Origin of the sequence: Allobosea rubneri, assembly GCF_032464875.1 — a bacterium.
GTDB classification, from domain to species: domain Bacteria; phylum Pseudomonadota; class Alphaproteobacteria; order Rhizobiales; family Beijerinckiaceae; genus Allobosea; species Allobosea rubneri.
Genome location: NZ_JAWDID010000004.1, coordinates 109,881 through 165,973, shown reverse-complemented (window position 1 = coordinate 165,973; position 56,093 = coordinate 109,881). Strand labels below are relative to the sequence as shown.

Here is a 56,093-nt window from a genome sequence, read left to right as displayed (position 1 = left end):
ATCGGCAAGGTGGCGAAGCGCTCGCTGCTCGCCGGCGTCGCGCTGCGCGGTAGTGACGTGCAGCGCGAGGAGATCGTCGGTCGCGGCGAGATGGTGACCTTGGTCTACGAGGCGCGCGGCGTGCTGATCAGCCTGCGCGGCCGGGCGAACGAGGCCGGCGCGATGGGCGACGTCATCTCCGTCACAAACCCCAATTCGAAGCGGGTGCTGCAGGGGACCGTGAGCGGTCCCGGCCGCATCAATGTCAGCCCTCCCGGCGGCGGCCATGTCGCCGCGGCGCGCTGAACCCTGAATTTCAAAGTGCGGATCAAGATCATGACCCGGAACAACCCGATCGCCTTCCCCGCCGTCCTCGGCCTCGGCCTGCTGCTCGGCGCCTGCGGCGCCGCCGACCGGCTCGCCAATGTCGGCCAGGCTCCCGCGCTCTCGCCGATCGAGGACCCTACGGCGAGCAAGGGCTACAAGCCGGTGCAGATGCCGATGCCGGCGATGGAGCACGCCTCCTACGCGCCGAACTCGCTGTGGCGGACCGGCTCGCGCGCCTTCTTCAAGGACCAGCGCGCCCGGCAGGTCGGCGACCTCGTCACCGTCAAGGTCAAGGTCACCGACCGGGCCCAGCTCGACAACACCACCAAGCGCAGCCGCAAGAACGGTGAGGATTTCGGCGCCGCCCGGCTCATGGGCTTCGAGAATAAGCTCGACAAGTTCCTGCCGAACGGCTCCAGCGCCGGCGAACTGCTGAGCCTGGACTCGGAAGGGTCGAGCGAGGGCTCGGGCTCGGTGCGCCGCGCCGAGCAGCTCGCCACCAATGTCGCCGCCGTCGTCACCCAGACGCTGCCGAACGGCAATCTCGTGGTCGAGGGCAAGCAGGAGATCCGGGTCAATTTCGAGGTGCGCGAGCTGATCGTCGCCGGCGTGATCCGGCCCGAGGACATCGAATCCGACAACACCATCGAGTCGACCAAGATCGCCCAGGCCCGCATCGCCTACGGCGGCCGCGGCCAGATCACCGATGTGCAGCAGCCGCGCTACGGCCAGCAGGTGATGGACATCCTGCTGCCCTTCTGAGGACCCCGTCACGGACGAGTGGCAACCGGTCTTCCGAGAAGGAGCCTGCGAAAAGCACAACCACCCGAGTTTCCGGCGCGACGGCGACGCTCCCCACGTCCACGCCCCGCGCCGGCCGGCGGTCTCTCCCGAGCCGCCGATCCTCCCGGCCGCCTACCACGCTCCCCAAGCTAAAAGGCTGGCGGCCAGAAGCCCCGCGCCCTCCCGCGCGGGGCTTTTCCTAAATGATGGCGGAATGCCTAGGGCGGGCCGCGAGCTGACACGCTGGTTGTCGAGGCAGCGCGCGTAATCTAAGGCTCGCCGCTGCTCATCATGGCGGCGTCATGAACCAAACTGCTGGACCGAACGGCGTTTCCGTCGGAAATTTTGCCGCTGCATTGTTTCTTGCGGTGATGTGGGGCGTTTCGATCCCCGTCACCAAGCTCGGCTTGCTGACGCTCCCGCCTCTCACCTTGACCGGGCTGCGCTTCCTGATCGCCGTTCCGCTGATGTTTCTGCTTGTCGCGGGCAGGCAAGGCCTTCCGCTCAGGGCTTTCCCGCGAGTCGCCGCGCTTGGCGTCCTCGGTATCGGCATCGGGCAGGTCGCCCAGAGCTTCGGCGTGGCTGGGACCTCCGCCTCGATCGGAACGACGATCTCGGCTGCAATTCCCGCCTTCGTCGTCGTCTTCGCAGCCATACGACTGCGCCAGCCCGTCACGCTGATCCAGGGCATCGGCATCGTTGCCGCGTTTGGAGGCATTGCTCTGGTCGCCGCCGGTCGCGGCGACGGTAGTTCGGCTGCAACCCAAACCAGCCTGGCTGGCGCAGGCCTGGTGCTGCTCTCGACCCTGACGATTGCCTTCTACTATGTCTGGAGCGTCGAGCTTTCCGAACGCTATGGGACCGTGGTCGTCGCGGCATGGAGCACCTTGTTCGGCTTCCTGGCGCTGGTGCCATTCGCCGTTTGGGAGGCGCTGAACACCCCGTTTGCCCTGACGGCGGTCAGCATCGGCTCGGCCCTCTACCTCGGCGTGATGGTGACCGTGGCCGGCCTGTTTCTCTGGCTTTATCTGCTGCGAACGCTTCCCGCCCGAGTGGCTGCGAGCGTCCAGTATCTCCAGCCGATCGTCGGCGTTGCGGTCTCCGCGCTGATGTTCGGTGATCAGCTCGGCCCACTCTTCATCTTCGGCGTCGGTCTCGTGCTGACGGGCCTCACGCTCACAGTCGTCAACAAGCGCACTGCGTGAGCGTGCCTGCAACGGCTCGAAAGCCGACGTTCATCAAACAAGGACAACCTGGCGGGGGCGCACGAATAGCGGTCGTCTGACTTCCGCCCGAAAGCGGACGTACGTGAAAGAGGTCGTCGACCCCATCAGCTGCTCGTACTTGCTTGCCTCGCTGGCACTCTTGAGATCTTGCCTCTGACCGGTTCGATCCGGGCGCAGGGCATAGAGCGAGGCTTTTCCAGCCAGTACGCCGTTTGTACAACCCGACGCGGAGGACTATGCTCATCGGGCTGGATCAAGCACCTCCGAGCCCTGATGTGGGCTGATGCGCGCCCAAGAATAACTACTTTGTTTTCGGCGACTTCAACAGGAGAGTAACAATGATCAAGTTGTTCGCCGTTGCCTTCGCATTCGTCTTGACGTCATCGGCGCAGGCCATGCCGCTGGCCCCACTCCAACAGCCGGACGGGATTGTCATGCAGGTCCGCGAAGCATGCGGGCCGGGTATGCGCCGGACCGCGAATGGTGCTTGCCTCAGAACTCCCGCCCGACGTAGCGCCAGCAGGTGCGCTCGTGGCGTGACCTGCTAGCGTCGCACGGCTGCTGCGGACCAATACGGCGACCGCCTCGCCAATCCGACGGAACCGCCATCCCTCGTTGCGGCGCAGCGGTGTCCCGATTTCGTCACGCCGATCACTGGCATGGTGCGGGCGCTCGGCAGGCTGGCGAGGCTTGGCCGCCCGACGGGCCTCGGGCGGTCGATCTGATCGGCCCTGAGACGACATCACAATCCGCCGCTCGTTCGATCGTTGAAACTCTTGTTCGCAAGGACACGACAAGCCGCCTGATGTGACGAATGTCTCAGTTGGGTCGGTAGCGGAAGCTCGGCGGCACAATCCCGTTCATGCCGTCCCCCGCCGATCGCTGACATCGACGCATTGCCCGACGGCCGACCCGGCGGGCCAGCACGGATGGCCACGCCTTTCGCGGTCAGCTCGCTTTAGCCGGGCTCATCTGTGGAACAGGGGCATCGGAATTGGTTGCGCGCGAGGATCGGGCTCGGGCGCGAAGATCGCGACGGCCTGGGGATGGACCTTGAAATGGGCGGGCGTCGCCGTGACGATCTCGCCATCGGTGTTCACCGGCATCGGCCGCTTGGTCAGGATGTCGAACTCGACGCAGCGCGCGGTGCGCACTTCCTGCCAGGCTCCGTGCGTGCCGGACCTGAACGACCGCAGCATCAGCGCCAGCTTCCAGAGGTTCTTGAGTTCGAGGCTGTAGAGATCGAGATGGCCGTCATCGATCTCGGCGTCGTCCCGAACGATGTTTCCGCCGCCATAATGCCTGCCGTTGCCGATCGCGATCTGGAAGGTGTCGACCTCGGTCGTCCGGCCCTTCTCCGTGATCGTGGCGTGAAAGCGCGAGGCCTTCGTCAGCACCTTCGTGGCAGCAAGCGCATAGCCCAGGCGCCCGAAGCGCTTCTTCAGCGTCGGATCGAGCCCCTGCGCGAGCTCGCTGCTCAGGCCGATGCTGGCGACGTTGAAGAAGGCGTGGCCGTTGACCGTGCCCATGTCGATGCGGCGCGTCTGCCCCGCGGCGATCACCCGGGCCGCGGCGGTCAGATCCATCGGGATCGCGAGGGTCCGCGCGAGGTCGTTCGCCGTCCCCATCGGCATGATGCCGAGCGGCAGGCCGCTTTCCATCACGGCCATCGCGCCGGAGGAGATCGAGCCGTCTCCGCCGCAGATGACGATCAGGTCGGCGATGCTGCGCAGCCGCACGATGTCGCGCGCGATCTCGGGCAGGGCCTCGAAGGTCTCGATCGTGACGTCGATCCCGGCGTGCTCCAGTTGCCGAAAGGGACCGTCGAGCGATTCCTGCCCGCGCCGCGCCTTCGGGTTGCGCAGAACAAGGGCGCGTTTGCGATCAGGCTGCTTCATCGGGACCGTTCTTGTGGCGGGATAGCCGGGCTCACTTGGGAGCGCAGGCGCGCGGATTCAATCGCCACGGGGGCATGTGCGTGCCTGCTTGCGCCGGCGGTCGCAGGTCAAGGGTCCGGCGAGGCGTCGCCTCACGCCTCGATGTCGCTGTTGGAAGCAGAGGTTCCGCGCGCCTGCCGCAGCGGGCCGGCCGACTGGCGGACCATATCCGAGATCTCGATGAGCTGCCGAGCCAGCGGGCTGGTCTTGCGCCAGACCATGCCGATGGTCCGCGACGGTTCCTGCGTCGTGAAATGGGTGACCGAGACCGAGGCCGAGCGCGTCTCGACCGCAACCGCCATTTCCGGAATCAGCGTGATCCCGAGGCCGGCATCGACCATCTGCACCAGCGTCGAGAGGGAGCTGGCATCCAGAAGGTCGCGCGAGGCGACCGCACGCGGCTTCGCATTGCAGAAGGAAAGCGCCTGCTCGCGAAAGCAGTGTCCCTCTTCCAGCAAGAGCAGCCGCATCTCGCTCAGGGCCTCGCGATCCGGGGCGGGTTTGCCTTCGTCCTCGCGCGGCCGCACCAGGACGAAGCGCTCGGTGAACAGCGCGACCTCGGTCAGCGAGGGTTCGGAGACGGGCAGGGCGAGGATCGCCATGTCCAGCCGGCCCTCATTCAGCTCCTGGACCAGTTTCGGCGTCAGCGTCTCGCGCACATTGAGGTCGAGCCCGCCATGCAGCCTGGTGAGGTCGCCGATCAGGCTCGGCAGCAGATAGGGCGCCACCGTCGGGATCACCCCGATGCGCAGGCGCGTGACCTGCCCATCCCGCGAGGCATGCGCATAGCCTTCCAGCTCGTCGAGCGCACGCAGGATATCCCTGGCCCGGGTCGCGATCTCCTCCCCGAAGCTGGTCAGCCGCACCTGGCGCCTGTCCCTCTCGAACAGATCGGCGCCCAGCTCCTGCTCCAGCGCCTTGATCTGCTGCGACAAGGCCGGCTGCGAGATCGCGCAGGCCTCCGCAGCCCGGCCGAAATGGCTGTGACGCGCCAGGGCTTCGAGATAGCGGAGCTGCTTGAAAGTCAGATTTGTCATAATTGCAACTTATCGTCGCAATCAGAAAATCGAAATTAAAATAATGAAATGGCTTTGCTAAGACGCAATCCAGCAGCCAGCCCTGCAAGCTCGGAGAGAGAGATGAACGCGAAGACTGAGGACAGCACGGGCAAGTGCCCCGTCGCCCACGGTGGCGGCGCCCGTCAGAACCGCGACTGGTGGCCGAGCCAGCTGCCTGTCGACCTCCTGAACCAGCATTCGGCCAAGTCCGACCCGCTGGACCAGGCCTTCAATTACCGCGAGGCGTTCAAGAAGCTCGACTATGAGGCGCTGAAGAACGACCTGCGCAAGCTGATGACCGACTCGCAGGACTGGTGGCCCGCGGATTTCGGGCATTACGGCCCGCAATTCGTGCGCATGTCCTGGCACGCGGCCGGCACCTATCGCCTCGCCGACGGCCGTGGCGGCGGCGGCCGGGGCCAGCAGCGCTTCGCCCCGCTCAACAGCTGGCCGGACAATGTCAACATCGACAAGTCGCGCCGCCTGCTCTGGCCGATCAAGCAGAAATACGGCCAGCAGATCTCCTGGGCCGACCTGATGATCCTGACCGGCAATGTCGCGCTGGAGACGATGGGCTTCCGCACCTTCGGCTTCGCCGGCGGCCGCGAGGACACCTGGGAGCCCGATCACGACGTCAACTGGGGCGCCGAAACGGCGTGGCTGACCCATCGTCCGCTCGACAAATTCGACGCGCCGCTGAGCGCGACGGAAATGGGCCTGATCTACGTCAATCCGGAAGGGCCGGGCGCCAATGGCGATCCGATCTCGGCGGCGCATTTCATCCGCGAGACATTCGCCCGCATGGCGATGAACGACGAGGAGACCGTCGCGCTGATCGGCGGCGGCCACACCTTCGGCAAGACCCATGGCGCGGCGCCCGAGTCGCATAAGGGTCCGGATCCGGAAGGCGCCGAGCTGGAGGCCCAGGGCCTCGGCTGGGCCAGCAATTTCGGCACCGGCCACGGCGCCGACGCGGTCGGCAGCGGCATCGAGGTCACCTGGACGCAGACGCCGGCGCAGTGGAGCAACTTCTTCTTCGAGAACCTGTTCAAGTACGAATGGGTGCAGACGCGCAGCCCGGGCGGCGCGATCCAGTGGGAGGCGAAGGACGCCGAGGCCGTCATCCCCGACGCCCACGACCCGTCGAAGAAGCACAAGCCGACCATGCTGACGACCGACCTGTCGCTGCGCCTGGACCCGGCCTATGAGAAGATCTCGCGCCGCTTCCTCGAGAACCCGCAGGCCTTCGCCGAGGCCTTCGCCCGCGCCTGGTTCAAGCTGACCCATCGCGATCTCGGGCCGCGCTCGCGCTATCTCGGCCCGGAAGTCCCGAAGGAAGAGCTGATCTGGCAGGACGTGCTGCCGGCCGCCGACCACCCGCTGGTCAACGCCGCCGACGTCGCCACGCTCAAGGAGAAGATCAAGGCTTCCGGCCTTTCCGTCTCCGAGCTGGTCGGCACCGCCTGGGCCTCGGCCGCGACCTTCCGCAGCGGCGACAAGCGCGGCGGCGCCAATGGCGCCCGTGTCCGCCTCGCGCCCCAGAAGGATTGGGAGGTCAACCAGCCGGCCCAACTCGCCCGGGTGATCGAGGTGCTCGACGGCATCCGCCGCCAGTTCAACAAGGAGGCCGATGGCGACCAGAAGGTCTCGCTGGCCGACCTGATCGTGCTGGCCGGCAATGTCGGCGTCGAGCAGGCAGCGAAGGCCGCCGGCCATGACGTGAGCGTCCCGTTCACCGCGGGCCGCACCGACGCGAAGCAGGAGCAGACCGAGGTCCATTCCTTCGCGGTGATGGAGCCGGTGCTGGACGGCTTCCGCAACTACCAGAAGGCCGGGGCCAAGGTGCCGGCCGAGGTGGCGCTGATCGACCGCGCCCAGTTGCTGACCCTGACCGCTCCGGAGCTGACGGTGCTGATCGGCGGCCTGCGCGTCATCGACATCAATGCCGATGGCTCCAAGCACGGCATCCTGACCAACCGGCCGGGCGCGCTGACGAACGACTTCTTCGTCAACCTGCTCGACATGGGCACGCAGTGGAAGGCGATCTCCGAGGCCAAGGACGTGTTCGAGGGCACCGACCGCAAGACCGGCGCCGCCAAATGGACCGGCACCCGCGTCGACCTCGTCTTCGGCTCGAACTCGATCCTGCGCGCGCTCGCCGAGGTCTATGCCAGCGCCGACGCCAAGGAGAAGTTCGTGAAGGACTTCGTCGCCGCCTGGACCAAGGTGATGAACCTCGACCGCTTCGACGTCGCCTGATCGAGAAGCCAGGCCCGGCCGCCGCGCTCAGCGGTGGCCGCAGGCCGGAAGGCCCTCGTGCCGAATGCAAAAAAAGGCCCCGCAGCGCAACTGCGGGGCCTTCTTATTGGAGAGTGGTGCTGCTGCCGCGTCTCAATCGTCGCGGAAGACGCGTTCGTTGCGCTCGTGGCGTTCCTGGGCTTCGAGCGAAAGCGTCGCGATCGGCCGGGCTTCCAGACGCTTCAACGAGATCGGCTCGCCGGTATCCTCGCAGAAGCCATAGGTGCCATCGTCGATGCGGGCGATGGCGGACTCTATCTTGGAGATCAGCTTGCGCTGGCGGTCGCGGGCCCGGAGCTCGATGGCGCGGTCCGTTTCGGACGAGGCGCGATCGGCGATGTCGGGGTGGTTCTCGCTCTCGCTCTGCAGGGTGACCAGGGTTTCCTTGGCCTCCTTCAGGATCTCCTCTTTCCAGGCCAGCAGCTTGCTGCGGAAATACTCACGCTGCCGTTCGTTCATGAACGGTTCTTTTTCTGACGGCTTGTAGTCGGGATCGAGGGTGGTCTGCTTCGACATGTGCAGGCTTTCTCAATTCACGCTGCTCGATGACCCCCGCCGGCATTGCCGTGGGGGCCGCCGATTTGGCGCCCTTATAGCGATTGGTCCCCGCCGTAACAATCTGCTTTCGCGTAGCCGTGATCTCTCGCCCAAGTAACGGTAATTTCAGCGAAAATAAGCGGATTCGGCCGTGATTTCGGCCCCGGACGGCCGCGCTATCCCCAGTCTGTGGTGGCCGGGGCGGGTTCGTTGCCCGGCTCGCGATTCTCCTTGCGGGCAGCGCGGCAATCGATCGGAGCGGGGAGGCGGTGCCGGTCCGCCTCAGAACTGGAAGTAGATGAACTCGAAATTCGCGTCGTCGCCGATCTTGAACAGAACGAGCACGAACAGGATCGCGGTCACGACTGCGAGCCAGCGGGCCGGCGGCAGCTTCCAGGCCATGGCCCAGGCTGTCGGCCCGATAATCGCGACGGCGGCGGCCGGCAGCAGCGCCCGCCACTTGAAGCCGGCTCCGGCGGGGTTCAGGCCGAGCAGCCCCTTGTAGATGGCGAGCGCGGCATCGAAGGAGGTGGCGCGAAACAGCACCCAGGAGAAGGCGACAAAGAGGAAGGTGAGGGCCCAGCCGAGGAGTTGCGGCATCGGCAGCCCGGCACGGCGCCAGAGGACGCCGATGGCGAGCACCACGCCATGGGCCGCGCCCCAGGCGACGAAGTTGAGGCCGGCGCCATGCCAGAGGCCGCCGAGCGCCATGGTGGCGAACAGCGCCCAGAGCTGCAGGGGCAGGCCATGGCGGGAGCCGCCGAGCGGAATGTAGAGATAGTCGCGCAGGAAACGCGACAGCGTCATGTGCCAACGACGCCAGAAGTCCTGCAGGCTGATGGAGCGGTAAGGCGTGTCGAAGTTCTGCGGCAGCACGATTCCGAAGAGCAGCGCGAGGCCGAGCGCCATGTCGGTGTAGCCGGAGAAATCGAAATAGATTTGGAAGGTGAAGGCGAGCGTCGCCTGCCAGGCCTCGCCGGGGCCGATCGCCTGGCCCTGCGCCGCCGCCGCGAAGACCGGGTTGACGTACTCGGCGAGGGGATCGCCAAGCAGGACCTTCTTGGCGAGGCCGATGGTGAGCAGGATCAGGCCGCGGGCGATGCGCTCGGCGGCGTCGGAGCGCAGATAGGGGCGCTCGTCGAACTGGTGCATGATTTCGCGCCAGCGCACGAGCGGGCCGGCCAGCACCTGCGGGAAGAAGGCGATGTAGAGCGCGTAGCGCACCAGATCATAGCGCGGAGCTTCGCCTCGGCGCAGATCGGTCAGGTACATCACATGATGGAAGGTGAAGAAGGAGATGCCGAGCGGCAATGCGAGATCGAGCTTCGGCGCCGGCAGTCCCGGGATCATGCCGGCGAGATCCGCGAAGAAGTTGAAGTACTTGAACAGCGCCAGGACGGCGAGGTTGAGGACGATCGCGAGCGTGATCAGGCCGCCGACCCTGGTCTTCTGGAAGGCTTCGGCGATCAGCCAGTTGAGCAGGATCGAGAAGCCGAGCAGGGGAACGAAGCGCCAGTCCCAATAGCCGTAGAAGACGAAGGACAACCCGGCCAGGACCGGCAGCCGCCAGGTCGGTGCGAAGCGCTCGACCAGCCCGTGCAGGGCGAGGGCGAGCGGCAGGAAGCCGAGCAGGAAGACGAAGGAGTTGAACAGCATCGGCCGGGGAAGGGGCGGTGGGAGAGGGCCGCCTTAGACGATTATGGCGCCGATGTCATGGCCGGCGCGGCGTCGATGACTTTCCCGTGCGGTTCGGTCGCGGCCTTTCAGGTCGCAGGACCCGTCTCGGGCGAGCGATGGCCGCGGTCCGGATTCACTGGACGCCGGCCAGCAGCAATCCGGCCATCGCGCCGGTGTAGGCAGGCGCGGTCGCCGCTCCCGCTCCATAGGTGACGAAACACCAGGCGACGAAGCCGACCGTGACGACGGCGGCAACCGCCTGGGTCGCAGGGCGGGCGTCGGCGGCGAGGCGCGCCCAGTCGATATTCTGCCGGGTGCTGGCCGGGACGGGGCGTGTTTGGTGGACCCTGACCGGTGAGAGACGTGGCGGCTGAAGCACGGGTTCGATCTCGATCGTGATCTTGACCTCGGTCGTGCAGAACGCGTCGTTTCCGATCTTGCCGCGCAATTCGGGATAGATGATCTCCGCCTTCAGGATGGGCACGGGCCTTGCCGAGCCAACCTCGACGGCGAAGGCTGTCTTCGGCGCGCCGATGCCCTTGGATTCGACGATCATCCGGTTGGAGAAGCTCACCTCTCCGCTCGGCTTATAGTTCACCGAGGACTCCGAGATCAGCTTCGCGTAGACGGCGTTCACCTCCTTCTGGGCGCTGGCTTCGATCGATTTGTCCGTCACATAGGTCAGCGGAACGGGGCGGCCGAGCGTGATGACGACCGAACCGCTCAGCTTGATCGTGGCGATGAAGGTTATAAAGTTGAGGACGATAGGCGGTTGAAGATCCAGCTGATGCTGGACCGAAAACGGAACCTTGGTCGACTTGATTTCGGCCTTGAGTGACGGCGGTCGACTAGTTTCTTTCTTCGTCGGAATCTTCTTCTGACATTCGTTCAGGTTCGGTATCAAGATCGTGTCGCCGGCCTTGATCGTATCCGGGTTCGAAATGCGCTTGGCGCCTGCCTTCAGGGCCTCCCGTGAATTGTTGAAAGCGTAGATCCTCGGCCATTGCGTTCCCGAGCCGAGCTTCTCTTTGGCGATTTCCCAAAGCGTATCGCCGGATCTGATCTTGTAGGGTTCCCACAGTCGCGGCATTTGACGCTCCCGCATTGGAGCGTGATTTGTATTCTTGTGCCGGAGAAAGAGTCAATTTGACCGTTCGGGTGGAGGCGACTGGCTGAAGGTCACTTGAGCGGCCTCTGCGCCTGAGGTGGCAGCGTATTCCAATCAGCCCTCGTCCTGAGGAGTGCGCGGCAGAAGCACGTTTCGAGGGAAGCTCCGGTTGCTTCCAGAGCTTCCTGAAGCGTCCATCGAGACGCCGCTGCGCGGTTCCTCAGGACCAGGACCGAAGAGTCTCCGGAAACAGGTTCAGATGTTGTCCCCCCCGCAGGGCCTCGCAGACGGCCTGTGTCACCTGCGCCGTCGTGGCGCTGCCGCCGAGATCGGGCGTGTGCAGGGCGGGATCGGCGGTGACGCGCTCGACGGCGCGCATCAGCCGGGCGGCGGCGGCCTTCTCGCCGAGATGTTCGAGCATCATCGCCCCTGTCCAGAAGGTCGCGACCGGGTTGGCGATGCCCTTGCCGGTAATGTCGAAGGCCGAGCCGTGGATCGGCTCGAACATGGAGGGCGTCTTGCGCTCGGGGTTCAGATTGGCCGTCGGCGCGATGCCGAGCGAGCCGGCCAGCGCCGCGGCGAGGTCCGACAGTATGTCGGCGTGGAGATTGGTTGCGACGATGGTGTCGAGCGTCTCCGGCTTCAGCGTCATCCGCATGGTCATGGCGTCGACCAGCATCTTGTCCCAGGTCACATCCGGGAAGCCTGCCGCGACCTCGGCGGCGATCTCGTCCCACATCACCATGCCGTGGCGCTGGGCGTTCGACTTGGTGACGACGGTCAGGAGCTTGCGCGGCCGCGAGCGCGCGATCTCGAAGGCGTAGCGGATGATCCGGGTGACGCCGGCACGGGTGAACATCGAGACATCGGTCGCGACCTCCTCGGGCAGGCCCTTATGCACGCGCCCGCCGACGCCGGCATATTCGCCTTCCGAGTTCTCGCGCACGATCACCCAGTCGAGCTCCGGGCCGGAGACATGGCGCAGCGGGCTGACGATGCCGGGCAGGATCCGGGTCGGGCGGACATTGGCGTACTGGTCGAGAGGTTGGCAGATGGCGAGCCTGAGCCCCCAGAGCGTCAGGTGGTCGGGAATGTCGGGGGCGCCGACCGCGCCGAAATAGATCGCATCGAAGGCGCGCAGCTGGTCGGCGCCGCCGGCCGGCATCATCACGCCATGCTTGCGGTAGTAGTCCGAGCCCCAGTCGAAGGATTGGACATCGAGGCTGAAGCCGCCATCGCGCTCGGCGCAGACCTCGAGGGCCTGGAGCCCCGCGGCGATGACCTCGGGGCCGATGCCGTCCCCTCCGATGGCGGCGATCCTGTGCGTGCGCATGCTCTTCGTCCGATGCTCTGGTGCTGCGGTGGTGGTGAGGCGGCGCCGGATGCTGGCGCCGCCCTGGTGATTACTGTGCGGTCACGCCGGCGTTGCGGATGACCGGCACCCATTTCTCGACTTCGCTGCGCACGAGCTCGCCGAGCGCGGCAGGCGTCTGGCCAGCCTCGTCCGGCAGTTCGGCGCCGAGATCGAGGAAGCGCTTGCGCGTCGTCGGGTCGTTGAGGGCGGCGCGAGCGGCGGTGTTGAGCCGGTCGACGATCTCCTTCGGCGTGCCCCTGGGCGCGAACATTGCGTTCCAGCCGGTGGCCTGGAACTGCGGCAGGCCCTGTTCGGCAGCAGTCGGCACGTCGGGGATGACTGCGAGACGATCCTTGACCGCGACGACGAGGCCCTTGCCCTCCTTCGCCTGCACGGTGGGGACGATGGCGACGGTCTGGTCGCAGACATAGTCGACCTGGCCGCCGAGCAGCGCGTTCAGCGCCGGGCCGGAGCCGCGGAAGGGGACGTGCGAGGGCTTGGTGCCGAGCAGCGAGTCGAGGAAGAGGCAGGTCAAATGCGAGGTCGAGCCGACGCCACCCGAACCGTAGTTCATCTTCGCGGCGTTCTCCTTGAGATAGGCGACGAACTCGCGGAAATCCTTGACCGGCAGATCCTTCTTGGCGACCACCAGCATCGGCGTCGAGGCCGAGTTCATGATCGGCTCGAAATCGGTGCGCGGATCATAGGCTAGCTTGGGATAGAGCCCGACGCTGGCAGCCTGGGTACCGAGATTGCCCATCAGCAGCGTGTAGCCGTCGGGTGTTGCCTTGGCGACGCGGGTCGCGCCGGTGGTGCCGCCGGCGCCGGCGACATTCTCGACCACGATCGACTGGCCAAGCGTGCGGCTCATATGGTCCGCCATCATCCGGGCGACGATGTCGGTGGTGCCACCGGCCGCAAAGGGCACGACCATGGTGATCGAGCGGGTCGGATAGCCGGTCTGCGCCGTCGCCGACGTCGTCGCGGCCAGCCCGAGCGCCAGCGCTAACAGCATTCGCTTCATTGCGTCTCTCCCTGTGCCGGCGCCGTTTTGCGGCGCCTCGACTGCTCTCCCATTTGTGTTCCATGGAAGTTTGCATGCTTGCAACGTTTCCGCTCCCGGCTGGGTTGTCAAGCTTCCATTCTTGCTTGCATGGAAGTAGTCCCCCATGCTCAATCGGTGCTGGAGGTGGCGATGGCCGAGCTTGCGCGGGCGGAGATCTCAGGGGACGGGGCCAGGCGCGGTTCGCTGGTCGACGAGGCCTATGCCGCGCTGAAGCAGGCGATTCGCGATACCGTCTTCGCGCCGGGCTATCAGGGCTCGGAGCAGGAGATCGCGGTCCGTCTCGGCATGAGCCGGACCCCGGTACACGAGGCGATCATCCGCCTGCAGGAAGACGGGCTGGTCAGGGTACTGCCGAAGCGCGGCGTCCTGATCTGCCCGCTGGCGCCGCAGGATATCCGGGAGATCTACGAAGTCGTCATCGCGGTCGAATCGATGGCCGCGGAACTGCTGGCCGCGCTTCCGGACAGCGACCGGGCAGCCGTGGCAGACGAGCTCGAGGCCGCGACGGCGGCGATGGAGCGGGCGCTGGCGGCGGACGACCTCGCCGGCTGGGCCGAGGCTGACGAAGCGTTCCATCGCCTGCTGGTCGAGCGCTGCGGCAATGGCCGCCTGCGCCGCATCGCCCAGACCGTGACCGACCAGGCCCATCGCGCCCGCATGCTGACCCTGAAGCTGCGGGCGCGGCCGGCGGGCTCGGCGCAGGCGCACCGCCTGATTGGGGAGGCGGTGAGGGCCGGCGACGCCGAGGCGGCGCACCGGCTCGCCCGCGCCCACCGCGTCGCGGCGCGCGACGAACTCGTCCCCCTGATCGAGCATATCGGCCTACGCCAGCTCTGAGCTGCGCCCAGGCCGGTGCGGCTGCGGGAGCTCATGCGCCTGCGGGTTCTGCTTCAGCAGCTGCAGATCGAGATGGAGAATCTGGACGAGAGGGCACGCCGGCCGAGCAGGGCTGCGCCGCTGGGCAACGGCTCCTCGGGCTTGAGCGCGCGCGGCGCCTTGTCGTCAGCGAAGGACGTTCGGGGGCAGCGCCGGCTCCGCGCCGAGCAGCGTGATCGTCACCCGTTGGTTCGGCGCGATGTAGGGATTGTCGGGGAAGACCGGCTCGGTGTCGGCGCGTCCCGCCACCGACGTGAAGCGGTCGTTGGGGATCCCGGCACCCGACAGGATCTTGCGCACGGCGAGCGCACGCCCGGCGCTGAGGCTCCAGGAATCGACGCCTCGCACCGAGCCCGGGCGCGCGGCGGCCGTGTGGCCCGTGACAGACAGTTGGTTGGGCAGCCGGCGCAGGGTGGGCGCGAGCCCTTCCAGCACGCGACGGGTGCGATCATAGGGGTCGACCGAGCCCTGAGGGAACATGGAGCGGCCTTCCTCGTCCACGAGGGAAACGTTCAAGCCCTCCTTGGTCGGCTCGATCACGATGTTGCGCGACAGCTCGGCCATTTCGGGCATGTTCTGGAACGCCTGCCGGAGGCTGGCCGCTGCGCTGTGCTGGGCCTGCGCGCCGGTGGCCGGGCGGTTGACCTCGCGGTCGCTGGCGCGGCCCGAGCTGGCCCGGCGGGCGCCGTCCTCCTGCCCGGTGATGCCGCTCGCCGTCTCGCGGGGCGCCGACGACTTGTTGCCTGACGTGTCCAGGGCGGTGCCCATCAGGACGCCGCCAGCGCCGCTGGTGCTGGCACTCACGGCCCCCGGCGCGAAGTATTCAGCCAGGCCGACCTTCTGCTCCTGCGTCGTCATGCTGATCAGCCACATCAGCAGAAAAAACGCCATCATGGCGGTCACGAAGTCCGCATAGGCGATCTTCCAGGCCCCGCCATGGTGCGCATGAGCGGCCTTCTTGACCTTCTTGATGATGATCGTCTGGGCGGGCTTGGCCATCGCGTCCCTGCTGGTGATTGGGTCAGATGTTGGCAGGCAGATCGGCGGTTGCCGCTTCCACTTCGCTGAAGGTCGGGCGGACGTCGCTCATCAGAGCCTTGCGGGCAAATTCTACCGCCATCACCGGCGGCTGGCCGCTGATATGGGCGAGAAGGCCCGCCTTGAGCGAAAGGTAGTACTTGGATTCCGCCTCGAAGATGCTCTTGAGCGACTGCGCCATGGGCCCGAAGAAGCCGTAGGCGACGAAGACGCCGAAGAAGGTGCCCACGAGCGCGCCGCCGATCAGATGTCCCAGCACCTCCGGCGGCTCGGTGATCGACCCCATCGTTTTGATCACGCCGAGCACGGCGGCGACGATGCCGAGCGCTGGCGTTCCGTCGGCGATCGACTGCATGGCCGCAACAAGACGCTCCTGCTCCTGGTGGTGCGTCTCCAGTTCCTCATCCATGAGAGCGTCGATCTCGTGGACGTTGTCGGCGCCCATCGTCAACATGCGCATGTAGTCGCAGACGAACTCGACCGCATGATGGTTCTCTGCAAAAGTCGGGAAGGCGTTGAACAGCGCCGACTCGCTCGGATCTTCGATATGCTGTTCGACCGCGAGCATGCCCTTCTGCTTTACAAGCCTGTACAGGGAATACTGCATCGCCAGCAGTTCGACATAGGCCTCCCGATTGTACTTGGGGCCCTTCACGAGCGTACCAAGCATGGTGGGGACGGACTTGAGCACCGGCCCGGTGTTGCCGATGATGAAGGCACCCATCGCTGCACCGAGGATGATAACGAACTCGAACGGCTGCCAAAGGACGAGGAGTTTGCCGCCCATCGCCGCGTAGCCGCCGAAGACGCAAGCAAAGACGATGATTGTGCCGACGATCAGCCGCATGAATCTGCCACCCTGCGCCGCAGCAGGTGCAGCCCGCGCTAGTTCACTACTAGTCCAGCGAAATGAACGATCGAGGTTAAGGGCGAGTTTACAGCCATTGGTCCGCAGCTTTGTAAGCGTCATCCTTCGGCCACTGAGGCTTGGGGCTGCAAGGCAGGTCCAAGGGAGAAAGTCGGGGTGCAATGAGGCTGCGCCGAACCCGGTGATCGGCGCCGACGCTTTTAGGCTCGGTGATCTTGAGAGTGAGCGCCGGATGGTGCTCATCAGCACCTCATTTCAATCAATCGATTGATTGAAATGAGGTGTGGTGATATGCTCCCGCTATGGCACGCTCATCCATCATCAAGGATGCGGAGGGCACGCGGCTGGCGCTGATCCGGGCCGGGCTCGACCTGTTCGGGCGTAACGGCTTCGACGCGACCTCCACACGCGAGATCGCGCAGGCGGCCGGCGTCAACAGTGCCGGCATCGCCTATCATTTCGGCGGCAAGGACGGGCTCAGGAAGGCCTGCGCCGAGGCGATCATCGCCCGCATGCAGGGCGTGCTGGCAGGTGGCGCGCCGGCCGTCTCGATGGCGCTCGATGTCAGCGATCGCGACGCGGCAGCCGAGCAGCTGCTCGCCCTGATCGACCGGGTCGTCGCCTTTCTGACGACGGTGCCGGAGAGCGAGGTCGTCGCCCGCTTCGTCGTGCGCGAGATGCTGACGCCGAGTCAGGCCTTCGAGGCGCTCTATGGCGGGCTGTTCGAGCCCGTGCACCGCCGGGCCTGCCAGGTCTGGGCGGCGGCGACCGGCATGGAGCCGGAGGCGCCGGAGACGAAGCTCGCGGTCTTCGCGGCGATCGGCCAGGTCTTCTATTTCCGCATCGCGCGGCCGGCGGTCACGCGGCGGCTCGGCTGGGACGGAATCGGCCCCGACGAGGCGCGCCTGATCGGCGAAACGATCCGGCGTTCGGTTCGCGCCAGCATCCTCGCATGCAGGGGGGAAGCGTCATGATCCTCGGCTTCATCTGCTCCTTCGCCATCGCCGCCTCGCTCGGCATCTGCGCGCCGCCGACGACGCGCATCGTCGGCTATGTCGAGGGCGAGTATGTCCGGCTCGGGCCGATCGACACGGCCCGGATCGAACGCGTCGCTGTCCGGCGCGGCGAGCGGGTGACGCCGGGCGCGATCGTCGCCGAACTGCAGGCCGACGATGCGCAGAACGCCGTCACCGAGAGCGAAGCGCGCCTGGTGCAGGTCCGCGCCCAGCTCGCCAATCTGCTCAGCGGCAAGCGTCCCGAGGAGATCGCGGTGATCGAGGCGAATGCCGCCTCGGCCGAAGCCCAGCATCGCGAGGCCGACCGGGCCCTGGAGCGCCGCCAGGACTTGTTCCGGCGCGGGGTCTCGACCCAGGCCGATCTCGACCAGGCCCAGACCGCGCGCGATGTCGCGGCGGCGAATGTCCGCCAGAGCGCCGCCAATCTCGCCGTGGCACGGCTGGCGGCGCGGGACGAGGAGATCAAGGCCGCCCAGAATCAGGTGGCGCAGGCGCAGGCCGCGCTCGACCAGGCGAAATGGCGCCTGTCGCAGCGCCGGCTCACCGCGCCGGCCGCCGGCATCGTCACCGATCTCGTGCGCCATCCCGGGGAGCTCGCTGGCCCGGCCGCGCCGGTGCTGACGATGCTGCCCGACGGGGCGGTCAAGCTGATGCTCTATGTGCCGGAGGCGCTGCTTTCGGGCACGATGGTCGGCAACCGGCTCGATGTGCGCTGCAATGGCTGCCCGCCGGGGCTTGCCGCCACGGTCTCCTATGTCTCGCAGGAGCCGGAGTTCACGCCGCCCGTGATCTACTCCGCCGATACCCGGCAGAAGCTGGTCTATCTCGTCGAGGCGCGGCCCGAGGCCGGCCCGGCCGCCCGGCTGCAGCCCGGCCAGATCGTCGACGTGGTGCTGCAGGGCCGGCGATGAGCGCCGAGGACGTCATCGCCGTGCGCGGCCTGACCAAGCGCTTCGGCTCGCGCACGGTGGTCGACAATGTCGACCTGACCGTCCGCCGGGGCGAGATCGTCGGCTTCCTCGGTCCGAACGGCTCGGGCAAGACCACGACGATCCGGCTGATCTGCGGGCTGCTGACGCCCGATGCCGGCGAGGGCACGGTGCTCGGCTTCGACGTCCGCAGCCAGAGTGCGCAGATCAAGCTCAATGTCGGCTACATGACGCAGAAGTTCTCGTTCTACGAGGATCTGACGATCGAGGAGAACCTGACCTTCGTTGCCAGGCTCTACGGGCTGAAGCCCTTCGGAGAGGCCGTCGCGAGGACGCTCGACGGTCTCGGCCTGACCTCGCGCAAGGACCAGCTCGCGGGCACGCTCTCGGGCGGCTGGAAGCAGCGGCTCGCGCTCGCCGCCTGCATCATGCACGAGCCGAAACTGCTGCTGCTCGACGAGCCGACCGCCGGCGTTGATCCCAAGGCGCGGCGCGAGTTCTGGGACGAGATCCACCGGCTTGCCGGGGAGGGGCTGACCGTGCTGGTCTCGACCCATTACATGGACGAGGCCGAGCGCTGCCACCGCATCGGCTACATCGCCTATGGCCGCATGCTGGCGACCGGGACGGTCGACGAGGTGGTGCGCGGCTCCGGCCTCTCGACCTATGTCGTCCACGGTGCGCTGAAGCCGGCCGAGATCGCGGCGCTCGCGCAGGCGGACGGCGTCGAGCAGGTCGCACCTTTCGGGGCGACCTTGCATGTCGTCGGTACCGACAGGGGCAAGCTGGAAGCGGCGCTGGCGCATCTGAAGGAGCGCCCCGGCCTCAGCATCGAGCCGGGTGCGACCAGCCTGGAGGATGTCTTCATCCAGTTCATGGCCCGGGCGCAGGCGGAGGGGAGGGCGGCATGAGCGCGCTCGCACGTTCCGGCGGGCGGCTCGGCGCCATGCTCGCCAAGGAATTCGTGCAGATGCGGCGCGACCGCATCACCTTCGCGATGATGCTGGTGGTGCCGATCATCCAGCTCCTGCTGTTCGGCTATGCGATCAACAACGATCCCAAAGGGCTGCCGGCCGCCGTTCTGGCGCTGGGGCAGGATCGCTACACCCGGTCGGTCGTCGCGGCGCTGGAGGTCTCCGGCTATTACCGTTTCGTCAGGCGGCCGGAGAGCGCGGCCGAGGCCGAGAGCCTGATGGCGCGCGGGGCGATCTCCTTCCTCGTCACCATTCCCAGCGATTTCGGCATGCGGGTTGAGCGTGGCGACGAGCCGCGCATCCTGGTCGAGGCCGATGCGACCGACCCTTCCGCCTCGAGCAATGCTGTCGGCGCCCTGCAGACCATCGCCGCCCGGGCGCTGACCCGGGCGCTAGGCACCGAGGAGATCGCCCTGCAGCAGAGCGAGAGCGCGCTCTCCTTCGTCGTGCACCGGCGCTACAATCCGGAGGGGATCACCCAGTACAACATCGTGCCCGGCCTGCTCGGGGTCATCCTGCAGATGACCATGGTGATGATGACGGCGATGGCGCTGACCCGCGAGATCGAGCGCGGCACCATGGAGAACCTGCTCGCCATGCCGGCGACGCCGGGCGAGATCATGCTCGGCAAGGTGCTGCCCTATCTCGCCGTCGGCAGCGTCCAGGTCGCGGTCGTGCTGTCCGCCGCAAAACTGCTCTTCGGCGTGCCTTTCCTCGGCAGCCTCGCCCTGTTGCTCGCCTGCGTGCTGATCTTCGTGCTGGCGCTGGTGCTGCTCGGCTACACGATCTCGACCATGGCGCGCACGCAGCTCCAGGCGATGCAGCTGACCTTCTTCTTCTTCCTGCCCTCGCTGCTGCTCTCCGGTTTCATGTTCCCCTTCGCCGGCATGCCGCTCTGGGCGCAGTGGCTCGGCGAGATCTTCCCGCTGACCCATTTCCTGCGCGTCATCAGGGCGATCATGCTGAAGGGAGCCAATCTTGGCGACATTGGCGCGGAGGTCTTCTACCTCTCGGTCTTCGTGCCGCTCTATGCCGGAATCGCGCTGCTGCGGTTCAGGAGCACGCTGGACTGAAGCGGGCACAAGCCCTGCGTGAAGTCATAACTTGCAAAAAGATAGTGACTGCGGTAGCGAATCTGGGCCATGCAGCCCAAGCTCGCTCCGCTCACCGAATGCCCCTGCGCCCGCGCGGTCGAAACGGTCGGCGAGTGGTGGAGCATCCTGATCCTGTGCGATGCGCTGCAGGGGCTGACCCGCTTCGATGAGTTCGAGCGCAGCCGCGGTATCGCGCCGAACATGCTGGCGCGCCGGCTGAAGCATCTCGTCGAGAGCGGGTTATTCGAACGGCGGCTCTATAATGCGCGGCCGAAGCGCTACGAATACATCCTGACCGAGAAGGGCCGGGACTTCTTCCCGGTCGTCGCCGCGCTGATCGGCTATGCCAACCGGCATCTCGCGCCCGAGGGCGCCTCGCTGCAGCTGGCCGAGCGTGGAAGCGAAGAGCCGATCGTCCCGATCACCGTCGCTGCTGCGACCTTGCAACCTGTCACTGTCGACAGCGTCACGGTCATCGCCGGTCCGCAGGCCAGCACCGGCATGCGCGAGCGCCTTGCCTTCGTTGCAGCGCGCGAAGCAGCCACCCGAGCCAAACCGAGTTAGGAGCTTTCTATGCGTCGCATCGTCGTCACCGGACTGGGCGTCGTCTCGCCCCTGGGCTGCGGCACCGAACTCGCCTGGCAGCGCCTGCTCGCCGGCCGCTCTGGCCTGCGCCGCCTGCCCGACGCGATCGCCGAGACCTTGCCGGCCAAGGTTGCAGGCGTCGTCCCGAGCAAGGCTGAGGACAACGAGGGCGGCTTCGATCCCGATGTCGCGATCGCGCCGAAGGACCAGCGCAAGATGGACCGTTTCATCCAGTTCGCGCTGGTCGCCGCCAAGGGGGCGCTGGCGCAGGCTGGCTGGCAGCCGCAGAGCGAGACCGAGCGCGAGCGCACCGCGACGGTGATCGCCTCGGGTATCGGCGGCTTCCCGGCCATCGCCGAGGCGGTGCGGACCACCGACCTGCGCGGCGTGCGCCGGCTCTCGCCTTTCACGATCCCGTCCTTCCTGGTCAATCTCGCCGCCGGCCATGTTTCGATCGACCATGGCTTCAAGGGCCCGATCGGCGCGCCGGTCACCGCCTGCGCCGCCGGCGTGCAGGCGATCGGCGATGCGGCGCGGATGATCCGGGCCGGCGAGGCCGATATCGCGCTCTGCGGTGGTAGCGAGGCCTGCGTCGATCTCGTCGCGCTCGGCGGGTTTGCCGCAGCGCGCGCGCTGTCGACCGGTTTCAACGACGAGCCGGCAAAGGCCTCGCGCCCCTTCGATCGCGACCGCGACGGCTTCGTCATGGGCGAAGGCGCCGGGATCCTGGTGATCGAGGCGCTTGAGCACGCGCAGGCGCGCGGCGCGACCATCCTCGCCGAGCTCACCGGCTACGGCACCAGCGCCGACGCCTACCACATCACCTCCGGCCCCGAAGATGGATCGGGAGCGCGCCGGGCGATGGAAACGGCATTGAGGCAGGCAGGCCTGAAGCCCGGCGATGTCGCGCACCTCAACGCCCACTCGACCTCGACGCCGGTCGGCGACCGCGGCGAGCTCGCCGCGATCAAGGCGGCGTTCGGCAGCGAGGGCGGCATCGCGATCAGCGCGACCAAGGCGGCGACCGGTCATCTGCTTGGCGCGGCCGGCGGACTGGAGGCGGTCTTTACCATCCTCGCTTTGCGTGACCAGATCGCTCCGCCGACGCTCAACCTGGACAACCCGGACGAGGAAGCGGCCGGGCTCGATCTGGTGGCGAAGACGGCCCGGCCACTCGCAATGGAGCACGCCATCTCGAACGGTTTTGGCTTCGGCGGCGTCAACGCCAGCGTGGTGTTCAGGCGCTGGAGCTGAAGACTTCTCGGGCGCTCAATTCAACGCGCGCAGCAGCAGCTCGTAATTGCGCAGCCTGAGCGCGGGATCGTCGAGGAAGTCCTGGATCATGAACTCTTCGGCGCCGGTGAGTGCCGCCATGCGACGCAGCCTGCCGGCAACGCGCTCCGGCGTGCCGACGATGAAGGTCGGCCAGTCGGTCTCGTCGGCCGGTACCATGCCGCCCATGATCGCGATCGCCTCGTCGAGCTCGGGCAGGCGCTCGAGCATGATCCGCTCCGGCTTGCGGCGCTGGCGGAAGACGGCGCGGACCGGCATGGCGAGGCGCTCGGCCTCCTCCTGCGTTTCCCCAATGATGGCGCGCACGGCGATGAAGGTCTGCGGCGCGGCGATGCCGGCGGCATGGCGCGAGGGCCGGAAGGCCGACTGATAGGCGGCATAGGAGTGCGGCGCCTGCTCGGGCTGGTGGAAGGCGCTGCAAGCGAGGCCGAGGCCGAGCTCGGCGGCGCGGCGCGCACTGCCTTCGCTGACCGCGAGGATCCAGGGCAGGGGGCCGGCCGGCTCGTCGCGCATGATGCCGATCGCATGGAAGGGCGAGGTTTCCGGCAGGTCGTTGCCGAGCCAGCCGATCAGCTCCTCGACATTCGCCGCATGGTCGTCGGGGATCTCGGCGTCGCGCAGCCGCTTCAGCGCGCGGTCGGCGAGGGGGCCGGCGGTGGCGCGGCCGATGCCGACATCGATGCGCCCAGGAAAGAGCGCGCTGAGCGTCCGCAGCGCCTCGGCGACCTTGTAGGGGCTGTAATGGTTGAGCAGCACGCCGCCGACGCCGATGCGGATCGTTGAGGTCGCGCCGGCGAGCGCGGCGGCGAAGACTTCGGGGGCCGGGTTGGCCTCGAAGGCGACGTCGTGATGCTCGACGATCCAGTAGCGGAGGAAGCCGAGGCGCTCGACCTCCTTCGCCATAGCGATCGCGGTGCGCAGGGCGCCGCCGGAGGTCTGGCCCTTGGGCACGACGAGAGGATCGAGGAGCGAGAGCTTCATGGTTTCGGCCGCCGGCGGGAGGGGCGGGCGTCCGCCGGGTGGCGAACGCCCCGATGTGATCAGCGCAGGGTGAAGGCGGAGGGGGCGATCAGCGTCGCCTTGAGGTCGATCGCCTTGGCCTTCGGCAGCATGCCGGCCTCGATCATGAACGCCTGGTCCTCGGTGAGGTTGGCGACGTCGGCATCGGTCATCGCCGGGGCGAAGTCGTAGAGCGGCAGCTGGGCGCGGGCGTCCTCGATCGTGATCTTCTGCTCCTTGGCGGCGATCGCCAGCGCCTCCTCCGGGTTCTTCGCCATGAAGTCGAGCGCCTTGTGATGGGCGGCGAAATAGGCGGCGACGAGATCGGGGTGCTTCTCGAGAAAGGCGGCGTTGGCGCCGATCACCGTGGTCGGCTTGATCAGGCCCTCGCCGCTGGTCAAGGCGCGGCCGCCGGCCTTCTCGACCTGGGTGACATTGGCGCCGGCGAGCGTCGCGACGTCGACCTGGCCGGCGAGCAGCGCGGCGCGCGCGGCCGGCAGGTCCATGTTGATGTACTCGACATCGCTGAGCTTCAGGTTCTGCGAGGCGAGGGCGGCGACGAGGAGCTGGTTCAGCACCGTGCCCTTGGGGCCGGCGATCTTCTTGCCCTTGAGGTCGGCGAGCTTGGCCGGGCCGTCGGCGCGGGTCATCAGGAAATAGGCTTTCGGCGAGCGGGCATAGGCGGCGACGACCTTGAGCGGCACGCCGTTCGCGGCAGCGAGGATGGCGGAGGTGCCGCCGAGCACGCTGGCGATGTCGATCTCGCCGGCGGCGATGGCCTGGGTCTGCTGCGCGCCGGAGGTGATGACGGGGTTCTCGACCTTGATGCCCTTGGCTGCGAAGGCCTCGTCGAGGAAGCCCTTCTCGCGCATCACGATCGAGGGCACATTGAAGGGCGCGGTGACATAGGTGATGCGCACGGTCTTGGGCTGGTCGGCCTTGGGCTTGTCGGCGGTCTGCGCCTGGAGGTGAGCGGCGGGCAGGAGCAGCGCGAGTGCGAGGCCGAGATAGGCGAGGGGCTTCTTCATGGTGGTCTCCTTGGAAAGCGAGTTCAGGCCGCGGCGGGCGTGGGCGTCTTCATCAGCCGGGAAAGGATCGTCCGGCGGTGGAGGTTGACGTCGGGGTCGGTCGGATCGCGCGGATAGGGCAGGGCGATCTCCTCGCTGCCGACGATGCGGCCGCCCTGCATTTCGAGGGCGCGCTCGCCGAGCAGGACGGCTTCCTCGACGTCATGGGTGACGAAGACGATGGTTGGGCGCCGCCGCTGCCAGATCGCGACGAGCTCGTTCTGCATGGTCCGGCGGGTGAAGGCGTCGAGCGCGGCGAAGGGCTCGTCGAGCAGGAGCAGATCGGGTTCCTGCACGAGGGCGCGGGCGATGGCGACACGCTGCGCCATGCCGCCCGAAAGCTGCGCCGGCATCGCACCGGCGAAGGCCGAGAGGCCGACGAGTTCGATCGCGGCGGCGCAGCGCTCGGCGGCGACGGTGCGCGGGACCCGGCCCCGCAGCCCGAAGCCGACATTCGCGGCAACGTCGAGCCAGGGCATCAGCCTCGCTTCCTGGAAGACGACGGCGGTGCGCAGCCTGCCGTCGTCGCCGCGCCGGATCTCGCCCTCGCTCGGCCGTTCGAGGCCGGCGAGGATGCGCAGCAGCGTGGTCTTGCCGCAGCCGCTGCGGCCGACCAGCGTCGTGAACGAGCCGGCGGGAAAGGAAAGGTCGATATCGGCGAGGGCCGTGACCTCGCCTGAGCCGACGCGGTAGCGCCGGCCGATGCCGGAAAGCTCAAGCACGGGCCATCTCCAGATCGCCGGAGAGCCAGGGCGCGCTGCGGCGTATGGCAAGGCGCAGCAGATGGTCGGCGAGGAGGCCGAGCACGCCGATCACGAGGATGCCGGCGAGCACGATGTCGGTGCGGGCGAGGTTCTCGGCGTCGACGATCATGTAGCCGAGCCCGGCCGAGGAGGCGATCAGCTCGGCGCCCACGAGCGCGCGCCAGCTATAGCCGAGGCCGATCCGAAGGCCGACGACGATCGCCGGCAGGGCCGAGGGCAGCACGATGCGCAGCATGATCTCCGGCCGCGAGAAGCCGCAAACCGTGCCGACATCGATCAGCTTGCGATCGACCGAGTCGAAGCCGCCGCGCACGCCGAGGAAGATCGGGAAGAAGCAGGAGAGGATGATGATCCCGACCTTCTGGGTCTCGCCGATGCCGAGCCAGAGCATCAAGAGCGGCATCAGCGCCAGCGGCGGGATCTGACGCAGGAATTCGAGCAGCGGTTCGAAGAGCGCGCGCAGCCGGCGGCTCAGCACGAAGAGCAAGGCGAGCGGCACGGCGAAGGCGATGGCGAGGAGATAGCCGAGCGCGACGCGCCTCAGGCTGACGAGCGTGTGGCGCACGAGCTCGCCCGAGGCGATCAACTCGCCCAGCGTTTCCGCGACCGTGCCGGGCCCGGGCAGCAGGAAGGCGCTGACCCAGCCGAGACGGCTGGCGAGCCACCACAAAGCGAGCGTGGCGGCAAAGACGGCGATGGTCGTGAAACGGGGCAATGCTTGCTGGCGCCAGACATGGGGGACGCCATGCTCAATAAGCCGATGACCGAAATGCGCAAGCGTGCTGCAATGCCGCAGCAATGACGTGGAATTACTTCAGAATTGTTCTAATTAAATACTTGACGGAGGCGTGTGGGGCCGTGCGCGCCGCGCCACACAGTTCGCCCCGCTCACAGTGGGATATTGTCGTGTTTGCGCCAGGGTCGCTCGAGGCTCTTGGTGCGGAGCATGGCGAGGGCCCTTGCAATGCGGCGGCGGGTCGAGTGCGGCATGATCACCTCGTCGACATAACCGCGCTCGGCCGCGACGAACGGGCTCATGAAGCGGTCCTCGTACTCTTTCGTCTTGGCGGCGATGCCATCCGCGTCCATGCCCCGGAAGATGATCTCGACCGCGCCCTTGGCGCCCATCACCGCGATCTGGGCGCTCGGCCAGGCATAGTTGACGTCGGCGCCGATATGCTTCGACGCCATCACGTCATAGGCGCCGCCGAAGGCCTTTCGCGTGATCACCGTGACCAGCGGCACCGTGCATTCTGAATAGGCGAAGAGCAGCTTGGCGCCGTGCTTGATCAGCCCGCCATACTCCTGCGCCGTGCCCGGCAGGAAGCCGGGAACGTCGACGAAGGTGACGATCGGGATCTCGAAAGCGTCGCAATAGCGCACGAAGCGTGCCGCCTTGCGCGAGGCGTCGGCATCGAGCACCCCGGCCAGCACCATCGGCTGGTTGGCGACGACCCCGACCGTGCGGCCCTCGATCCGCCCGAAGCCGGTGACGATGTTCTTGGCGTAGGCCTCCTGGATCTCGAAGAAATCGCCCTCGTCGAGCGTCTTCAGGATCAGCTCCTTGATGTCGTAGGGCTTGTTCGGATTGTCCGGCACCAGCGTGTCGAGGCTGGTGTCGACCCGGTCCGGCACGTCGAAGGACGGCCATTCCGGCACGCCCGCCGTGTTGTTGGCCGGCAGGAAGTCGATCAGCCGGCGCACCTGCAGGAGCGCCTCGACATCGTTCTCGAAGGAGCCGTCGGCGACCGAGGATTTGGAGGTATGGACCCTGGCGCCGCCGAGCTCCTCGGCGGTCACCGTCTCGTTGGTGACGGTCTTCACCACCTCCGGGCCGGTGACGAACATGTAGGAGGTGTCGCGGACCATGAAGATGAAGTCGGTCATCGCCGGCGAATAGACGTCGCCGCCGGCGCAGGGGCCCATGATCACCGAGATCTGCGGGATCACGCCCGACGCCTGGACATTGCGCTTGAAGACCTCGCCATAGCCGCCGAGCGCCGCGACGCCCTCCTGGATGCGGGCGCCGCCGGCATCGAACAGGCCGACGATCGGGGCGCGCATCTTCAGCGCCATGTCCTGGATCTTGATGATCTTCTGGGCGTGGGTCTCGGAGAGCGAGCCGCCGAAGACGGTGAAATCCTTGGAGAAGACGAAGACGGTGCGGCCATTGACCGTGCCCCAGCCGGTGACGACGCCGTCGCCGGGGATCTTCTCGGCCTTTTCCATGCCGAAATCGACGCAGCGATGCTGCACGAACATGTCGAACTCCTCGAAGGAGTCCTTGTCGAGCAGAAGCTCGATCCGCTCGCGCGCCGTCAGCTTGCCGCGGCCGTGCTGCGCCGAAATCCGACGCTCGCCGCCACCAAGACGGGCTCCCGCGCGGCGGGTTTCGAGCTGTTCGAGCACATCCTTCATGGAGAAACCTCCCGGCGCGATCTCTAAGGGTCCTTCTTCCGGCTTAAGCGGCGATGCAGGCGAAGTCCATCGCGGCGCAAACGGCTTGCGCGCGGCGCCCGCTGCGCGGCCCGGCCGATCACGGGATGACGCGGGTCGCAGCACCGCCGCCGTCGAGGAGCAGGGCGCGCAGGTCGGCGAGCGCGCCGGCGAGCGCGTCGATCCCGGGCCCGCCGAGGCTGAGCCTGACGCCGCTGGCCGGCGCCTGCGCATCGGCCAGGAAGGCCTCCGGGGCGGGCAGGAGAATGCCCGAGGCGGCGGCGCGCGCCGGCAGCGCCCGGGCGCGGTCCGGCGCCATCGGCAGCCAGAGATGGAAGCCGTTGCCCGACCTGATGGCGACCTCGGGCGGAAGGGCGGCGCGCGCCAGCGCGACCCGACGGCCGGCCTCGTCGCGGATCGAGCGCGAGACCGAGGCGGCAGTGCCGTCGGCCAGCCAGCGTTCCATGATCAGGCAGGAGAGCAGGGGCGCGGTGGTGCAGGTCGCCGCGAGTTCGGCGAGGGCCGGTTCGAGCCATGCCTCGGGGACGAGCAGGGAGCCGATGCGCAGTCCCGGGCTCAGGACCTTCGACAGGCCGAAGACATGCAGGGTCCGCTCCGGCGCGAGGCTGGCGATCGGGATCGTGCCGGGCTCGGCCAGGGCGGCATGGATGTCGTCCTCGACGATCATCGCGTCATGGGCGCGGCAGAGACGCGCGATCTCGCGGCGCCGCGCCTCGCCCATCGTCGCCGTGGTCGGGTTGTGCAGGGTCGGCGTGACATAGAGCACGGCGCGCCGTCCTGCCGCTTGCGCCCGATGCAAGGCGCGTTCGAGCGCCTGCGGCACGAGGCCTTGCTCGTCGATTGCGAGCCCGGTCAGCCGCAATCCGCGCCGGCGGGCGAGGGCGATGGCGCCGGGATAGCTCAGCGCCTCGGTCAACAATTCGGTGTCCGGCCCGCAGGTGATCGCCAGCGCGATGGCGAGCGCATGCTGGGCGCCATTGCAGATCAGCAGGCGCTCCGGCGCGGCAGGCACGCCGGTCTGCGCCAGCCAGCGGGCCAGCAGGGCGCGGTGCTCGAGACGGCCGGCGGGCGCGGCATAGGCACCAAAACTGTCGGCGTCGAGCCGCCTTGCGAGGTCGGCAAGGCAGGCGGCGAGCAGCCGGTCGCTGAGCGCTTGCGGCGGCACGTTGATGCTGAGGTCGACCATGCGGCTCGCTGCCTGCGTGATGCCGGCGACGAACATGCCGCGGCCGCGGACGCTGCGGACGAGGCCACGGCGTTCGAGCTGGGCATAGGCCTTGGTCACGGTGCCGAGGCCGATGCCGAGTTGCCAGGCGAGGGGCCGGTGAGCTGGCAGGCGGGAGCCCGGCGGCAGCGAGCCGTCGGCGATGTCACGGGCAAGAGCCTCGACCAGCCGCTCGCCGGGCGAGCCAGCGCCATCCGTCAGCCGGGGCGTCCAGGGTGATGCCAGCAGCATGTCGCCTCGAAATTGTGTCACGATACACTTTTTAGTCTAGGCAAAAAGTGTCACCTGAGCAATCTCCGGTTCCGACGTTGCCAAGCACCGGACCGGACATGACCCTGCAACTCCTGCTCGCCTTCATCGGCTATGCCTTCGTGACCTCGATCACGCCCGGGCCGAACAACACGCTGCTGCTGGCCTCCGGCGCCAATCACGGCTTTCGCGCCAGCCTGCCGTTGCTGTTCGGGATCAATCTCGGCTTCTGCGGGCTCGTCCTGGCGGTCGGGCTCGGGCTGGGCGGCCTCTTTACCGCCATGCCAGCCCTGCACGATGTCCTGCGCTATGGCGGCAGTGCCTATCTGCTCTATCTCGCCTGGAAGATCGCGCGCTCGGCGCCGCTGGAGCCGGGGGCCGAGGCGGCGCCACCGCTCAGCTTCCCGGCCGCTGCGGCCTTCCAATGGGTCAATCCCAAGGCCTGGATCATGGCAGTCGGGGCGGTCGCGGCCTACACGCCGACCGAGGGCTATTTCCTCAACCTCACGCTCGTGGTGATCGTCTACGCCCTGGTCAACGGGCCCTGCATCGCCGTCTGGGCGATCGGCGGCACGCTGCTGCGCGGCCTTCTCGCCGATCCGACGCGCCAACGCGTCTTCAACATCGTGATGGCGCTGCTGCTCGCCGCTTCGCTCTATCCGATCCTGGCAGGTTGATGGGCGTCATGGCATAAGGCTCGGCTCAGGCGCCACCCGATCACGCGCTCGGCTTGCTGGGATCGCCGAGCTCGCGATTGAGCGCGACCGCGGCCTGGACGAGCCTCGTTGCGATGGCCGCATCGACGCTATCGCCTTCGCGCAGGACCATGGTTGCGAGCTCGAACTTGCCGCCTGGCTTCAGGCGCGGCTCGATATGGCGCAACCGCTTGCCGCGCCAGAAGCCGAAGAGCACGCGCGCGGCTTCGGCGCGGATCAGAAGCACGGGGCCGTTCGCGAAATAGACCAGATGCGTCCATTTGATCCGCTCTTCGAGCGGAGCGGCGGCCATCGCCGCCTTGCGCAGGGCCTCGACCGTCGCGAGGCGCCAGCCATCGAGCTGGGCGAGGTACTCGGCCGGGCTATCGGCTTTTGGCGCGCCCGGCTGCATCGGCTCTAGCCCTGCATCAGCAGCAGCACGGCTGCGTCGTATTCCTTGCGTCTGAGCACCCGGCGCTCGGCCGCTTCCTCGTCCTGGCCCCAGATCCCGATCTGGTAGTCCTCGTCGAGATGGGCGGCGGCCCAGGCGGCTTCGGCGTCGATAAGGCCTTCGGCGAGAGCGAGCGTCAGGATGGTCGAGCCGGTCAGGGTCATGACGTTGTGGGCGCCGGCGAGGGCGACGGGAGCGGGGATCGCCGCGACGCGCTTGGCCACGGCGTCGAGCACGGCCTGCGGCTGCTCGGCGAAGACAACGCCCTGGGCCATGACGAAGCGGCCGCCGATGCGGGATTCCAGCGCGGTGATCAGCGGGTTCCAGATCTGGTCCTGGCGCTCCACCAGTTCGCGCGGCTCGCCGGCGCGGTAGCAGAGCGCATCGCTCCCGGCATAGCGGACGATCTCGGCGCGAACCGCCTCATGCTGGTCGGCGACGCCGTCGAGCGCCGAATTGACCAGCCGGGTCATCGGCATGCGGGCCGGGTCGATCTCGCCCTTCTGCGCCTGCCATTCGGCGGCGAGCGCCTGCGCGACGGCGTGCGAGGCGACCGCCAGCGGCTTGCGGGCCGGGGTGCGGGCGGTGCGGCCGTCGAGGGCGACATGGAAGAGGCCGTCGCGCTCCAGCGACTCGGCCTTCTCGTAGAAGCGCTTCGGCAAGGGGTTGCGCATCGCCTGCTGCGCGGCGGCGACGGGGTCGGGCTGGCGCTGGCCGGGGGAGCCGAAGCGCGCGAGGAAATCATCGGTCGACATGGCAGCTCCATAGCGCATCCGCGACCCCGCGCGAAACGGCTTCGTGCCCGTGCGCCCGTACTGCCGGCGTTGACCCTTGTGGAGCAGGGGGCTAAACGCCTTCTCCCCGGACGCGAGCTGCGTCCGCGAAACATGCGAGAGGGCATCGTGTTGGAGAGTGCGGGAACCCGGTGAGGTTTCGCTGAGGCGAAACCTGATCCAGCGCCGGGTGAGAGATCCAGACCACAGGGTCGGCTTTCGCCGCGGCGCTTGTCATGGTTCCATGCACAGGCTCTATCATCATGAACGTTTCGCGGGGCGAGCAGCGCGTGCTGCACGTGCTGGCCCGTGGCGGACAGATCCGCCATCTTCGCGGCGACAATGGCCGCATCCACCACATCGACTGCTTCACCCATGAAGGCTACGTCCTGAGCGATTGCACGCTCGCCGTCTTCGCTGCGCTCAAGCGAAAGCGGCTGATCGAATCGCGTGAGGGCGGGCCCTACCGGATCTCGCGGCAAGGACGGCTCGCCGTCCGCGCGCAGACCGACAACCGCTGAAGACGGCGGGAGGGCGCGAGCCCTCCCGCCGTTCTGCCCTTGCCCCGGCCGGTGTTGACGGCGTTTCAGGCCGCCTGGCGGATCCGTTGCAGGAAGGTGCGGACCTGGCTGTCGAGCTGCGCCGCCTGCGCAGCGAGCTTCTCCGCAGCCTCGGAAACACTACCGGCGGCGGAACCCGTCTCGTTGGCAATGCCCATGACGCGGCGGATCGTGTCCGAGGCGATCTCGGCATCCCGGGCCGTGCTGCCGATGTTCTCGGCGATGCCGGCCGTGGCCTGGTCCTGCTGGACGATAGCGGCGGCGACCGAAGCCGAGACGTCGTTCAGCGAATTGATCGAGCCGCCCATCACCTCGATCGCGCGCACGGCTTCGGAGCCGGACAAGTGGATGGCGGCGATCCTTTTCTGGATGTCGGCCGTCGCCTGCGAGGTCTGGCTGGCGAGCGCCTTGACCTCCTGCGCCACCACCGCGAAGCCCTGGCCCTGCACGCCGAAGCGCGCCGCCTCGATCGAGGCGTTGAGGGCGAGAAGATTGGTGCGCTCGGCAATGGTCGAGATCAGCTGGACGATCTGCCCGATATCCTCCGCCTTCAGCGAGAGATGGTGGACGGTGCTCAGCACGTTGTGGGCGCTGCTTGTGGTGAACTCGACGACCCGGCTCGTGGCGCCGACCTGCTCGCGGATCTCGCCGATCGCGCTGGCGAGCCCGCTGGTGGCGATGGTCGCCGCAGCGACGGCCGAGGAGGCGTGGTCGGAGGAGGCCGCCGCGGCATGCGCGCCTTCCTGCACCCGGCGCGCGCCTTCGGACATCTGGGAAGCGGCCATGCGCAGCGGCTCGACGGAGGCAAAGACCTCGCCGGCGATGCCGGCAACCTCCACTTCTAGGTCATCGGCGATTTCCAGCACCAGCGCCTGCCGTTCGAGCGCCGCCTGCAGCGTCGTCCGGGCAAGATCGCGCTCGGCCTGCTCGGCGACGCGGCGCGCCGCATTCGCACGCTCGCTTTCCGCTTCCGCGTTGATGAAGGCGGCCCGCAGCGTGATCACGATCCAGATCAGGGCGCCGTTCTGCGCAACCACGATCACGGCATGGAGCATGACGCGGCGGCCGTCACTGCCGCCGGGAAAGACGCCTTCGGGATAGATCAGGTTCAGGCCGGCGTGATGCACCGCGATCGCGACCGCGGTGGTGATGAAGATGCGCCAGTCGAGCCAGCCGGCGGCGATCGCGAGCGCGGCGAAGAACGCCATATGGATGTCGGGCTGATAGGGATGGCCCGCGGTGACGTAGACCAGCAGCATGACCTGACCGACGAGCGCGAGCGAGCTGACCTGGCGCGTCAGCCAGTCCGGTCCGCGCATCCGCCAGAGAATGGTCGGGATCGCTGCGAGGGTGAGCGAGCCGAGCGCAAGATTCGAGCCCGGCAGGCCGAAAGCCTGGACGCAGGCCGCGATCAGCAAGAATTGGAGCCAGAGGAGGGTGGTGAGCAGATAGCCGAAGCGCCGGCGGAACTGTTCGACCAGATTCATCGGCTGCTCCCTGAAACCGTGCGGACATCCACGCAGAGCTTGGCCAGGCTGGCGTCGAGCACGAGCCAGGCGCCAGCGGCGTAGAGCCTGCCGGCATAGTCCGTCGTCTCGGCCGTGCTGATCGAGACAGGACGGCTGGAACTCAGCGCCAGGACGGCGCCGCCGGCAGCGGCGATGGCGGCGATCATCCGGCTTTCGCCGGAACCGGGCGGGAACAGGGCGACCACCGGTCGACCTTCGACCGGCTGGCCGACCAGGAGCAGGAGCGCCAGCGCCATCAGCGGACCGACGATGAGACCGAAGAGCAGTTCGCGCATCGTGCCTCCAAGCCGGAGAGCCGGCGCCGGCAGACGCCGCGGGCCGGGGGCGCGTTCGTCGCCTCAGGGCCATGGCGAACCCTAGGATCGAATGGTTGCGCAATCCTTGAGGGGGCGGGACTGCGAGGCCTGTACGGGCCGCGACGGCGCCATTGACACGAGGATGTGACCGGCGGCGGCCTTTCTCGCTCTCCGGTCCGGCGCGCTGGAACTTCGCGCTCGCCCGGGCGTCCTTCCGACATTACGATCTTGTCATCATCGCGCCATCGCGCCGTGAGGAGGTCTCGCTCAGGCTGCACTCATCGTCTGCCGGCTTCGAGACCCGAGACAGCGAACCGTATGTGAATGAAAACGGAGAGCTTTTCATGAAACGCATCGCCCTCATCGCCGCTTCAGGTGCTGCCGCCCTGGCTGCCACGCTGGCGGTGGCGCAGCCGCAGCCGATCCCGCCCGCTCCGGGCAGCCAGCAGTCGCAGCAGCGCGTCGGCGCCGAAGGCGAGCGTGCCGAACGTGGCGAGCGCGGCGACCGGCGCGAGGAATGGCGTCAGCGCCAGGCCGAGCGCGCCGCGGCGCGTCTCAATGAGCGCCTCGCCAAGTTGCGTACCGATCTGAAGCTGAAGCCCGAGCAGGTTGCGGCCTTCGAGAAGGTCGAGGCGCTGCTCAAGCGCAATGCCGAGCAGCGCCGCGAGCGCATGGGGCAGATGCGCGAGCAGCGCGAGCTCTATCGCGACGCCGACATCATGGAGCGGCTCGACATGATGGCGACCCGCCAGGGCGAGCGTGCCGCGCGCTCCAAGGAAATGGCCGACGCGGTCCGCCCGCTCTGGACGACGCTCACCGACGAGCAGAAGACGGTGGCGCGGCGAGCCGTGCGCGAGGTGATGGCTGATACCCGCGGACGGATGATGGAGATGCACCGGCGCATGCGCGACCGTGACGACGACCGGCGCGATGACGATCGCGGCTCGCGCCGTTGGCGCGATCGCGACCATGATCATGACCGGGACCGCGGCTACGACAGCGACCGCTTCTGAGGTCAGTACGCGGCATAGCCGACTGCACTGAGAGTTCGACGGCCGGGCGCGAGCCCGGCCGTTTTCATTGTTCCGTCATCCTGCACCAGCTATAGCCGGCGCGCTTGGCGGGAGCAGACGGTTGCGCTTCGTTCAGACCTTCGAACTCTATCCCTTTCTCGATTCGGTGGTCAGCCTCGCGGCGGCCTTCATCCTCGGCTCACTAATCGGCGCCGAGCGCCAGTATCGGCAGCGCACCGCCGGGCTGCGCACGACCGTGCTGGTCGCGGTCGGTGCCGCCGCCTTCGTCGACCTTGCCATGCGGATGTCGGGCGCCCACGAGGCGGTGCGCGTCGTCTCCTATGTGGTCTCCGGCATCGGCTTCCTCGGTGCCGGCGTGATCATGAAGGAGGGCATGAACGTCCGCGGCCTCAACACCGCAGCGACCTTGTGGTGCGCGGCGGCGGTGGGCGCCTGCACCGGTGCCGACATGCTGGCGGAAGGCGTGCTCGTCACCTTCTTCGTCCTCGCCGGCAACACCCTGCTGCGGCCGCTGGTCAACGCGATCAATCGCATCCCGATCAACGAGCGGGCGTCGGAAGCGACCTATGAGGTCGTGCTGACGACCAACGAAGCCTCGCTGCCGGCGGTGCGCGAGGCGCTGGTCGAGCATCTCGAAGCGGCGAAGTATCCGACCCGCGACGTCAGGACGGTGGAGCGCGGCGAGGACGCCGTCGAGGTCGTCGCCGTCCTGATCAGCACCGCCGTCGAGCGCAAGGAGCTTGACCAGGTCGTCGAGCGGCTGGAGCGGGTGCCCGGCGTCAAGCACGCCACCTGGGAAAGCAGCACGGCGGACTGAGCGACGGCCCCGCGGCCTGACCTGACGTCGTCGACCGGCCGGTGATGGGTGGCGCGGCGGCCGAGATCGGCTAGAGATTGGGGTGCATGTCGGTTCCGCTGCGGAACCGGCCTTCGTTTGCCGGGCCTGCGCGGTTGGTCCAAGGAGGAGGAGACGGCCTTGTATCGTTATCTCAAACTCAAATCCCTGGTGCTGCTGGCGGCCCTGTTCGGTGGCTTCGTCGGGCCGATGGCGCCAGTCATGATCACGCCGGCCGAGGCGCAGTCCCGGGGCGGCCAGAACGTCAACCGCGGGCAGGTGAATCGTGCGCATAACCGGCCCCATACGCGCCCGCATCATCGCCCGAACACCCGCCCGCAACACCGGCACGTGACGCGCCCGCCGCATCATCGGCCGCGCCAGAATGTCCGGCATCATTCGCGCAACAACATCGTCGTGGTGCATCCGCGCCGGCACTGGAACCGCGGCGGCGCGGTCGCGGCTGGAGCGGCGATCGGCTTCATCGCGGGGGCCGCTGCCGCCTCCTGGGCCGGGCCGCCGCCGCGTTCGGGCTATTGCTGGTACTATACCAACCGGGCCCGCACCCATGGCTTCTGGGACTGGTGCCCGCGCTGAGCGAAGGCTCTATCCGACTTGCCGAAACGATGGACGCCCGGCCGAGAGGCCGGGCGTCTTGCTTGGGCGGGCTGCGGGCTTGCGCCGCCGGTGATTGACTTGCCCCGGGCCGCCCCTACCGTGATTTGAGAGAGATGCGGTCGGGGGAATGATGCGTTTGCGTGCGGTTGCGTTGGTGCTCGTCGGGGCGCTTTCTCCCGGGCTGGCCCAGGCGCAGCAGGATTCGTATTTCCGCGCCGCGCAGGAAGCCTTCCTTGGCCTGAAGCCGGATACCCGCCTGTGGTTCCAGCTGGTGCTGACCAGCGCCGGGCATTGGCCGGCCGTGCCCAATATCGGCTATTCGCGCCGGCTCTTCGAGGCGACCAGGCAGTTCCAGCGTTCGCGCGGCGAAGCGCCGACCGGAATCCTGACGAAGCCCCAGGTCGAGCGCATCCTGGCGGCTGGCACCGAGGTCATGAATGGCTGGCGGCTGCGCTGGGTGCCGCATCCGACGCGCGGCCGGCAGCTCTGGGTGCCGATGGGGCTCAATCTGGAGGCGAAGAAGACCGATGCCGGCGTCGAGATGCGCGAGCCCGGCAACCGTTTCCGCCTCAAGTTCAACTACTACGCCGCGATCGATGTCGGCAGCGCCTATGCGGTGACGCTGCAGGAAATGGCGGGCAGCGGCGACAGGATCAACTTCAAGACCCTGAAGCCCGATTTCTTCGTCATCACCGGCAATCAGGGGCGCTACAGCCGCTATGTCCGCTACCACGCCGATGGCAGTGGCATCCTCGGCTTCGACATGTCGTGGTCGGATGACGACGCGCCGGTCTATGGCAACCGGCTGGTGACGGTGATCTCCGGCTCGCTCTGGGCGACCATGACGGGCGCGCCGTTTCCGGAGGCCAAGCGCGTGCGTTTCCCCTGGGAGGGCGGCGATGCCGAGGTCGCCAATGCGCCGCGGACGCCGCCGCCCGCTCCCCCGACGACGACGCCGGCGGCTGCGCCGAAAGAAGCGCCGAAGCCGAAATCATCCTCGGGTTCCGGATTCTTCGTCTCGAAGGCCGGGCATCTGCTGACCAACGCCCATGTCGTCCAGGATTGCGCGACAATCACGGTGCGACCGGACGGGGCGGTCGGCGTGCCGGCGCAGGTGCTCGCCCGGGACGCGATCAACGATCTTGCGGTGCTGAAGATCGCCGGCCCGGCCGAGCGAACGCTGCCGATCCGCCCGAGCGTGCGGCTGGGCGAGGGCATCGCGGCCTTCGGCTTCCCGCACAGCGATCTCCTGGCGACGGCTGGCAATTTCACCCTCGGCAACGTCACCGCTCTGGCCGGACTGAAGGACGACAGCCGTTACCTGCAGGTTTCGGCCCCGGTCCAGCCCGGCAATTCCGGCGGGCCGCTGCTCGACGGCGCCGGCAATGTCGTCGGTGTGGTCTCGGCCAAGCTCGACGCGATCAAGATGGCGTCCGAACGTGGCGACCTGCCGCAGAACATCAACTTCGCGGTCAAGGCCTCGCTCGCCGGCAGCTTCCTCGACGCAAATCAGATCGCCTACGAAACCGGCGCGCCCGGCGAAAAGCTCGATCCGGCCGACCTCGCCGAACGAGCCAAGAAGGCAAGCGCGTTCATCACCTGCCGTTGAGGCGCGGGGCGCGCGCCGGGTGGAACGCGCTTCGGTGACTTTGCCTGTGCTGCTGGGGCGCGCCGCTATTGGCAATGGGTGCGATGATGTACGCACGCTTTTCGACGCCGGCGCGGTTTGGTCGGCACTCGATCTCGTCGAATTCTTGCGCGAGCCCGCGTAGACTTCGATCGTTTCACTCTGGGGAGGGCAAAGCACTGGCCGAGGAGCTCTGCCCGTTAGGCGCAGCGGCAGCCTGATCTGATCGATGATCGAAATCGTTAATCATAGTTTTCCGACGGGTCAGATCCGATGACCGTTCCGGAATGGACAACCACAACGACTCAATATCTAGTCAGGTCTCTTCATCGACTTATGTTTGTTTGCCGGAGATCCTCATGGCACGCGACGTTCGCCGAGCTGTCAAGAATGCCGTTCGGCTCTCGAGTTCCCGCATGGCAGTGCTTGCCATGACGGCGGACACCGCGGGCCGGTGCGAAGACAGTAAGCTTGGACGTCGGCCTGAGCCTCGTTTCGCCGGAGCGGCCGCCTCCGCGGCTTTGACTGTATCGACGATCGTCCTGGCCGGGTTCCTTGCCCGGAGCCCCGCTTTCGCCCAGCAAGTGCTCGCCAACGGGGTGACCGTGACGGCCAGCGGAACGGTCGATACCGGCACGACCGGCGGGGACCCGGGGATCGGGCTGCGCGCCATCAATGGCGGCGTCATCCAGAGCTTCAGCCCGCTCACCGTGATTACCGGCGGCGCAAATGCGATTGGGGCGCAGGCCCTGAGCGGATCGCGGATCGACATCTTCGGCGGCTCGTCAATTCGGACCTCCGGCGTCAACGCGGATGGTCTCGTCGCCTCAGGTATCGGGTCGACCGTCACCGCGACTGACACGACGGTCACCCTGTTGACCAGCGGCTACGCGGCGATCGCGGGCAGCGGCGGCTTCATCTCGACATCCGGCGTGTCGTTCGTTTCGCCGAGCTCGGGCGTTACCGCGCTTGGGAATGGCACCGTGACGATGATCAACGGCAGCGTCACCAATTCGGGCGTCAACAGCGGTGCGGTCGTCGCCAGCGGGGCGGCCGCGACGATCACCGCCACCGGCACCGCCATCTCTGGCACGGCCGCCGGCACGCGCGGTGTCTTGGCTGTCAATGGCGGCCGGGTCACGCTGTCGAGCGCCTCGGTCACCAGCACAGGCGGCGGAACCGCGGTGCAGGCGTTCAGCGTCGGCCAGGTCACGTTGAACAACAGCACCGTCACGGCCGATAACGGCAACGCGCTGCATGCGACGGCGGGGCCGAACGTCCTGATCGCCGCCAACGGCACCAGCATCACGACGACCGGCGCAGGGGCGCATGGCGCCCTGGTGCAGTCGGGCGCCGCGGTGGACATTGCCGCCGGCTCGACCATCACGACCAATGGCGCGGGCTCTCACGCGGTTCTGATCAGCAATGCCAGCCTGACCATCAGCGACAGCACTCTGGCCGCGCTCGGAGCCGGCTCGGACGCTCTGCGCTCCAGCGCCGGGACGATCAATGTTCCCATCGCGCGCAGCACTTTGAGAGCAGCGCAGGGCGCGGCCATCGCGGCGCTCGGCGGAACCTTGAACGCGACCCTGACCGGATCTTCGGTGGTGGGCGGCCCCCTGGCCTTGCAGGCGCTCAACAATTCCACTCTCAACCTCTCGGCCGACGCCTCCACGCTCACCGGTACGGCAGCGACGGCTGCCGGCAGCACCTCCAATGTGACGCTGCAGAACGGCTCGACCTGGAATGTGACGGGGAACTCCACGCTCACCAATCTGACGAATGGATCGGGAAGCCTGATCCAGTTCGGCGCGCCGGATGGCGGGGTCTTCAAGACGGTGACGACCGTGAACTACGTCGGTGGGGGTGGTTCCGTGGGGCTCAATACGTTCCTCGGCGCTGACGGCTCCCCTTCCGACCTGCTGGTGGTCAATGGTGGGACGGCGAGCGGCGCCTCGTCCCTGCGCGTCGCCAATACGACGGGTCCCGGCGAGCTGACCGTCGCCAACGGCATTCTCGTGGTCCAGGCTCTGAACAACGGCACCACCAGTTCGGGGGCCTTCTCGCTTGCCGGGCCGGTCGTCGCCGGCCCCTACGAGTATTCGCTCTACCGCGGCAGCGTCGACGGTACGGGACCCGACAACTGGTATCTGCGCTCCAGCGTGCCGACGCCGCCGCCGGATCCGCCCATACCACCTACGCCACCCACACCGACACCGCCTGAGCCGACCCCGCCGACACCGACGCCGCCCGAGCCGCAGCCGCCTTCTCCGGAGCCGACGCCGCAGCCGCCTCGGGTTCAGGTTCCCGACTATCGCCGCGAGGTTTCGCTCTATTCCGCGCTTCCGGCGATGGGGCTGATCTACGGGCGCACGATCATCGACAGCCTGCATGAGCGCGTCGGCGAGCTTCAGCCGCTCGAGGCCGTGCCGGTCACGGAAGAGCGGACGATCTGGTGCAACAGCCCGGAGAACAACTTCCGCTGCACCACCGTCCTGCGCCTGCCGGCCAGTGCTGTGGATGTCAGCCGCTCCTATGCCTCGGCAGGCTGGGGGCGGATCATCGGGCGGCATGGCAATCAGGATGGTGGACCGGGCGGCATTTTCCGCAACGGCCCGAACTTCGACTACGACATCGGCGCGCTGCAGGCCGGCCTCGATCTCTACCGAGGCGTCAATGCCGACGGCAGCCGCGACCATGCCGGCATCTATGGGGTGATCGGCCGCATCCAGGGCGATGTCCGGCATTTCAATGGTATCAAGGCCGGGACGAATACGATCGACGGCTACTCGCTCGGTGCCTACTGGACGCATTTCGGAGCCGCGGGTTGGTATCTCGACGGCGTCGTCCAGGGCACCTGGTTCGATGCGCAGGCGGATTCCAAGCGCCTGATCAAGCTCGACCGCGACGGCTTCGGCTTCGCGGCCTCGCTGGAGGCAGGCTATCCGATCGTGCTCGGCAATGGCTGGACCGTCGAGCCGCAGGCGCAGTTGATCTACCAGACGCTGGTCAACGGCTCGGGCCATGACGGGGCGGCGCTGGTGCGCTTCTCGGATGTCGACTCGCTCGCCGGGCGGGTCGGTGCGCGCGTAGCGAAGAGCTGGGCGCTGGACGACGGCGCAAAGCCTCGCCTGCTGACGACATGGGTGAAGGCCAGCCTTTGGAACGAGTTTCTGGGCAATCCGAAGACCTCGTTCTCGTCGGCCACGGGGCCGATCGGGTTCCGCTCGGATCTCGGCGGCACTTGGGCCGAGGTGAAGGCGGGTGTCGACGCGCAGCTCACGCGCAACACCGCGATCTACGCGTCGGCGGGCTACTCCGTCGGGACCGATGGTCGCTCGCACGCCTATGACGGTCGCCTCGGCGTCAAGGTCTCATGGTAGGCGGGGCGGAGCCAGCGTGCGGGAGGCGCGATGAAGTCGGCCTTCCACCTCCGGCGCTGGCCGCTCTCAATGCCGCGCTGCTTCCGCCCCCTGCATCTCCACCTCGAACGCCACCAGCTGCCGGAACAGCGGCATCGCCCTGAAGTCCTCGTCGAAGCCCCGGCCGGCCTGCGCCTCCCGCTTCCGGCTTTCCAAGAGCCCCAGCCATGTCAGGGGGCGCAGGACCCGCGACACCATGGCGAACTCCGGCAGGTCATCGGCGGGAACCTCGAGCAAGGTCTCCATGACCGTGCAGGCTTGCATCAATGTCCCGGCGCTCGACCAGTCATGCGCGGTCACCGAGAGGCTCCAGAGGATCACGCCCATATGGTGCTGCGGCCAGAACTCGATCGGGTTCCGGTCGAAGTCCTGCAGGTTCATCTTCCAGAACACCGCCTCGAACAGCGCAGCCAACAGGGTAGGGGCCGCTTCAGGAGCAAGCATGGCCTTGGCCGCCTTGCTCGCCTTCAGTACGCCTGAGCGCTTCCGCAGCAGCCCCGCGGCCTGCAAGGCGATCCTCGTGAAGAGAACGCCATAGGCATCGTGCTCGTTGATGACCTTGTTCATCGCGAGCGTGGTGGCCTTGTCGTATCCCGGCCATTCCGTCTGGTCGAAGACATGCCTGACATCGACGCGCTTCAGGGCTCCGGCAGGCGTCAGGACGAGCCCGCCCTTCTCCGCGGCAAGCGCCAGCAGGAGGCGGGCGGCCCGGACCATGGGGGCCTGAAGGGCAGTTTCTGCTGGGACGTCGCAGGGCGTGAGGCGAAGCGCCTGCGGTACCTTGCCGGGCGGCTCCAGGAGCGCCTTGAGGGAGGCTGGCTCAAGATGAGCCCAGGCGGGAGGAATAGCGGTCACGCCGGAAGCCTAGGCGGGCGAGAGCAAAGGCTCAACAGCCGGGCCGCGGAAGTTTGAAAAAGCGTGTGCGAGAGAAACGCAAGGCGACCGCGCCCGGACAGGCCGGCTACAGCATGCCCGCAAACGAAAAGGGCGGCTCCGAAGAGCCGCCCTTCCCCGATTTTGGTTTTTCGATTCCTGCCAGAGGCTTGCGGCTCCTGGCTGAGAAATCGGATCAGCGCGAGTAGAACTCGATGACCAGGTTCGGTTCCATCTGCACCGCATAGGGCACGTCCGACAGGGTCGGGGTGCGGGTGAAGGTGGCGGTCGACTTGTTGTGGTCGGCGTCGATGTAGTCAGGCACGTCGCGCTCGGCGAGGGCGGCCGACTCGATGACGATGGCGAGCTGGCGCGAGCTCTCCTTGATCGCGATCACGTCGCCCGGCTTGACCTGGTAGGACGCGATGTTGACGCGCTTGCCGTTCACGGTGATGTGGCCGTGGTTGACGAACTGGCGGGCGGCGAAGACGGTCGGCACGAACTTGGCGCGGTAGATCACCGCGTCGAGACGGCGCTCGAGCAGGCCGACCAGGTTCTCGCCCGAATCGCCCTTCAAGCGGATCGCCTCGGCGTAGTAGCGGCGGAACTGCTTCTCGGAGATCGAGCCGTAATAGCCCTTGAGCTTCTGCTTGGCGCGCAGCTGCGTGCCGAAGTCGGAAGGCTTGCCCTTGCGGCGCTGGCCGTGCTGGCCGGGGCCGTACTCACGGCGGTTGACCGGGGACTTCGGACGGCCCCAGATGTTCTGACCGAGGCGGCGGTCAATCTTGTACTTCGCCTCATGGCGCTTCGACATATCGCGTGTCCTCTTGGTTCGCGAGTTGAGGACCGCGCCCTCCTTCTCCCCGTTGCCGGGGCGACAGATCCGGCTCGAGAAGACGAGCGGATCACGGGTGCGGAAAAAGCCACGCGGCCCCGTGAGGAGCCGCGCGACGCCGGTGCCTATGCGGGAATTGGCGCGAGGAGTCAATGCGCCGGCGCGATATCGGGCGTGGCAGCAGCCAACGGTGCGCCTCTTGCCGCCCGTATCAGGCCGGCATCGCCTCGATTTCAACCTGGGCGAGACCGAAGCCGGCGAGCGCGATCCTGGCCGGGCCGCTCAGCCGTGTGCCTGCGGTGAAGACGGCGCGCGCCTCGCCGGCATCGGGCCGCTCGCGGGCCGGGCCGAGCAGCGCCGCGACGCGCCGTGCGATCGCTGGAGCGGGGTCGATCCAGTCGACCGACCAGGGCGCGAGCCGCCGCAGCCGCGCCAGCAGCAGGGGATAATGGGTGCAGGCGAGCGTCACCACATCGGTGCGCCGCCCCTCACGCTCGACGAAACAGGGCGCGATCTCGGCGAGGACCGCGCCATCGTCGATCGCCTCGCCCTTCAGTGCCGCTTCGGCGAGCCCGGCGAGCCCGGTGGCGCCGACCAGCGTCACCTCGCAGCCGCCGGCATAGCTCTCGATCAGGCCGCGGGTGTAGTCGCGCGCCACGGTGCCCGGCGTCGCCAGCACCGAGACGAGGCCGCTTCTGGTCCGCTCGGCCGCAGGCTTCACCGCCGGGACCGTGCCGACGAAGGGAATCGGGAAGCGGGCGCGCAGCGCCGGCAGCACCAGCGTCGAGGCGGTGTTGCAGGCGATCACGACGAGATCGGGATGGAAGCGCGCGACCAGCCGCTCCATTACCGCGAGCACGCGCTCGACCAGGGCGGCCTCGCTCAGCCGGCCATAGGGAAAGGCGGCGTCGTCGGCGACGTAGACGATGTCGGCATCGGGCCGGCAGCGGACGACCTCGCTCAACACGGTGAGGCCGCCGAGGCCGGAATCGAAGAGAAGCAGGGTCGGCCGGCGCTCCGGCATCACCGCGGTGCGATGGCTGGTTCCGGCGAGAAGGTCGACTTGCATAGGGAGTGTACCAGGAGGGGCCGGCAAACCTCGATTGGGCGCCGCGGCTCTTAAGAGAGGGTGAACGAGGCGCGAGGAGGGCGGGGATAATTTAGTTGACTCTGTCCATTAATTGGCTTCTCTCGCAACAGGGAGAAGCGCCATGCCAGCCATCGATCCTCCGGCCGTCGCCGCCATTCGCCGCTTCAACCGCTTCCACACCCGCTGGGTCGGGGCGCTGGGCGGGGATCTGCACGGTTCGGGCTTTGGCCTGACCGAGGCGCGGGTGCTTTATGAACTGGCGCAGCGCGACGGCTGGCGCGCCGGCGAGCTGGCGCGCGAGCTCGGTCTCGACCCGGCCTATCTCTCGCGGCTGCTCAAGCGCTTCGCCGGATTCGGCTGGCTGGAGCGGGGCAGGGCGCAGGGCGACGGCCGCGCCTTCGAGCTGAAGCTGACCGCGGCCGGCCATGCCGCCTTCGCGCCGCTGAACGAGGCCTCGCGCAAGCAGGTCGCCGCGATCCTGACCCGGCTCGGCGAGAGCGAACGCTCCGCGCTGGTCACGGCGCTCGATCGGGCGCAGGGCTTGCTCTCGGGCGTTCCGACGGTGCGGCCCGTACCGCTGATCCGCGCGCATCGGCCGGGCGATATCGGCTGGGTGATCTCCGCCCATGGCAGGCTCTATGCGGAAGAATATGGCTGGGACATCAGCTTCGAGGCGCTGGTCGCCGAGATCGCCGCGAAATTCCTGCACGAGTTCAAGCCGGGCAAGGAACGCTGCTTCATCGCCGAGCTGGAGGGGGAGCCGGCCGGCTCGGCCTTCGTCGTGCAGGAGAGCGAGGAGGTCGCCAAGCTCAGGCTGGTGCTGGTCGAGAAGCGGGCCCAGGGTTTTGGCCTCGGCAAGAAGCTGGTGCGGGAGGCGGTCGGCTTCGCGCGCGCTGCCGGTTACCGCCGGATGGTGCTCTGGACCAACGACATCCTGCGTGCGGCACGGGCGATCTATGTCGCCGAGGGCTTTCGGTTGGTGGCCGAGGAGAAGCACCGCTCCTTCGGGCAGGATCTGGTCGGACAGAACTGGGAGCTCGACCTCTAGCTCTTTGTCTTATCGCATTTTCTTCACGCGAACCGGTGCCCGCTTCGCTTGAAGATGCTCAAGCTGCCGCCAGCCGCGCTCAGGCCTTGAGGCGCGCGACGGCCGCCGCCGCCATGCGGCCGGCCAGGGTCGCGCCGCCGGCCGTCATCGCGCCGCCGCCGGCGGTCGCTTCGCCGGCGAGCCAGAGGCGTCCGCCGATCGGCTCGGCCAGCACGTCGCGGGCGCCGGCATGGCCGGGCAGGCAGACCGAATAGGAGCCGCGCGCGAACGGGTCGGTCCACCAGGCCGGGAAGGAGACCGGGCCGGCGGCCTTGCGGAATTCGCCCCCGATCATGGTCGCGAGCAGGTCGACTATATGGGCGCGGGCTGCCTCGGGGCCGGATTGCGAGAGCTCGCGGGCATAGTCGCCGCCGCAGAAGCCGACGACGAGGTCCTGATCGCCGGGGAAGAGGTCGAAATTCATCAGCCGGCCATTGGCGCCGGCCTCGAAATAGCTGGTGCCGGGCGCGATGCCGAAGCGGTTGCCTTCGACCTTGAGCGCGATCTTGGTCAGCGCGCCCATGCCGATGCCGGCGAGCGCGCCCTGCGTGCGGGCGGGCAACGCCGGGGTGAAGCGGATCGCGCCGGCCTTGAGCACGCCGACCGGCACGGTGACGATGCAGGCGCGGGCGTTGAGCGTGCCGGAAGCCGTGGTGATCGCGACGCCGGGGCCGTCCCAGCGGATCGCGGTGACCGTCTGGTTCAGCCGGATGTCGAGACCGGCGCCGTAGCGCGCCACCAGATTGCCGTAGCCGCTGGGCACGACATAGTCCTCGCCGGCCCAGAGCCGCTGATAGTCGCGCGCCGAGATCCGCGCGGCCTCCTCGCCGATCGAGAGCAGCAGGCCGGAGGAGGCGATCGGGGCAAGGTCGGGCCCGAGATCGCCGAGCAGCTCGGCGATCGACATGTCGCGGGCCTTGAGGTCGGCGGTTTCGAGCCGCCGGTCGATCTGGCCGAAGGCGCCGCGCCGGCGCTGGCGGTCGCCCTGCGACATCGGCTGGCCGTTCTGGAAGAGCTGGAAGCCGCCGCCCCAGCTTTCGTTCGGCGTGGGAATGCCGAGTTCCTGGGCGATGGTGGTCCAGGGGTTGCGTTCGGCCCAATGGATGAACATTGCGCCGGCATCGTAGGACGGCCCGAGCGAGGAATCGGTGAAGGTGCGCCCGCCCAGGCGATCACGACCCTCGAGCACGATCACCGCGCGGCCCGCCGCCTGCAACTGCCGCGCAGCAGCGATGCCGGCAGCGCCGGCGCCGATCACCACGACGTCGTGGTCGCTGGCCTGCGCCCGGCCGGAACTCGCTGAAGCCGCGGCCAGGGCCGCCGAACCCATCAGCAATTTCCGGCGGTCGATCATGGCCTGAGCGTCCCTCCGCATCTTGCACTGCATCATGCCAGCCGGCCTTCCCACCACAAAGCCATAAACCGGCGCGCGGCGCGGCGAGGCGATCACGAGATGGGGAGGCAGGAGAGGCTGGTCAATCGGGCCTCGTAAGGCCGGGAGCTTTGGTGACGGACCCAGGCGCCCCGCGAGCGCCTGCGCACGAGGCCGCAGCGTGCGGGCGCATGAAGCGGATTGGCTAGATTAGAATTAGAGTAAATATCTAAGTCGTTCCAGTATTGGGAATCGTTTGACAGTCAAAGATCATTTTAATAATCGCTGATGCCGAAATTAAGGCGATGTCCTTAGTTTAAAACGATTACAAAATGCCGAATGACTTCGTTGTGAAGCTTGCCGGCAAGTACGGGATCAGGGCGATGGGCGATTATTCCGGCAGGCTGCGATATGGCGTTGCGCTTGGGACTTTGATGCTGGCGATGGCGGCTCCGGCCGTCGCGCAGCAGCGGCCGGCGCAGGGCACGAGCGGCGATCAGCCGGTGACGCTTGATGCGATCGTCGTGCAGGGCGACGCCGCGGTCGCCGCGCCGCTGCTCCAGGGGCCGACGACGACGACCACCACCCGCGCCGAGCTCGACCGGCAGCAGATCCAGAGCATCACCGATCTGTCGAACCGCGTCGAAGCCGGCATCAGCTTCAACCGGGCCAATGGCAGCGTGAACATTCGCGGCCTCGACGGGGCGCGCGTGCTGACGACGGTGGACGGCATCCGCCAGACCTTCGTGACCGACAATCGCCTGAGCCTGGGCACCACGACCGCGTTCGACTTCGACGCGCTTTCGACGCTCGACCTGCTGCGCGGCAATAGCGGTGGCGCGACGCTCGGCGGCGGCGTGCTGGGCGGTGCGCTGGCGGTGCGCACGCTCGATCCGAAGGATCTGATCAAGCCCGGCCAGAATTTCGGTGTCCTCGCCAAGACCGGCTATGACAGCACGGACCGGGCCTGGTTCGGCAGCAGCGCGGTCGCCGGCCGCTACCAGAACACCTACGTCCTGTTGCAGGGCAGCTTCCGCGACGGCCACGAGACCAACAACAACGGTGACATCAAGACGATCGGCGTGACGCGGACCGCGCCGAATCCGACCGATTTCACGCAGGTCGGCTTCCTCGGCAAGATCCACCACTATGTCGACGACGTGCACCGCTTCGGCATCACGGGCGAGTACTTCCGCCGCGAGGACCGGGTCAACCAGCTGACCGGCACCGGCGTTTCGCTGACCGGCAACATCCGCCCCTGGAACAACACGACGGGCGACGACGTCGAGCGCAAGCGCATCTCGCTGACCTATGACTACAAGCAGCCTGGCGGCTTCTTCGACGAGGCCTCGGCGAATCTCTACTGGCAGAACACGACGCGCAACGGCCTGACGCGGACCTATCGCTACACCAGCGTCGTCGGTCCCTTCGCCCGCGACAACGAGATCGACGAGGAGGCGTTCGGCTTCAACGGCTACGTCATAAAGCGCTTCCAGACCGGCGCGCTGACCCATGGGGTCACGCTCGGAACCGAGCTGCGCATGACGACCATGGATCAGTACTCCAAGGGGCTGGACAGTTGCCGGCTGCCCTATACCGGGCTCTACGCCGCCTGCGGCAACCTGCATACCAACCAGGCCGACACGCCCAAGGTCGACGGGCGCATGGCCGGCTTCTACCTGCATGACGAGATCGGCATGCTCGACAACCGCTTGCGGGTGACGCCGGGCGTGCGCTTCGACTGGTATGAGGAGAAGCCGCAGTACACCGCCTCGTACTTCAGCGGCGGTTCGCGGCCGACGACACTGCCGAACGACTCGACCGATTCCGCCTGGTCGCCGCGCGTCCGTGTCGAGTACGACATTCTGAAGAATACGCCCTGGTTCAAGGACGTGACCGTCTTCGCGCAGTGGTCGAAGGGCTTCCGCGCTCCGACCGTCGGCGAGCTCTATGCCCGCTTCGGTGCGGTCGGAACCTATCTGCGGACCGGCAACCCGGATCTGCGGCCCGAGACCAGCAACGGCATCGATGTCGGCCTCAAGTTCGGCGACAAGGCCTTCGGCGGCTCGCTGACCTATTTCCACACCAACTATCGCAACTTCATCGACGTCGTGCAGACCGTTCCGGCCGGTGCCAGCGCGCTCTATCCGTTCGGCGTCACTTCCTACCGGAACATCGCTCGCGCCGAGATCCAGGGCTTCGAGGCGAACGGGCAGTACGCCTTCGCACCGAACTGGCTGGTGCGCGGCTCGTTCTCCTATATCCGCGGGGTCAACAAGGACGCCGACACCTTCCTGAATTCGATCCCGCCGGTGCAGGGCATCGTTGCCGTCGCCTACGGCACCGACGTCTGGGGTGCCGAGGTCTCGACCAAGCTCGCCGGCCCGCGCGACGACGTCGAGCGCGGCGCCAACGCCGGCTTCAAGGCTCCGGGCTATGCGGTGTTCAACGCCAGCGCCTGGTGGCGCCCGACCACGCTCTACGACATCGAGCTGCAGGTCGGCGTCTACAACATCTTCGACCGCCGGTATTTCGACGCGGTTTCGATCCCGACGGGTGCGCTGGTGCAGGCGCGCGACTACTACGCCGAGCCGGGCCGAACCGTGAAGGCGACGCTGAAGTACCAGTTTTGAGCGAAGGCGCTTCTTGAACAGAAGGAGGCCGGCGTCCTGGACGCCGGCCTCTTTGCGTTTGCGGACCTGTCCTAGCCGCGCAGCGGCTTCAGCGCTCCGGCCCATTTCGCGAGCTCGCCGAGCAGGGCGTCGGCACTCTTGCGGTGCAGGTCGTTGGCGGCGAAGACCCCGTCCTTGATCGACTGGCCGACCATCGGAACGGTGACGGCTTCCATGATCGGCATCATCTTCAGGGTGGTGACGATCTGCTTGGTCAGCTGGACGGCGCGCAGTCCGCCGGAAACGCCGCCATAGCTGACGAAGGCGCAGGGCTTGTAGGTCCACTCGCCATAGACATAGTTCAGCGCATTAACGAGGGCTGGCGTCGGGCCGAAATTGTATTCCGGCGTGACGAAGACATAGGCGTCCGCAGCCTCGACGCTGGTGCTCCAGCGCCTGGTGTGCTCGTGGATGTAGTCGCGCATGACAGGGTGCTTCGGCTCGTCATAGACGGGCAGCGCGAAGTCTGCGAGGTCGACGAGATGGGCATCGAAGCCGGGATCAGCCTGCGCGACCCCGTGAAACCAGTTCGCGACCGCCGGGCCGACGCGGCCGGGGCGGGTGCTGGCGATGATGGTGTGAAGCCGAAGCGTCATGCGGTTCTCCTGGGGGATGGTTTGCGTGAAAGGGCCGGGCCGGCAGCCCGCCGCAGCGGATGGTGGCCGGCCGCCTGCGACAGGGACGGTGCGGGCGAACTCCGGGAGCGATTTTGATTGCGCTTTCACGCATCGCGCAAGCCCGGCGTCCAGCCTCGCCGAAATGAGGCGGCTAGCGGGCCAGCGAGCTGTCCCAGACGTGAAGCAGCAGGGTCTTGAGCTGCCCGAAACGATCGGAGCCGAGTTCGGCGCTCCATTCGCGCTCGATGTCGCGTAGGACTTCGATCATTTTCGAGAACGCGGCCTGTCCGCGTTCGGTCAAGCGGATCACGCGAGCACCGCTCTCGCCGGGCATATCGGACCGGGCGATGTAGCCGAAGGCCTCAAGGCTCCGGAGCAACTGGTTCATCGCTTGCTTGCTCATGCCTGCGCGCTCGGCGAGCGTGCCTGGGCGAACTCCGTCGGGGCCGGGAAACTGCAGCACTGCCATATGCGGCAGTCGCAGTTCATGAAAGCCGCCGGCATTGAGTTCCTTGATCAGCCGGCGCTGGATCGCCTGGGCCGGAACGCGCAGCAGGGCGCCGATCAACATGTCCTCGGTCTTCATAGGCAGGCCTTCGGCGACAGGATGTTGACTTTTGGTAAATGAAGTTTACCAATCCAGGGGTAAATCTAGTTTACGGATGGAGCTTGCACAATGCCACAGCGTGCCATCGACACTCGCGTCAATCCTTCCGACGAAATCATCGCCACCAAGGGGCTCACCGTTCGCTTCCTGCTAACCGGGGACGACTCGAAAGGCAGCATCGCGGCCTTCGAGCTCATGGTCCCGGCTGCGCAGCGACTGCCAGCGCCGGCGCACAGCCACGACCATTATGAGGAGACCATCTACGGCATCGACGGGGTGTTGACCTGGATGGTCGACGGAAAGCAGATCGATGTCGGGCCGGGGCAGGCGCTGTGCATTCCGCGAGGCGCCGTTCATCGCTTCGACAACTATGGTGGCGAGGACGCGAAAATGCTCTGCGTCATCACGCCGGCCGCCATCGGCCCTGCGTATTTCCGCGAAGTTTTCGGGGTGGTCGACGCCGCGGCGGGTGGCCCACCGGACCGAGCTAGGCTGGCGGAGATCATGCGCCGCCATGGTCTGACGCCCGCAGTACCTCCGACATAGTCTGCCGCACTGGCGAGAAGGGCTCGGCTTCAGCTCTCCAGCCCGGCTGGGCCTCCATGGCAATGGCCAGCCGCAGCCTTATGCCTTGTCCGGACGGGCCGCCATTGCCCGGAGCCTTTACGCCGCCGGCTCTTCCGGCCGTCGCCGGCGCGGGCCCTCGGTGAGAGACTTGAAGACGCCGCGCAGCGTGCGGGCCTCCTGCTCGGTCATTGCCAGGCGGTGCAGGATGTCGCGCAGATTGGCGCTCATGATCGCCTTCTTGCCCGGCGGGAAGAAGCCGCATTGGTCGAGCTCGGCTTCGACATAGTCGAACATCGAGAGCACGGTCGCGCGCGTCGCCGGCGGGGAGGGGTTGTTCTCGCGGAAGACCGGCTCGCCGCCCGATGTCTTGAGCCACTCATAGCCGCAAAGCAGCACCGCCTGGGCGAGGTTGAGCGAGGCGAAGGCCGGGTTGACCGGGAAGGTCAGGATCGCGTCGGCGAAGCTGATCTCCTCATTGGTCAGGCCGATGCGCTCGCGCCCGAACAGGATGCCGACGCGCTCGCCGCCGCCGATCCGCTCGCCAAGGCCGGGCATCGCCTCGGCCGGGGTGAAGACCCGCTTCATCTGGCCGCGCTCGCGCGCCGTCGTCGCCAGCACATGGTTGAGATCGGCGATGGCCGAGGCGGTGTCCGGATAGAGCCTGGCATTGTCGAGGATATGGGTCGCGCCCGAGGCGGCCGAGGTCGCGCCCTTCTTCAGCCCGCCGCCGGTCGGCCAGCCGTCGCGCGGCGCGACAAGGCGCATCTCGGAGAGGCCGAAATTCGCCATGGCGCGGGCGCACATGCCGATGTTCTCGGCGAGCTGGGGCTCAACCAGGATGACGATGGGAGCCTGCCCCGTGACGGGGGGGCGGGTGCGGTCGGTACCGGAGCCGGTCATGCGCGGAGTTTCCTGAAGCGGGCGCAGCTTTGCGCCTGCCGCCTGCGCGGCGTCAACCGGCCAGGGGGCATCGGGGCGCCGGAAAATGCCGGCGTTTCCCCTGTTTTCTGCGCGCGGTCGATACCAGGCGACTCAGCCGGCGGCCTGCTCCACCGCCCGCATCACCCGCAGCATGTTGCCGGAGGCGAGCTTGGCGAGGTTCGCTTCCGACCAGCCGCGGCGCAGCAGTTCGGCGATCACGTTCGGGAAGGTCGAGACGTCCTCGAGCCCTTCGGGCACGGCGCCGCCGAAGAAGTCCGAGCCGATGCCGACATGGTCATGGCCGATGCGCTGCGCGAGATAGTCGAGATGGTCGCAATACTCGGCGAGCGTCGCCTTGGGCCGCGGACCGGACTTCCTGACGATCTCGGCCTCGGCCGCCTTGTAGTCGAGCCCGTCCGGCGTCTTGCCGTACTGGTCCTTGGCCGGCCGGTGCCAGTCGCGCGAGGCCTGGCTGATGAAGTCGGGCACGAAGGTTGCCATCACCACGCCGCCATTGCCGGCGACGCGATCGAGCACGTCGTCGGGCACGTTGCGCGGGTGGTCGCAGAGCGAGAAGGCGTTGGAGTGCGACCAGACCACCGGCGCGGTGGTGACGTCGAGCACGTCATGCATCGCCTTGGGCGCGACATGGGCGAGGTCGACGACCATGCCGAGCCGGTTCATCCGGCCGATCACCGCCTTGCCGAAGCTGGAGAGGCCGTTGTGGCGCGGCGCGTCGGTCGCCGAATCGCACCAGTCATGGGTGCCGTTGTGGCAGAGCGTCATCAGGCGCACGCCGAGGCCGTAATAGGCGTCGAGCGCGTCGAGCTCGCCGTCGACGGCCGAGCCGTTCTCGATCGTCATGAACAGGGCGATCTTGCCCTCGGCCTTCGCGGCGGCGACGTCGTCGGCTGCGAGGCCCGGACGGAAGACGTCGGCATGGCGGGCGGTGACCTCGCGCATCAGCGCGATCTGCGCCAGCGCGAAGCCGGCCGGGTTCTTCTGGTTCGGCGGGACATAGGCCGCGAAGAACTGGCCGGCGAGTCGACCGGCGCGCATCCGGGGAATGTCGGTGTCGGTTTCGGCATGGACCCGCCCGAGATCGTAGGCGGCGACGTCGCCCTTGGCCGCGGCGTCAAGCCGCAGGACGTAGGGCATGTCGTTATGCCCGTCGATCAGGGCGACATGCTCCAGGAGCGTGAGCGCCTGCGCCTGCGCGGCGTCGGCGATGGGGGGCGAGGCGAGGGCCATGGCTTACCTTCGAAGGCAGGAATCGCGATGGCCGATGGTGGCAGGAGCTGACCCGGGGCGCGAGTGCGAAAACCGTCTGGCAGCCATCGATTTCGGGGGCTTTTCGCGCGCTATGCGTTTCCCTGCGTTTCGTATGCCCCAACCATGGTCGTATTTTGCCTCTCACGGCGCGCAATTATCTTGCGAGAGAGGCTGGAGGGGCCGCAAATTCGTCCGGTAATTGCATATGCAAAGGGGCGCAGATTGCTTTTGACAGAAATGTGGCCCGGGTGGATTGTCGGCGGCGCAGACGGTTGGTAGCTCTGCGTCGTGATCGTATCCCGCATGCGTCGACGTCATGTCGACTCCTAAGAACGGGCTGATTCGAGGGGACAGGCGTCGTCAATGGAAGTCTTCGTCCAGCAGCTCATCAATGGGCTGACCCTGGGGTCGATCTACGGCCTCATCGCCATCGGCTACACGATGGTCTTCGGCATCATCGGCATGGTGAACTTCGCCCATGGCGACGTCTTCATGCTCTCGGCCTTCATCGCGCTGATCTTCTTCATGCTGATCTCGGCCTGGCTCGGGGCCGGCCTGATCATCCTGTCGCTGTTCTTCGTGCTGATCCTCGCGATGTTCTTCACCTCGCTGTGGAACTGGACGATCGAGCGGGTGGCCTACCGGCCTCTGCGCGGCTCCTTCCGCCTCGCGCCGCTGATCTCGGCGATCGGCATGTCGATCTTCCTGATGAACTTCGTCCAGGTCGTGCAGGGGCCGCGCAACAAGCCGACGCCGCCCATGCTGAACAAGTCGATCCTGCTGATCGATAGCGCGACCTATCCGGTCTCGATCTCCTACAAGCAGATCATCATCATCGTCTCGACGATCGTGCTGCTCGCCGCCTTCTGGTTCATCGTGCAGAAGACCTCGCTCGGCCGGGCCCAGCGGGCCTGCGAGCAGGACCGCAAGATGGCGTCCTTGCTCGGTATCGACGTCGACCGCACGATCTCGATCACCTTCGTGATGGGCGCCGCGCTCGCCGCCGTCGCCGGCGTGATGTACCTCGTGCTCTACGGCGTGGTCTCCTTCCATGACGGCTTCGTGCCGGGCGTGAAGGCCTTCACAGCGGCGGTGCTCGGCGGCATCGGCTCGCTGCCCGGCGCAGTGCTCGGCGGGCTGTTGATCGGCCTGATCGAAGTGATGTGGTCGGCCTATTTCACCATCGACTACAAAGACGTCGCGGCCTTCTGCATCCTGGCGGTCGTCCTGGTGTTCATGCCTTCCGGCATCCTCGGCCGGCCCGAAGTCGAGAAGGTCTGACGCCATGGCCATGGACGCAACGACGCCGGCCAAGCGCCAGGCCGACATGATGGCGGCCCTGAAGGAGGCAGCCTTCGCCGGCCTGATCACGCTGGGCCTCTGCATCCCGATAATCTCCTGGGGCACGCGCCAGAACATCGAGAACCAGCTCGTCCTCGATCCGCGCTGGGACACGGTCGCCTGGGCGGTGGCGATCGTCTTCGTCGGGCGCTTCCTGATGGCGCTGCGCCAGCAGACGCGCGATCCGAACAAGCCGGCAGTCCGCCTCCTGCCGCATGGCACGATCGGCTTCTTCCAGCGTCATTCCGGGCTGTTCTCGCTGTTCGGTCTCGGCTTCCTGCTGGTCTTCCCGATCATCGCGATCACGCTCGCCGGCTGGGGCGGGGCGCTGAAATGGATCGACAATTTCGGCGTCCAGATCCTGATCTACGTGATGCTCGGCTGGGGGCTGAACATCGTCGTCGGCCTCGCCGGCCTGCTCGATCTCGGCTATGTCGCCTTCTACGCGGTCGGTGCCTATTCCTACGCGCTGCTGGCCAAGAATTTCGGCCTGTCCTTCTGGATCCTGCTGCCGCTCTCGGGGATCCTCGCCGCCTTCTGGGGGATGCTGCTCGGCTTCCCGGTCCTGCGGCTGCGCGGCGACTATCTCGCCATCGTGACGCTGGCCTTCGGCGAGATCATCCGCCTCGTCCTGGTCAACTGGACGGATTTCTCGAACGGCTATGCCGGTATCTCCGGCATTCCACGGCCGACCTTCTTCGGCATCCCGTTCACCGCTGCCGATAACGGCTTTGCCGCGGTATTCGGGCTGGAATTCACGCCGCTCTACCGGACGATCTTCCTCTATTACGTCATCCTCTGTCTGGCACTGCTCACCGCCTTCGTGAGCCTGAGGCTCCGGCGCCTGCCGGTCGGGCGGGCCTGGGAGGCGCTGCGCGAGGACGAGATCGCCTGCCGCTCGCTCGGCATCAACACCACCAACACCAAGCTGACGGCGTTCTCGCTCGGCGCGATGTTCGGGGGCTTCGCCGGCTCCTTCTTCGCGGCGCGGCAGGGCTTCATCAGCCCCGAATCCTTCGTGTTCATGGAATCGGCGATCATCCTCGCCATCGTCGTGCTCGGCGGCATGGGCTCGCTCTGGGGCTGCGCCATCGCGGCGACCGCGATGATCGGCGGTACCGAGCTTCTGCGCGAGCTCGACTTCCTGAAGCAGATCTTCGGCAATGATTTCGACCCGACCAAGTACCGCATGCTGATCTTCGGTCTCGCCATGGTGGTGATCATGATCTGGAAGCCGCGCGGGCTGATCTCGACGCGCGAACCGACCGCCTTCCTCAAGGAGAAGAAGGCGATCTCGGCCGACATGGTCCAGGAAGGGCACGGCTGATGAGCGAGGCGATCACCCTGCTCAAGGTCGAGCACCTGACGATGCGCTTCGGCGGCCTGACCGCCGTCAACGACCTCTCCTTCGAGGCGCGCACCGGCGAGATCACCGCGCTGATCGGCCCCAACGGGGCCGGCAAGACCACGGTGTTCAACTGCATCACCGGCTTCTACAAGCCGACCGAGGGGCGGATGGCGCTGATCCATCCGCTGCCCGACACCGACCAGCTGATCGCCGACACGACCCAGCGCGGCGTCTCCTCGATCAACCGGGCCTCCGTCCACCTGCTCGAGCGGATGCCGGATTTCCGCATCGCCTGGGAAGCGAAGATCGCCCGCACCTTCCAGAACATCCGCCTGTTCAGCGGCATGACGGTGCTGGAGAACCTTTTGGTCGCGCAGCACAACCCGCTGATGATCGCCTCGGGCTTCACCTTCCTCGGGGTGCTCGGCATCGGCGGCTACAAGGCGCGCGAGAAGCAGGCGGTCGAGAAGGCCAAGTTCTGGCTCGAGAAGATCAACCTGATCCACCGCGCCGACGATCCCGCTGGCGATCTGCCCTATGGCGACCAGCGCCGGCTGGAGATCGCCCGCGCCATGTGCACCGACCCGGTGCTGCTCTGCCTCGACGAGCCGGCCGCCGGCCTCAACCCGCGCGAGAGCCTCGAGCTCAACAACCTCCTGCTGTCGATCCGCGCGGATCTCGGCACGGCGCTGCTCCTGATCGAACACGACATGTCGGTGGTGATGGAAATCTCGGACCATGTCGTGGTGCTCGACTACGGCACCAAGATCGCCGACGGCACGCCGCAGGAAATCCAGGCGGACCCGAAGGTGATCGCCGCCTATCTCGGGGTCGACGACGAAGAGGTCGCGGCCGTGGAAGCGGAGG

At 67.4% G+C, this 56,093-nt stretch carries 52 protein-coding genes (2 of these 52 cut by a window edge); 24 read left to right on the top strand and 28 right to left on the bottom strand.

Annotation, left to right across the window (positions count from 1 at the left end; all coding sequences use genetic code 11):
- From flgA to RKE40_RS04845, 3 genes are all read left to right on the top strand, one after another.
- A protein-coding gene (flgA, locus tag RKE40_RS04855) for a flagellar basal body P-ring formation chaperone FlgA (protein ID WP_316017105.1) crosses the window boundary here: on the top strand, positions 1–285 show its final stretch. Its footprint begins 759 nt before the window's first position; the window shows 285 of its 1,044 coding nt (coding positions 760–1,044); the start codon falls outside the window, past its left edge; the stop codon is at positions 283–285.
- 30 nt (positions 286–315) lie between these two features.
- Positions 316–1,068, top strand: coding sequence for a flagellar basal body L-ring protein FlgH (gene flgH, locus RKE40_RS04850; RefSeq protein WP_316017104.1), 753 nt, complete (start codon positions 316–318; stop codon positions 1,066–1,068).
- Between the two features lie 323 nt (positions 1,069–1,391).
- On the top strand, positions 1,392–2,294 hold the full coding sequence (locus tag RKE40_RS04845) for a DMT family transporter (protein WP_316017103.1): 903 nt from the start codon (positions 1,392–1,394) through the stop codon (positions 2,292–2,294).
- 989 nt (positions 2,295–3,283) lie between these two features.
- Here the strand turns inward: RKE40_RS04845 and RKE40_RS04840 are convergent.
- Both RKE40_RS04840 and RKE40_RS04835 read right to left on the bottom strand, forming a co-directional pair.
- Positions 3,284–4,213: a lipid kinase gene (locus RKE40_RS04840; RefSeq protein WP_316017102.1), complete on the bottom strand. Its 930-nt coding sequence runs from the start codon at positions 4,211–4,213 to the stop codon at positions 3,284–3,286.
- Positions 4,214–4,344: 131 nt separating this feature from the next.
- Complete coding sequence (locus RKE40_RS04835) at positions 4,345–5,289, bottom strand: hydrogen peroxide-inducible genes activator (protein ID WP_316017101.1); 945 nt, start codon at positions 5,287–5,289, stop codon at positions 4,345–4,347.
- A 102-nt stretch (positions 5,290–5,391) separates the two neighbouring features.
- On the opposite strand from RKE40_RS04835, the gene katG reads away from it, so the two are divergent.
- On the top strand, positions 5,392–7,569 hold the full coding sequence (gene katG / locus RKE40_RS04830) for a catalase/peroxidase HPI (RefSeq protein ID WP_316017100.1): 2,178 nt from the start codon (positions 5,392–5,394) through the stop codon (positions 7,567–7,569).
- 132 nt (positions 7,570–7,701) lie between these two features.
- On the opposite strand, the gene dksA is transcribed toward katG, so the two are convergent.
- The 5 genes from dksA to RKE40_RS04805 all read right to left on the bottom strand — a co-directional run bounded on the left by dksA (position 7,702) and on the right by RKE40_RS04805 (position 13,308).
- Positions 7,702–8,124 (bottom strand): RNA polymerase-binding protein DksA, encoded by a 423-nt coding sequence (gene dksA / locus RKE40_RS04825; protein ID WP_316017099.1) that lies wholly within the window; start codon positions 8,122–8,124, stop codon positions 7,702–7,704.
- Positions 8,125–8,427: 303 nt separating this feature from the next.
- Complete coding sequence (locus tag RKE40_RS04820) at positions 8,428–9,801, bottom strand: MBOAT family O-acyltransferase (RefSeq protein ID WP_316017098.1); 1,374 nt, start codon at positions 9,799–9,801, stop codon at positions 8,428–8,430.
- 154 nt (positions 9,802–9,955) lie between these two features.
- Positions 9,956–10,912 (bottom strand): LysM peptidoglycan-binding domain-containing protein, encoded by a 957-nt coding sequence (locus tag RKE40_RS04815; protein WP_316017097.1) that lies wholly within the window; start codon positions 10,910–10,912, stop codon positions 9,956–9,958.
- 238 nt (positions 10,913–11,150) lie between these two features.
- On the bottom strand, positions 11,151–12,263 hold the full coding sequence (locus RKE40_RS04810) for a tartrate dehydrogenase (protein ID WP_316017096.1): 1,113 nt from the start codon (positions 12,261–12,263) through the stop codon (positions 11,151–11,153).
- Between the two features lie 70 nt (positions 12,264–12,333).
- Positions 12,334–13,308: a tripartite tricarboxylate transporter substrate-binding protein gene (locus RKE40_RS04805; protein ID WP_316017095.1), complete on the bottom strand. Its 975-nt coding sequence runs from the start codon at positions 13,306–13,308 to the stop codon at positions 12,334–12,336.
- Between the two features lie 171 nt (positions 13,309–13,479).
- Between RKE40_RS04805 and RKE40_RS04800 the strand changes: the two genes are divergently transcribed.
- Entirely contained in the window at positions 13,480–14,187 is a 708-nt protein-coding gene (locus tag RKE40_RS04800; RefSeq protein ID WP_316017094.1) for a GntR family transcriptional regulator, read from the top strand.
- 165 nt (positions 14,188–14,352) lie between these two features.
- On the opposite strand, the gene RKE40_RS04795 is transcribed toward RKE40_RS04800, so the two are convergent.
- A complete protein-coding gene (locus tag RKE40_RS04795; RefSeq protein ID WP_316017093.1) occupies positions 14,353–15,225 on the bottom strand; it encodes a flagellar motor protein MotB in 873 nt (290 codons plus the stop codon).
- Between the two features lie 22 nt (positions 15,226–15,247).
- Positions 15,248–16,111, bottom strand: coding sequence for a flagellar motor stator protein MotA (motA, locus tag RKE40_RS04790; RefSeq protein ID WP_066479978.1), 864 nt, complete (start codon positions 16,109–16,111; stop codon positions 15,248–15,250).
- A gap of 323 nt (positions 16,112–16,434) precedes the next feature.
- Here motA and RKE40_RS04785 point away from each other — a divergent pair, with 323 nt between their 5' ends.
- From RKE40_RS04785 to fabF, 6 genes are all read left to right on the top strand, one after another.
- Positions 16,435–17,106, top strand: coding sequence for a CerR family C-terminal domain-containing protein (locus RKE40_RS04785; protein ID WP_316017092.1), 672 nt, complete (start codon positions 16,435–16,437; stop codon positions 17,104–17,106).
- Entirely contained in the window at positions 17,103–18,059 is a 957-nt protein-coding gene (locus tag RKE40_RS04780) for an HlyD family secretion protein (RefSeq protein WP_316017091.1), read from the top strand. Before RKE40_RS04785 ends, RKE40_RS04780 begins: the two co-directional genes overlap by 4 nt.
- A complete protein-coding gene (locus RKE40_RS04775; protein WP_316017090.1) occupies positions 18,056–18,988 on the top strand; it encodes an ABC transporter ATP-binding protein in 933 nt (310 codons plus the stop codon). Before RKE40_RS04780 ends, RKE40_RS04775 begins: the two co-directional genes overlap by 4 nt.
- A complete protein-coding gene (locus RKE40_RS04770; RefSeq protein WP_316017089.1) occupies positions 18,985–20,124 on the top strand; it encodes an ABC transporter permease in 1,140 nt (379 codons plus the stop codon). Before RKE40_RS04775 ends, RKE40_RS04770 begins: the two co-directional genes overlap by 4 nt.
- Positions 20,125–20,193: 69 nt before the next feature.
- Positions 20,194–20,709: a winged helix-turn-helix transcriptional regulator gene (locus RKE40_RS04765; protein WP_316017088.1), complete on the top strand. Its 516-nt coding sequence runs from the start codon at positions 20,194–20,196 to the stop codon at positions 20,707–20,709.
- 9 nt (positions 20,710–20,718) lie between these two features.
- Positions 20,719–21,984 (top strand): beta-ketoacyl-ACP synthase II, encoded by a 1,266-nt coding sequence (gene fabF, locus RKE40_RS04760; RefSeq protein ID WP_316017087.1) that lies wholly within the window; start codon positions 20,719–20,721, stop codon positions 21,982–21,984.
- Between the two features lie 15 nt (positions 21,985–21,999).
- Here fabF and RKE40_RS04755 read toward each other — a convergent pair whose 3' ends face one another.
- From RKE40_RS04755 to RKE40_RS04730, 6 genes are all read right to left on the bottom strand, one after another.
- Positions 22,000–23,004, bottom strand: a complete 1,005-nt coding sequence (locus RKE40_RS04755) for an MsnO8 family LLM class oxidoreductase (RefSeq protein ID WP_316017086.1) — start codon at positions 23,002–23,004, stop codon at positions 22,000–22,002.
- A 59-nt stretch (positions 23,005–23,063) separates the two neighbouring features.
- Positions 23,064–24,050: an ABC transporter substrate-binding protein gene (locus RKE40_RS04750; protein ID WP_316017085.1), complete on the bottom strand. Its 987-nt coding sequence runs from the start codon at positions 24,048–24,050 to the stop codon at positions 23,064–23,066.
- Between the two features lie 23 nt (positions 24,051–24,073).
- Positions 24,074–24,811, bottom strand: a complete 738-nt coding sequence (locus RKE40_RS04745; protein ID WP_316017084.1) for an ABC transporter ATP-binding protein — start codon at positions 24,809–24,811, stop codon at positions 24,074–24,076.
- On the bottom strand, positions 24,804–25,568 hold the full coding sequence (locus RKE40_RS04740) for an ABC transporter permease (protein WP_316017083.1): 765 nt from the start codon (positions 25,566–25,568) through the stop codon (positions 24,804–24,806). The genes RKE40_RS04745 and RKE40_RS04740 overlap by 8 nt, the downstream gene beginning before the upstream one ends.
- A 173-nt stretch (positions 25,569–25,741) precedes the next feature.
- Complete coding sequence (locus tag RKE40_RS04735) at positions 25,742–27,271, bottom strand: acyl-CoA carboxylase subunit beta (protein WP_316017082.1); 1,530 nt, start codon at positions 27,269–27,271, stop codon at positions 25,742–25,744.
- Positions 27,272–27,389: 118 nt separating this feature from the next.
- Complete coding sequence (locus tag RKE40_RS04730) at positions 27,390–28,766, bottom strand: aminotransferase-like domain-containing protein (protein ID WP_316017081.1); 1,377 nt, start codon at positions 28,764–28,766, stop codon at positions 27,390–27,392.
- Between the two features lie 98 nt (positions 28,767–28,864).
- On the opposite strand from RKE40_RS04730, the gene RKE40_RS04725 reads away from it, so the two are divergent.
- Complete coding sequence (locus tag RKE40_RS04725; protein WP_316017080.1) at positions 28,865–29,461, top strand: LysE family translocator; 597 nt, start codon at positions 28,865–28,867, stop codon at positions 29,459–29,461.
- Positions 29,462–29,501: 40 nt separating this feature from the next.
- On the opposite strand, the gene RKE40_RS04720 is transcribed toward RKE40_RS04725, so the two are convergent.
- Entirely contained in the window at positions 29,502–29,891 is a 390-nt protein-coding gene (locus RKE40_RS04720; RefSeq protein WP_316017079.1) for a DUF1801 domain-containing protein, read from the bottom strand.
- 5 nt (positions 29,892–29,896) lie between these two features.
- Positions 29,897–30,685 (bottom strand): ATP12 family chaperone protein, encoded by a 789-nt coding sequence (locus tag RKE40_RS04715; RefSeq protein ID WP_316017078.1) that lies wholly within the window; start codon positions 30,683–30,685, stop codon positions 29,897–29,899.
- Positions 30,686–30,966: 281 nt separating this feature from the next.
- On the opposite strand from RKE40_RS04715, the gene RKE40_RS04710 reads away from it, so the two are divergent.
- Positions 30,967–31,224 (top strand): YjhX family toxin, encoded by a 258-nt coding sequence (locus RKE40_RS04710; RefSeq protein WP_316017077.1) that lies wholly within the window; start codon positions 30,967–30,969, stop codon positions 31,222–31,224.
- 65 nt (positions 31,225–31,289) lie between these two features.
- On the opposite strand, the gene RKE40_RS04705 is transcribed toward RKE40_RS04710, so the two are convergent.
- The 3 genes from RKE40_RS04705 to RKE40_RS29750 form a co-directional block, all read right to left on the bottom strand.
- The gene (locus RKE40_RS04705) at positions 31,290–32,750 is read right to left on the bottom strand and encodes a methyl-accepting chemotaxis protein (protein WP_316017076.1); all 1,461 of its coding nucleotides are present in this window, start codon (positions 32,748–32,750) and stop codon (positions 31,290–31,292) included.
- Entirely contained in the window at positions 32,747–33,067 is a 321-nt protein-coding gene (locus RKE40_RS04700) for a hypothetical protein (RefSeq protein WP_316017075.1), read from the bottom strand. The genes RKE40_RS04705 and RKE40_RS04700 overlap by 4 nt, the downstream gene beginning before the upstream one ends.
- A gap of 81 nt (positions 33,068–33,148) precedes the next feature.
- Entirely contained in the window at positions 33,149–33,220 is a 72-nt protein-coding gene (locus tag RKE40_RS29750; RefSeq protein WP_390893231.1) for an EspF repeat-containing protein, read from the bottom strand.
- Positions 33,221–33,432: 212 nt separating this feature from the next.
- Here RKE40_RS29750 and RKE40_RS04695 point away from each other — a divergent pair, with 212 nt between their 5' ends.
- The 5 genes from RKE40_RS04695 to RKE40_RS04675 all read left to right on the top strand — a co-directional run bounded on the left by RKE40_RS04695 (position 33,433) and on the right by RKE40_RS04675 (position 40,585).
- Positions 33,433–34,101 (top strand): Spy/CpxP family protein refolding chaperone, encoded by a 669-nt coding sequence (locus RKE40_RS04695; RefSeq protein ID WP_316017074.1) that lies wholly within the window; start codon positions 33,433–33,435, stop codon positions 34,099–34,101.
- A gap of 121 nt (positions 34,102–34,222) precedes the next feature.
- A complete protein-coding gene (locus tag RKE40_RS04690) occupies positions 34,223–34,939 on the top strand; it encodes an MgtC/SapB family protein (protein ID WP_316017073.1) in 717 nt (238 codons plus the stop codon).
- 159 nt (positions 34,940–35,098) lie between these two features.
- Positions 35,099–35,554 (top strand): hypothetical protein, encoded by a 456-nt coding sequence (locus RKE40_RS04685; protein WP_316017072.1) that lies wholly within the window; start codon positions 35,099–35,101, stop codon positions 35,552–35,554.
- Positions 35,555–35,702: 148 nt separating this feature from the next.
- Positions 35,703–37,184: a S1C family serine protease gene (locus RKE40_RS04680; RefSeq protein ID WP_316017071.1), complete on the top strand. Its 1,482-nt coding sequence runs from the start codon at positions 35,703–35,705 to the stop codon at positions 37,182–37,184.
- Positions 37,185–37,807: 623 nt separating this feature from the next.
- On the top strand, positions 37,808–40,585 hold the full coding sequence (locus RKE40_RS04675; RefSeq protein WP_316017070.1) for an autotransporter family protein: 2,778 nt from the start codon (positions 37,808–37,810) through the stop codon (positions 40,583–40,585).
- Between the two features lie 66 nt (positions 40,586–40,651).
- Here RKE40_RS04675 and RKE40_RS04670 read toward each other — a convergent pair whose 3' ends face one another.
- The 3 genes from RKE40_RS04670 to murI all read right to left on the bottom strand — a co-directional run bounded on the left by RKE40_RS04670 (position 40,652) and on the right by murI (position 43,401).
- Entirely contained in the window at positions 40,652–41,341 is a 690-nt protein-coding gene (locus RKE40_RS04670) for a hypothetical protein (protein ID WP_316017069.1), read from the bottom strand.
- Between the two features lie 352 nt (positions 41,342–41,693).
- Positions 41,694–42,311 (bottom strand): 30S ribosomal protein S4, encoded by a 618-nt coding sequence (gene rpsD / locus RKE40_RS04665; RefSeq protein WP_066467114.1) that lies wholly within the window; start codon positions 42,309–42,311, stop codon positions 41,694–41,696.
- Between the two features lie 232 nt (positions 42,312–42,543).
- A complete protein-coding gene (gene murI / locus RKE40_RS04660) occupies positions 42,544–43,401 on the bottom strand; it encodes a glutamate racemase (RefSeq protein WP_316017068.1) in 858 nt (285 codons plus the stop codon).
- A 142-nt stretch (positions 43,402–43,543) separates the two neighbouring features.
- Between murI and RKE40_RS04655 the strand changes: the two genes are divergently transcribed.
- Complete coding sequence (locus RKE40_RS04655) at positions 43,544–44,470, top strand: bifunctional helix-turn-helix transcriptional regulator/GNAT family N-acetyltransferase (RefSeq protein ID WP_316017067.1); 927 nt, start codon at positions 43,544–43,546, stop codon at positions 44,468–44,470.
- A 79-nt stretch (positions 44,471–44,549) separates the two neighbouring features.
- Here the strand turns inward: RKE40_RS04655 and RKE40_RS04650 are convergent, their stop codons facing one another.
- The gene (locus RKE40_RS04650; protein WP_316017066.1) at positions 44,550–45,863 is read right to left on the bottom strand and encodes a flavin monoamine oxidase family protein; all 1,314 of its coding nucleotides are present in this window, start codon (positions 45,861–45,863) and stop codon (positions 44,550–44,552) included.
- 350 nt (positions 45,864–46,213) lie between these two features.
- On the opposite strand from RKE40_RS04650, the gene RKE40_RS04645 reads away from it, so the two are divergent.
- Positions 46,214–48,514 carry a TonB-dependent hemoglobin/transferrin/lactoferrin family receptor gene (locus RKE40_RS04645; RefSeq protein ID WP_316017065.1) on the top strand — a complete coding sequence of 767 codons (2,301 nt, stop codon included), beginning with the start codon at positions 46,214–46,216 and terminating at the stop codon, positions 48,512–48,514.
- Positions 48,515–48,585: 71 nt separating this feature from the next.
- Here RKE40_RS04645 and RKE40_RS04640 read toward each other — a convergent pair whose 3' ends face one another.
- Positions 48,586–49,149 (bottom strand): NADPH-dependent FMN reductase, encoded by a 564-nt coding sequence (locus RKE40_RS04640; RefSeq protein WP_316017064.1) that lies wholly within the window; start codon positions 49,147–49,149, stop codon positions 48,586–48,588.
- A 172-nt stretch (positions 49,150–49,321) separates the two neighbouring features.
- Positions 49,322–49,756 carry a MarR family winged helix-turn-helix transcriptional regulator gene (locus RKE40_RS04635; protein ID WP_316017063.1) on the bottom strand — a complete coding sequence of 145 codons (435 nt, stop codon included), beginning with the start codon at positions 49,754–49,756 and terminating at the stop codon, positions 49,322–49,324.
- Positions 49,757–49,846: 90 nt separating this feature from the next.
- Between RKE40_RS04635 and RKE40_RS04630 the strand changes: the two genes are divergently transcribed.
- Positions 49,847–50,323: a cupin domain-containing protein gene (locus tag RKE40_RS04630; protein ID WP_316017062.1), complete on the top strand. Its 477-nt coding sequence runs from the start codon at positions 49,847–49,849 to the stop codon at positions 50,321–50,323.
- A 117-nt stretch (positions 50,324–50,440) separates the two neighbouring features.
- Here the strand turns inward: RKE40_RS04630 and RKE40_RS04625 are convergent, their stop codons facing one another.
- Both RKE40_RS04625 and RKE40_RS04620 read right to left on the bottom strand, forming a co-directional pair.
- Complete coding sequence (locus RKE40_RS04625; RefSeq protein ID WP_316017061.1) at positions 50,441–51,244, bottom strand: RNA methyltransferase; 804 nt, start codon at positions 51,242–51,244, stop codon at positions 50,441–50,443.
- 132 nt (positions 51,245–51,376) lie between these two features.
- Complete coding sequence (locus tag RKE40_RS04620; protein WP_316017060.1) at positions 51,377–52,516, bottom strand: dipeptidase; 1,140 nt, start codon at positions 52,514–52,516, stop codon at positions 51,377–51,379.
- A 384-nt stretch (positions 52,517–52,900) separates the two neighbouring features.
- Here RKE40_RS04620 and RKE40_RS04615 point away from each other — a divergent pair, with 384 nt between their 5' ends.
- The 3 genes in view from RKE40_RS04615 to RKE40_RS04605 are tightly spaced (at most 4 nt apart) and all read left to right on the top strand, a layout consistent with a single transcriptional unit that may run on beyond the window.
- Positions 52,901–53,818, top strand: a complete 918-nt coding sequence (locus RKE40_RS04615; protein WP_316017059.1) for a branched-chain amino acid ABC transporter permease — start codon at positions 52,901–52,903, stop codon at positions 53,816–53,818.
- Between the two features lie 4 nt (positions 53,819–53,822).
- Positions 53,823–55,205: a high-affinity branched-chain amino acid ABC transporter permease LivM gene (gene livM, locus RKE40_RS04610; RefSeq protein WP_316017058.1), complete on the top strand. Its 1,383-nt coding sequence runs from the start codon at positions 53,823–53,825 to the stop codon at positions 55,203–55,205.
- On the top strand, positions 55,205–56,093 hold the 5' portion of the coding sequence (locus RKE40_RS04605) for an ABC transporter ATP-binding protein (RefSeq protein WP_316017057.1). 11 nt of this gene lie beyond the right edge of the window; 889 of the gene's 900 nt are visible here — the first part of the coding sequence; it begins with the start codon at positions 55,205–55,207; its stop codon lies beyond the right edge, outside the window. The genes livM and RKE40_RS04605 overlap by 1 nt, the downstream gene beginning before the upstream one ends.

Coding starts and splice junctions, on each gene's coding strand:
- flgH (WP_316017104.1), top strand. CDS start 316: ATGACCCGGAACAACCCGATCGCCTTCCCCGCCGTCCTCGGCCTCGGC.
- RKE40_RS04845 (WP_316017103.1), top strand. CDS start 1,392: ATGAACCAAACTGCTGGACCGAACGGCGTTTCCGTCGGAAATTTTGCC.
- RKE40_RS04840 (WP_316017102.1), bottom strand. CDS start 4,213: ATGAAGCAGCCTGATCGCAAACGCGCCCTTGTTCTGCGCAACCCGAAG.
- RKE40_RS04835 (WP_316017101.1), bottom strand. CDS start 5,289: ATGACAAATCTGACTTTCAAGCAGCTCCGCTATCTCGAAGCCCTGGCG.
- katG (WP_316017100.1), top strand. CDS start 5,392: ATGAACGCGAAGACTGAGGACAGCACGGGCAAGTGCCCCGTCGCCCAC.
- dksA (WP_316017099.1), bottom strand. CDS start 8,124: ATGTCGAAGCAGACCACCCTCGATCCCGACTACAAGCCGTCAGAAAAA.
- RKE40_RS04820 (WP_316017098.1), bottom strand. CDS start 9,801: ATGCTGTTCAACTCCTTCGTCTTCCTGCTCGGCTTCCTGCCGCTCGCC.
- RKE40_RS04815 (WP_316017097.1), bottom strand. CDS start 10,912: ATGCCGCGACTGTGGGAACCCTACAAGATCAGATCCGGCGATACGCTT.
- RKE40_RS04810 (WP_316017096.1), bottom strand. CDS start 12,263: ATGCGCACGCACAGGATCGCCGCCATCGGAGGGGACGGCATCGGCCCC.
- RKE40_RS04805 (WP_316017095.1), bottom strand. CDS start 13,308: ATGAAGCGAATGCTGTTAGCGCTGGCGCTCGGGCTGGCCGCGACGACG.
- RKE40_RS04800 (WP_316017094.1), top strand. CDS start 13,480: ATGGCCGAGCTTGCGCGGGCGGAGATCTCAGGGGACGGGGCCAGGCGC.
- RKE40_RS04795 (WP_316017093.1), bottom strand. CDS start 15,225: ATGGCCAAGCCCGCCCAGACGATCATCATCAAGAAGGTCAAGAAGGCC.
- motA (WP_066479978.1), bottom strand. CDS start 16,111: ATGCGGCTGATCGTCGGCACAATCATCGTCTTTGCTTGCGTCTTCGGC.
- RKE40_RS04785 (WP_316017092.1), top strand. CDS start 16,435: ATGGCACGCTCATCCATCATCAAGGATGCGGAGGGCACGCGGCTGGCG.
- RKE40_RS04780 (WP_316017091.1), top strand. CDS start 17,103: ATGATCCTCGGCTTCATCTGCTCCTTCGCCATCGCCGCCTCGCTCGGC.
- RKE40_RS04775 (WP_316017090.1), top strand. CDS start 18,056: ATGAGCGCCGAGGACGTCATCGCCGTGCGCGGCCTGACCAAGCGCTTC.
- RKE40_RS04770 (WP_316017089.1), top strand. CDS start 18,985: ATGAGCGCGCTCGCACGTTCCGGCGGGCGGCTCGGCGCCATGCTCGCC.
- RKE40_RS04765 (WP_316017088.1), top strand. CDS start 20,194: ATGCAGCCCAAGCTCGCTCCGCTCACCGAATGCCCCTGCGCCCGCGCG.
- fabF (WP_316017087.1), top strand. CDS start 20,719: ATGCGTCGCATCGTCGTCACCGGACTGGGCGTCGTCTCGCCCCTGGGC.
- RKE40_RS04755 (WP_316017086.1), bottom strand. CDS start 23,004: ATGAAGCTCTCGCTCCTCGATCCTCTCGTCGTGCCCAAGGGCCAGACC.
- RKE40_RS04750 (WP_316017085.1), bottom strand. CDS start 24,050: ATGAAGAAGCCCCTCGCCTATCTCGGCCTCGCACTCGCGCTGCTCCTG.
- RKE40_RS04735 (WP_316017082.1), bottom strand. CDS start 27,271: ATGAAGGATGTGCTCGAACAGCTCGAAACCCGCCGCGCGGGAGCCCGT.
- RKE40_RS04730 (WP_316017081.1), bottom strand. CDS start 28,766: ATGCTGCTGGCATCACCCTGGACGCCCCGGCTGACGGATGGCGCTGGC.
- RKE40_RS04725 (WP_316017080.1), top strand. CDS start 28,865: ATGACCCTGCAACTCCTGCTCGCCTTCATCGGCTATGCCTTCGTGACC.
- RKE40_RS04720 (WP_316017079.1), bottom strand. CDS start 29,891: ATGCAGCCGGGCGCGCCAAAAGCCGATAGCCCGGCCGAGTACCTCGCC.
- RKE40_RS04715 (WP_316017078.1), bottom strand. CDS start 30,685: ATGTCGACCGATGATTTCCTCGCGCGCTTCGGCTCCCCCGGCCAGCGC.
- RKE40_RS04710 (WP_316017077.1), top strand. CDS start 30,967: ATGAACGTTTCGCGGGGCGAGCAGCGCGTGCTGCACGTGCTGGCCCGT.
- RKE40_RS04705 (WP_316017076.1), bottom strand. CDS start 32,750: ATGAATCTGGTCGAACAGTTCCGCCGGCGCTTCGGCTATCTGCTCACC.
- RKE40_RS04700 (WP_316017075.1), bottom strand. CDS start 33,067: ATGCGCGAACTGCTCTTCGGTCTCATCGTCGGTCCGCTGATGGCGCTG.
- RKE40_RS04695 (WP_316017074.1), top strand. CDS start 33,433: ATGAAACGCATCGCCCTCATCGCCGCTTCAGGTGCTGCCGCCCTGGCT.
- RKE40_RS04680 (WP_316017071.1), top strand. CDS start 35,703: ATGATGCGTTTGCGTGCGGTTGCGTTGGTGCTCGTCGGGGCGCTTTCT.
- RKE40_RS04670 (WP_316017069.1), bottom strand. CDS start 41,341: ATGGTCCGGGCCGCCCGCCTCCTGCTGGCGCTTGCCGCGGAGAAGGGC.
- rpsD (WP_066467114.1), bottom strand. CDS start 42,311: ATGTCGAAGCGCCATGAGGCGAAGTACAAGATTGACCGCCGCCTCGGT.
- murI (WP_316017068.1), bottom strand. CDS start 43,401: ATGCAAGTCGACCTTCTCGCCGGAACCAGCCATCGCACCGCGGTGATG.
- RKE40_RS04655 (WP_316017067.1), top strand. CDS start 43,544: ATGCCAGCCATCGATCCTCCGGCCGTCGCCGCCATTCGCCGCTTCAAC.
- RKE40_RS04650 (WP_316017066.1), bottom strand. CDS start 45,863: ATGATCGACCGCCGGAAATTGCTGATGGGTTCGGCGGCCCTGGCCGCG.
- RKE40_RS04645 (WP_316017065.1), top strand. CDS start 46,214: ATGCCGAATGACTTCGTTGTGAAGCTTGCCGGCAAGTACGGGATCAGG.
- RKE40_RS04640 (WP_316017064.1), bottom strand. CDS start 49,149: ATGACGCTTCGGCTTCACACCATCATCGCCAGCACCCGCCCCGGCCGC.
- RKE40_RS04635 (WP_316017063.1), bottom strand. CDS start 49,756: ATGAAGACCGAGGACATGTTGATCGGCGCCCTGCTGCGCGTTCCGGCC.
- RKE40_RS04630 (WP_316017062.1), top strand. CDS start 49,847: ATGCCACAGCGTGCCATCGACACTCGCGTCAATCCTTCCGACGAAATC.
- RKE40_RS04625 (WP_316017061.1), bottom strand. CDS start 51,244: ATGACCGGCTCCGGTACCGACCGCACCCGCCCCCCCGTCACGGGGCAG.
- RKE40_RS04620 (WP_316017060.1), bottom strand. CDS start 52,516: ATGGCCCTCGCCTCGCCCCCCATCGCCGACGCCGCGCAGGCGCAGGCG.
- RKE40_RS04615 (WP_316017059.1), top strand. CDS start 52,901: ATGGAAGTCTTCGTCCAGCAGCTCATCAATGGGCTGACCCTGGGGTCG.
- livM (WP_316017058.1), top strand. CDS start 53,823: ATGGCCATGGACGCAACGACGCCGGCCAAGCGCCAGGCCGACATGATG.